Consider the following 42634-nt stretch of genomic DNA (forward strand, 5'->3'; position numbering starts at 1 on the left):
GGAATCCGCCCTCGACGCGCACCTGCCCGGACAGCTCACCCCGAGGGCGTATCCCGCTGCTGGCTCGCGCGTAGCGGCGGGGCCCGGCCGGAGGGGCGGCGGCGCGCTCCCTCGGCCGGGACGGGGCCACCCCCCGTGCGAGGCGCCAAGTGGGCGCGGTAGGCTATCGCCTGTCACCTTCACACGAGGGTGGCGGCCGGGCTGTGGCGCAGTTTGGTAGCGCACTTGACTGGGGGTCAAGGGGTCGCAGGTTCAAATCCTGTCAGCCCGACGGTCGAAGCGGGTCTCCACAGGCCAGAGGCTTGTGGGGACCGCTTTTTCTCGTGGGTTCGCGTGTGCCGCAGGTCGAACGGGTCTGCAGTGGCACCTTGACTGGGCGCTCGTGGCCATGTCACTCGACCACGGTGCCCAGCCTCGCGAGCGCCTCGGACCCACCTGCCTATACAACGACGGTCCGCCGGAGCGGCCGCTCGCCGATCACCCGATCGTGTCGGTGGCTCGTGAGACCCGTCGAGGCGGGTAGGCCCTCTGCACTCGGAGTGTGAGGAGGCCACGATGCTGACGAGGAATGTCGCGGACGGCATTCACCGCGTGGAGGACTCCTACGTCAACTGGTTCCTCGTCGAGGACGACGACGGGATCACCGTCGTCGACGCGGGGTTGCCGACGTCGTGGGATTCGCTCCAGCAGGCCCTGGGTGAGCTGGGAAAGCGGCTCGGTGACGTCAAGGCTCTCGTGTTGACGCACGGTCATTTCGATCATCTCGGGTTCGCCGAGCGGCTGCGGTCCGAGACGGGCGTCCCGGTCTACATCCACGACAACGACGTTCCGCTGACGCGGCATCCGCGCCAGTACGGCCGTGCCCGTCCGCTCACGTGGTATCTGCTGACCCAGTTCAGGGCGATGCCGATGGTCGCCGGTTTCGTGCGGAATCGCGCCTGGTGGCCGAAGCCGATCAGAGAGGTGCAGCGGCTTCGTGACGCCACGCTCCCGGTGCCGGGCCGACCACGAGTGCTGTTCACACCCGGCCACACACTGGGCCACTGCGCGTACCACTTCCCCGAGCGCGACACGGTCGTCGTCGGTGATGCCGTGGTGACGCTCAACCCGTATCGCGGCACGAGGACGCCCCAGATCGTCTCCGGGGCGGCCACGGTGGACCCCGAGCGTGCGCTGGAATCGTTGGATGTGATCGCCGAGACCGGCGCGCGGACGGCGCTGGCCGGTCATGGCGACACCTGGACCGAGGGTGCCGAGCGGCTGGTCGAGCTGGCCCGGCGGCACGGGCCTTCCTAGGTGTATGAGGCCTGGACGTTGGTGACGCCGTGGTGGAGGCGTGAGGCCGGTGGGTGGTTTCCGGCGGCAGTGTGGGGACGATGGTAGTTGTAGTGGACGTTCCAGACCTCGAGGGCGTCGGTGCGTTGCTGTTCTGAGGTCCAGGTGCGGGCGTAGAGGAACTCCTCGGCGAGGATGCGGTTATAGCGTTCCACCTTCCCGTTGTGCCGTGGGATGTAGGGCGTGATGCGCTGGTGCCGTGCGCCCTGTAGCACGGTGGCGAAGTCGTGGGCGCGGTAGCAGGCGCCGTTGTCGGTGACGATCCGCTCGAGGTGGGTGATGCCGTGCGCGGCGAAGAACCCGCGGGCTCGGCGCAGGAAGGCGATCGCGGTGGCGGCGGTCTCGTCCGGTAGGGCCTCGGTGTAGGCCAGTCGGGAGAACCCGTCGACCGCGGAATGCAGGTACGCGTAGCCGGCCTGGACGCCAGCGGTCTTGGCGCGGGCTACGGCTTTGGCGGCGGTGCTGCCGCGGCCGTGGGCCCGCCAGCCGCCACCATCGGGGATGCGGCCGACCTTCTTGATGTCGAGATGGACCATGTGGCCGGGCCGCTGGGCGATGATGCGGCGGGGGACGCGGTTGGACGCGCCAGTGGGGTCGAGGAAGCGGCGTCGATTCAGGCCCAGGCGGGCGAGGTGGCGGGTGACGGTCCGGCGGCTGATCGGCATGCCCTCGGCGGCCAGTTCGAAGGTGATCCGGGCCGCGGACCACTTGCGCTCGCGGCGCCACCGCTCGATACGGGCCAGCGTCTCGGCGTCGGTGGCGGTGGGCTGCCGACGCGGGGTGCAGCTGTGGTCCTGCAACCCGAGTGCGCCGAACTTCCAGTAGCGGTTGACCCACTTCGACGCGCACTGGCGGGAGATCCCCATCTCCGCGGCGACGTGCGCGATCGGTCGGGTCCGGCAGCGTTCGACGAGCCTGCGGCGGCCTTCCAGGGACAGCGGGGCGTTACGGTGAGGCACGGACGGGTCTTTCTGGTCGGCGGACGAGGTACTTGGCGGTTCTCATCCTGCCGCCGGAAGACCCGTCCCCTTCAACCCCTCACGACCACCCCGGCGTCAACAAGGTCATGGCCCGCAACACCTAGGTCGCCCGGCAGAGCGGGCACGATCGTGGAGAACCTCCGCGTTCCATTGGGCGAACAAGGCGAGCGTCCCAGGAAAATGATGGTGGCGGAAGTCCGCGACTGACCGGTTCGCATGTGGAGAAAGTCCGAAAACGGCCGCGCGCGCGTTGTCCCGAATCTCGGTGGTGACCGGTAGAACGAGAGGGTGTGATTCGACCGGAACAACCGAGAGGGGTACACGATGACGCTCAGTCGGCGACGGATTCTGCTGGCCGGTGCGGCTGGAATGGCAGTCTCGGCACTCGGAACGCGGTCGGCGGCCGGAGAGGCCACGCGAGGCGCGGCGGCAGCACCCGCCGCGTGGGAGCACGTCCTGAGCGGAACTTTTTCGAACTATGGGACGCTGGAGCAGGCGTGGAACTATCTGTATCCGTGGGGTTCCGATCACAACGGCACGGCCCGCATGTATGCCAGCGGCACCGATCATAATCACGTGTATCTCGAACGCTCGGGTGTGCTGGCGATTAAGGCCACCCGGATCACGTGGGACGAGGGCAACAGCTCGGCCGACCCCTACCTTCCGATTCGTTACCACTCCGGCGCCATCCACGCCAAAGAACACGTGACGGTGAACGACACGTTCCCCCAATGGGAGGTGCGTGGCGAATTCCAGGCGCCCTCGGCGAGAGGGACCTGGCCCGCGTTCTGGCTGACCGGAGCGAACAGTTGGCCCCCGGAAAGTGACATCCTGGAGTACAAGGGGGATGCGCGGAACTGGTTCAACACCTACAAGAATACCGAGGGGGAATGGTCCAACACCATCGTTCCGGTCTCCGACCCGGGTGGCTGGCACAGCTACCGGGCGTGGATCTCGAAGGCCAACGCGACCGATGTGGACATTCACTACTACCTCGATGGCGACTGGGTGGGCGCGCACCGCGGCGCGAACTTCGTCGACCACCCCCTGTGGATCATCATCAATTTGCAGATGGAAGGCTCCTCCGGCTCACCAGGACCGACCACCGACACGTTCTACCGCGCCCGCAACCTCTACGTCGGCCGCTCCCGGGCGTAGCGCCCCGGCCGTGCCCGTCGGCGCGAAGCGGCGCCGAGGCCAGGCGGCGACCAGGGGTACCGGTCGCGGGTCGCCGTGGACCTCGCCTGTTGCGCCCGGACTTCCCCACACCGCTGACGCCGTCATGGGTCTGCTCACGCCACGCTCGTGCTGTCCGGGAAACGTACCCTCCGACGTTGTCCTCCGCCCTCTCTGTTTCGACGACTGGCCCACCGTCCGGCGGATTGTGGACACTGCGAACGCCGATCGCTGGGCTCTTTCAAGTATCGCTCGTCCCGATCGCGCGAGGGTGCGAGCCAGCCTGAGCACCATCGATTACTCATCGTTACTATTGACAACAGGATTTATTAGTGACAATAGTGTCTGTGCACGTGATGTCCCGATCGACCAACTCACCTGAGGAGTGCTCCGATGGCGCGTGTCCAGCTGGCGCTCAAGGTGTCGGACCTTGAGGCGTCGATCGACTTCTACTCGAAGCTGTTCAACACCCCACCGACCAAGCTGCGCCCGGGCTATGCCAACTTCGCGGTCAGCGAGCCCCCGTTGAAGTTGGTGCTGCTCGAGGGAGAGCCTGACCGGGCGACCGTTTTCGATCACCTCGGCGTGGAGGTCGACTCCACCGAACAGGTGGATGGCACGACTCAGCGCCTGTCCGATCAAGGGCTGGACACGACGACCGAGGAGGAAGTCGCGTGCTGCTACGCCTCCATGGACCGCGTCTGGGTGTATGGCCCCGGCAAGGAACCGTGGGAGGTCTACGTCGTCAAGGGGGAGGCCAACACCACCGGAGACGGCGGTTCACTCAGCATGCGTGAGCTCAACCGGGCGCTACTCGCCCGTCAGCTCCTGCTCGAACGGCGCAAACTGCGGCTGACGAACGTCCTCGAACACCTGGTCGGGCTGAACGCCGAGAACGAGACTTCGCCGTACCTCAGCGTGTGGAGCCGCGTCGAGGACTTCCGCTTCGATGCGCTCACCGAGCTGTTCACCGCACGCGAGGCCGGGCACAGTCGGTTGATGCGCGGAACGCCGCACGTCACGAGCACGGCCGACATCATGGCTTTGCGCCCGTGGGTCCAGCCGCTGCTCGACGCCAGGCTGCGGGAGGAGCACGGTGAGGCACTGAAGGACGTCAAGCTTGACGACGTCGTCAGCGCGGCGCGAGAGCACCTCGCCGACACGCCGCTCACCCCGCGGGAGTTGGGGAACGTGCTCGCCGAGCGGTGGCCGGTGTGCGGTCCGGAGACGCTCGCCGAGGCCGTCGACCATGCACTGCCGTTGGTGTCGGTGCCCCCGGGCGGCACCTGGGGCACGGACGCGCCTGCCGCGAAGACGACCGTCGAGAGCTGGTTCGGTCGGCCGATCGACGACTACCCCGAACCCGACAAGATCGTTCTTCGGTACCTGTCCGTGTTCGGCCCTGCCGCCATCCGCGACGCGGAGTACTGGTCCGGTGTCAAGGGCCTCAAAGAGGTGTTCGAGCGCCTCCGGCCACAGCTGAAGACCTTCCGCGACGAGCGCGGCAAGGAACTGTTCGACCTGCCGAATGCGCCGCGCCCCGGTGCGGACGCGGCGGCTCCGGTGCGCTTTCTGCCGGAGTCGGACAACATTCTGCTCGCGCACGCCGACCGGCACCGCATCGTGACCGACGACGACGCGGGCCGTGTATTCACCGCCGAGGGCGGCAGCCGGGCGACCATCCTGGTCGACGGCTACGTGAGCGGCACGTGGGAGCTGAACCTCAAGGACGACACCGCTGTCCTGGAGATTCAGCCGTTCAAGCCGTTGCACGACGCGACCGTTGCGGCCCTGCGCGAGGAAGGCGGCCGCCTGCTGGGTGTGGTCGCGCCCGAGGCTGCGCACGAGATCGAGATCGCACCCGCGCGCTGACGAGCCTCTTCCACAGCCAACCCTGCGCTGGGCGGACCGACGTGCCCGCCCAGCGCAGCCGCACGTCACCCACAGGTCCAAGCACGAGCCGTGCGATTGACAGCAGTATTTACTGGTGATATGAGTATCAGTATGCATCAGCCTCCGCGCGTCTCGCTCTCGCCTCCGGTGAAGCGTCCCGGTGACAGTCACTGGCCGACTCGGGCACGGACTCGGGGAGGCGGCGATGGATAGCTGGAGCGAGATACTGTTCGTCTTCGGCGCGCTCTTCGTCGAGCTCGTCGCCCTGTTCCTGATCGTGGGCTTCCTCGCCACGTTGATCAATCGCCGTGTGGGCAACGAGCGTCTGCAGAGGTGGCTCGGCGGTGGACGTTTCGCGGCTCCCGTGAAGGGTATTCTGCTCGGATCGATCACTCCGTTCTGCTCGTGCTCCACCATTCCCGTCCTCGTCGGACTCGTTCGAGCGGGCACGCCGTTCGCCGCCACCACCGGGTTCCTCATCGCTTCTCCATTGCTGAACCCGATCATTCTGGGCATCGTCGCGTTGCTCTTCGGCTGGCAGGTCATGCTGGGGTATGCGGCGGTCACATTCGTCTTCACCATCATCATCGCGTTGGCATGGAGCCGTTTGGGACTGGAGCGTTACGTCAAGAAGGTCCGCGTTCAAGGTGGCTGGAACGCGGACCAGCCGTGGGCGGGTCTGCGCGCCGAAGCCCGTCCCGCGTGGCAGCAAACGGTCTCGGCCTTCCGTCCCATGGTCCTGCCCATGCTCATCGGGATCAGCGTCGGCGCGGTCATCTACGGGGCGATACCGCAGAGCTTCTTGACCTCCGTGGCGGGACCGGGTGTGCTGCTGGCGGTGCCGATCGCCGCTATCATCGGTATTCCGCTCTACATCCGCATGGAGTCGGCGCTTCCCGTCGGCCTGGCGCTTTCCTCCGCTGGAATGGGCGTCGGACCGATCTTCGCCCTGCTCATCGGTGGTGCCGGAGCGAGTATCCCCGAAGTCAGCATGCTGACCGGAATTTTCAAGCCACAGCTCGTCGCGGCGTTCGTGGGCTCCATCCTCGCGGTCGCGATGACCGGTGGCCTCGTCATCCCACTCATCGTCTGACATCAGTGATCACCAGTGACGGAGGTGCAGATCATGGCAGCGAAAGGTTTTCTCGGGCGTCTCTTCGGCCGCAACGACTCCGGCGGCGGCTGTTGCGGCGGGGGAGTCTCCATCATCCCCGAGGACGAGAACACGGCGGGCAGCGGCGAGAACAGCACGGGCCATGACGTCGTGGTCGTGACCAACAGCTGTTGCAACCCGGCCGACAAGCCTCTCGAGGACCGGGCATTCCGAGTGGTCGACCAGGCCATCGCGGACAGCGGTGTCGAGGCGAATGTCCGTGCGGTGTCGGCGACCGACGCCATCGCGGGAGCCATGCCGTCCGACATCGTCACCGAGATCCAGAACCGGATTGCGCAGGGCACCCTCGAACCACCAGTGGTGCTCGTCGATGGCCGGATCGTCACCGGCAACGGGGTGGACCAGAACGACGTGGTCGCCGGCCTGGTCGGCGTCGCGAACGGCCAGAACGTCTCCAGCTGACCACACCAACTCGCACGTGGGCTCGATCGTGACGGAAAACCCGCGCGGTTGACCCTCCGGCCATGGCGACGAGCTCCGACACCGGAGTACCGTCGTCATGCGAGCCCACGTGCGCGTATTGGCCCTCCACACCGGACGTCCGAGCTCCCGGGGATTCGAGCCATGTCAGAAGCCAACGCCAGCACGTCGTCCTCCTCGTCCGCGGAGCCGGATTCGGCGGAGAAGTGGCCTGCCCGTCTGTGGGTGCTCCTCACCGTTCTGTGCCTCGCCTTCTTCCTCGACGGCCTGGACGTCACCCTGATCGGCGTCAGCCTTCCCTCCATCGGGCACGACCTGGGGATGACCACCGCCGAACTGCAGTGGATCGTCAACGGATACCTGCTTGGGTCCGGCGGGTTCCTGCTCCTCGGTGGTCGCAGCGCTGACTTGCTGGGGCGTCGCCGCGTGTTCCTCGCGTCGGTGGCTGTCTTCGGTCTCGCCTCCCTGATGGGCGGACTCGTGAACGATGGTCTGCTGCTGATCGTGTCGCGGCTTGTCAAGGGTGTCGCCGCGGGCTTCACGGTGCCGACGACGCTGTCGATCGTGACCACCACATTTCCCGAGGGGAAGGCACGCAACCGCGCCGTGGCCATCTACGGCGCCATCGGCGCGAGCGGGTTCTCCTCAGGGCTGATCGTCGGTGGGCTGGTCACGTCCATCAACTGGCGATGGATCTTCCTGTTTCCCGTTCCGTTGACGCTGGCCGTGTTGCTCGTCGGCATGCTCGTGATTCCGAAGGACCGTCCGGCGGCCGCGGGACGCTACGACGTGCTGGGAGCCCTGACGCTGACGGCCTCCCTCCTGCTGCTGGTCTACACGGTGGTCACGGCGCCGGAAGCCGGCTGGTTCAGTGGCCGTACACTCGTGCTCCTCGCCGCCGCGGTCGTGCTTCTCGCGGCGTTCGTCCTGGTGGAACAGCGCGTCCGCGATCCCCTGATCCGCCTGGGTATTTTTCGCAGTGGAGCACTCGTGCGCGCGAATCTCGCGTTCGTCGCGCTACTGGGCTCCTACTTCAGCTTCCAGTTCGTCATAACGCTCTACCTCCAGGACACCCTTGGATGGACACCGTTGCAGCTCGCGCTCGCGCTGCTGCCAATCGGCTTGATCGTGGCGTTCGGGGCCCCGATCGCGGGACGGTGGATCGGACGGGTCGGCACGCCTCCGCTGATGCTCACGGGCTTGCTCTCGGAAGCCCTGGGCTTCCTTCTGTTGCTCCGGCTCGACACCGATCCTTCGTATCTCACCGCGATTCTGCCGACGACCCTGCTGGTGGGTGTCGGGTTCGCTTTGACCTTCCCGGCCGCGAACGTGCAAGCGGTCGCGGGTGTCGAGGTGCACGAGCAAGGTCTTGCGGCGGGCATCCTCAATTCGTCCGCCCAGATCGGCGGAGCCGTGGTGTTGGCGGTGACCACCGCGATCATCGCGGCCGGTCATGGTCCGACCGCACCGGGATCGACTGGACCGACCCCTGCCAGCATGCTCGCTGCTTTCCGCCCGGGCTTGATCTTCTGTGCTGTGGTCGCGTTCGCTGGACTCGTCGTGATCCTCACCCAGATGCTCCGGCGTCGCGGCCGGGTGCCCGATACGGCGCACGCTCCTGCCACGGCGCGCGACGGTGACTGACGGCCTCGTGCGACAAAATCGTACGTCGTGGACTGGTGGTTCTCTTGGCGGAAGGATAACACGTGGATTTGGACGAACTCGCCGCCAGCGTTCGGCGGCATCCCGACATCGAGGACGCTTTCGTCGCCAGCGCCACCAATCCCCACACGGGTGATCACGAATTGCGCGTCTACGGCGTACCGAGCGGCTCGGCGAAGCGCTGGGCGCGGACGATCGGGACGGCTACCGAGACACTGGTGACCGAGATGGCCGAGCGCCGTGGCCGACTGAGGAACTGGCGGAACTTCTGGGACGGCTTGGACGACATCAGCGTGCTGGTCATGGCGCGAACACTCGCTCAACTGGGTGCTTTCCGGACGGACGAGCCGGCAAGCGTCCGTGATGTGCTGAAGCACTGTTCGGTCGCATCGGACCACGAGCCGTTGTTCCGGCAGTGGCTGCGCGTGCTGGTGGACAAGGGATTCCTCCGCGTGGGCCCAGGGAAGGACGAGTACGTTCCAGCCGAGGAACTCTCGACGTCGGAACTGGACACGCAGGTCCGGAAGCGGCTCGCGAACCTGGCGGTGGACGGGGTGGAGCGCGTCTTCGCCGACTATTTCGCCAGTTGCGTGGACGAGCAGGTGAACCTCCTTCGCGGGGAAACCAGCCCGGTCTCCCTGCTCTTCCCCGAAGGGGATTCCTCGCTCGCCGAGAGCTTCTACGCTCAGAACCCGGTTTCGATCGTTCTCAACCGCGTTCTCGCCGAGACGGTCGCGGCGACCGTTCGCTCTTCCCAGGATGAACCCGTACGCGTACTGGAGGTCGGTGCCGGTACCGGAGCGACCACGACCACGGTTCTCCAAAGTCTGCCCGCGGGTCGCACGCGATACTGCTTCACCGACGTATCGCCGTATTTCACCGACCATGCCAGGCAGCGCTTCGCGGAGTACTCGTTCGTCGATTACGCCGTCCTCGATCTCAATGCCGATCCGGATGGGCAGGGATTCCTGCCCGGCTCGTTCGACATCATCATCGGCGCCAACGTGATTCATACGGCCAAGCGCATTGATCAGGCGCTGAGCGGGTTGCGTTCGCTACTGAAACCCGGTGGCACGGTATTCGCCGTGGAGCGGACGGCCAACACGCCGGTGCAGATGGTGACGGTGGGCTTTCTCGAAGGGTTCAGCCACTACGAGGACCAACGAAAAGGATCGAATCTGCCGTTGCTCACGGCCGACTCGTGGAGACAGACGCTGCGGGACGAAGGCGGCTTTCACCGCATCGCCGTGGTGCCTCGCGGTGTGGCCGCGACAGCGGAGCTGGCCGAGCACGTCATCATCGCCGAACGGGCGGCCGAGGACACGCAGGTGGACAGCCCGATCGCCCTCCACGATGACCTGACGGAACTGTTCGGTGACACGTCGTTCCGCTACGTGCCCGTTGAGCGGCTACCCCGAGACGACAACGGAAGTGTCGACGAGAGCGGCTTGACCGTGCTGTGTGGTGACGAGGCCCAACTCCCGACGGTGAGGAGCTGACGATGTCCACCCCGATCGTCGACCAGGCCAGGCACTTCGCGGAAACGGAGCTGGTCAACCAGCAGAAGCTTCTCGACTCGTTCGCGGAAGCACCGCTCCCGCTCTACGGCCGGTTCAAGGACAGCGGACTGATGAACTGGTGGCTGCCGGAAGACGTGGGCGGCAGCGGGGTGTCGATGGAACAGAGCGTCGACGTCGTGTCCGAGCTCGCCTACGGCGACGCCGGTGCGGCCTTCACCTTGTTCATCTCGGTACTCGGCACGAGCATGGTGTCGCTCTATGGGAGTGCCGAACTCCGGAAGCGCTACCTTGGGCCGATGGCGTCGGACGGCGGCTTCTGTGCCACGCTCGGTAGCGAGCAGGAAGCCGGGAGCGAGCTGGCGAGGATCACGACCACGGCAACCCGAGCCGGTCAGGACCTCGTCCTCGACGGCGACAAGTACTTCTCGACGAACACGGACTTCGCCGACTTCCTCGTCGTCCTCGCACGTACCGATCGCGAGGGCACCGACCACGTCGCCGTGGTGGTGCCCCGGGACGCTCACGGGCTGCACATCACGAAGCGGTGGGAGATGAACGGCCTGCGTTCGTCCGCGACGTACCAGGTCTCCTTCCGCGGTTGCCGAGTGCCGGCGGCGAACGCACTGCACGGACCCGGTCTCCGGCTGTTGGAGGTCGGCCTCAATGCCAGTCGCATCCTGATCGCGACCACCGCGGTCGGGATCGCGCGCCGCGTGCGAGACGTCTGCATGGATTACGCCGAGACGAAACCGATGGGCGGGTCCACGCTGGTCGAGAATGCCGTGTTCGCCGGGAAGATCGGGCAGATGGAAATGCTCATCGACGTGATGCGCAACCAGTGTCTGGCGGCTGCTCGCGAGTTCGACACCCTCATGAAAGGCCCCGATCCCGCGACGGAGTTCCTCCGGCGCGGCACGCTCAAGTCCGCGCTGGCGTCGAAGATGTTCTGCGGCCAGCAAGGCTGGACGATCGCCAGCGCCGGATCGGAGATGTTCGGCGGACTCGGGTACACCCACGACCACGTCATCGGGAAACTCCTGCGCGACATGCGGTACGTGTCGATCGTCGAAGGGGGCGACGACGTCCTGCGGGACCTCATGTTCGACCGGTATGTGATCCCGGTTCCGAAACGGACCTGAGTCCCTCAACGCAACAGACGCCGCAGCCCCATCGCTGCCAGTTCCACGACCATGACGACGGCGAAGGTCATGAACAGGATGAGGGTGACGATCTCGTACTCGCGGGTGCGGGTCGCCTGCAGGAGGAAGTAGCCGATGCCGCCGCCCCCGACGATCCCCAGAAGTGTCGCCGCCCGGATGTTGACATCGAGCTGATAGAGACCGTTGCTCACGATCGCCGCCAACGCCTGGGGCAGCGTCGCACCCGTATACACCTGCAGCCGGGAGGCACCGACCGTCCGTAGCGCCTCTCCCGGACCGGGATCGACTTCCTCGACCGAGTCGGCGACGAGCTTGCCCAGCAGGCCGGCGGAGCCGATGGCCAGCGCCAGCGTACCGGCGACCGGACCGAGCCCTATGCTGACGACCAGCATGATCGCCAGGACCAGTTCGGGCGTCGCGCGGACAGCGAGGATGACGCCTCGGCAGGCCACGAACACCGCGCGGTTGGGTGCGACGTTGCGTGCGGCGAGAGACCCGAGGGGGATCGCGATCACTGCGCCGCACAGCGTCGCGGCGAGCCCGATCTGGATCGTCGTGCCCAGCGCTTCGACGAGGTCGTCGAAAGAACCACCCGAGCCCGGTGGCCAGAAGTGGTCGAGTGTGGCCAGGAATCCACTCAGACCTCCGTGGAGTTCGCCGTCCAGTACGCCACTGCCGAGAAGCGCCCACAGCACGAATCCCAGAAAGGCGGCGCCGTAAAGGTGTCGGCGGACCCGTCGAGCGGTCCACGGCGGAGAGACCCGACAACGCAGGCCGTCGCCACGTTCCACGGTGTCTCCGAGCCGGCGGCGGCGCGCCCCAACGATGCGCGAAGGATGGTCCTCGGTGCCCGATGCGTTTCGCAGCAAACCTCGGCGCATCGAGGCGGAGAGCCATTCGACCAGGACGCACAGCACGAAAAGGACCAGGGCCCACGCCACACCGAGCGAGAAGTTGAGCCGGCCGAACGCTTCCGACATCTTCATACCGACACCCGCGACTCCGACGAAGCCCAGGATCGCGGAGATCCGGAGATTGATGTCGAAACGATGCAAGGCGATCGCCAAGAAGGAGGGAGCGACGAGCGGGAACACACTGGTGACGAGCTGCTGCCTCCGTCCGGCCCCTGTGGCGCGAAGCGACTCCTGAGGGCCGGGGTCGACGTGTTCGATCGCGTCCGCGTAGAGCTTGGCGACCATGCCCACCGAATGCAGCCCCATCGCCAGCACACCAGGCAGCACCCCCAGTCCGAACAAGCGCACGAAGACGATCGCCAACACGACGTCGGGCACCACCCGCGACGCTACGATGAGCGATCGTGCGCAGGTCCGGCCCAGCTGGGTACGTTTCGTGTTCGCCGCGGCGGCCACTGCGAGCGGGATGCTCAGGATCACGGAAAGCAAGGTAGCCAGGAGCACGATCGACAACGTTGTCCCGACCTCACGTGCTACTTCGGCCGCGGAGGGGAACTCCAGCGGCCAGATCCGGCGCGCGAACGAGACCGCGTTGGTGTAGCTGTCGACCAGGGTCGCGACGTTGATGTGCAGCGCGATCAACGACCACACCCCCGCGCCACCCAGCAGGGCCAGTATCGCCGTCACGGCCATCGTTCTCGCGCTTGGTCGCCATGCGGCGGCACCGGCAGGGCGCGGTGCGGAATCCGGCTCCGTCGGGGTGGCCGGGGCGCTCGTCCTCATGAGACCCCGCGTTGGTGCTGTGGCACCGGCCTGGCCTCGAGGGAGTCGTAGACGAGCATCGCGGAGTCGACGTCGAAATCATCGGCCGGGCCGTGCGCGATGATCTCGCCTTCTCGGAGTCCGACGATACGGTCGGCCCAGGACAGTGCCAGGTCCACCTGGTGGAGGCTGCACAGCACGGTGAGGCCGTCCTCGACGGCGATGCCGTGGAGGAGACTCATGACGGTTCGCGCTGATTCCGGGTCCAAGGATGCCACGGGCTCATCGGCGAGCAGGATCTCAGGGCGTTGCATGAGCGCACGGGCCACCGCGACGCGCTGTTGCTGCCCGCCCGACAGGGTGTCCGTCCGTTGGAAGGCCGATTCGGCCAGACCCACCCGGTCGAGATGGCCGAGAGCTTCCCTGCGCACCGTCCGGGAATAGGTGACAAGGCCCAGCCTCGGGCCGATCAGTCTTCCGAGTGCGCCACTGCACACGTTCTCCAGCACACTGATCCGCCCGACGAGCTGGAACTGCTGGAAAACGAACCCTATTCTGCGGCGTACAGCACGCAGTCGCCTACCGCTCGCCGAACTGACCTGGGTGCCGAGCACGGTGACGGTCCCGGAGTCAGGCCGGTGAAGCCCGTTGACGTGCCTGAGCAGTGTCGATTTCCCTGACCCGGAAAGGCCCAACAGTACGACGATCTCTCCGTGTGTCACCTCGAGGGTCACCTCGTGCAGTGCCGTGACCGCCGGCGGGAACCGCTTGGTCACGGCGTTGAGTCGCACCACCGGACGTTGGCTCATGGGCTCTGGTCTGTCTTCCGGACGATCGGAATCAGGTGCGCGGAGCACACTCATCCTCCGGTGCAGACCTGTGCGTCGGTGACACGGCACACGTCCCGGAGCGGGTCGAAGGCGCGATCGTCGATCGGGACGAATCCCCAGAAGCCTGCGATGTCCTCGACGTTCAACGCCTCGGCGTTGCCCTGCTCGGTCACGGCCGTGGTAATGGTCCGGCGGAGCCCCGGGTCCAGACGTTCGGAGACGGCCAACGGCGGGTTCATGATCGGCTGCGACGTCCACAGCTTCACGAACGAGTCCGGATCGATCTCGCCGTCTTCGGGGAGTATTTGCTCCAACATGACGTCGTTGACCGCTCCGGCGTCACAGTCCCCGTCCCGGGTCGCCAGGACGGAGGCGTCGTGGCCCCCGGCGTACCGCGACGTGTAATCGTCCTCGTGCAATCCTGCTTCGATGAGGGCGGCGAGCGGGTAGAGGTAGCCCGACGTCGAGTTCGGATCGACGAAGCAGACCCGCTTGCCCTTCAGGTCCGCCACCGTCCGAATCGGTCCTCCCGCTTTGGCTACCAGATACGAACGGTATCCCGCTGGTGCGCCGCGTCGCAGGACGGGCACCGCGACCGGTTGGATGCCGACCCCCGAATCCTTGGCCAGGACGTAGGAGGTCGGCCCGTAGAATGCGAGGTCGATCGTGCCCGCGCGTTGACCCTCGATGAGGGCGGCATAGTCGGTGACGGTCTCGACGTGCACCTCCCTCCCGGTCTCCCTCGCGATGAGATCGACGAGCGGCTGGTAGTCCTGGCTGACGGAGCTGGAGTTCTCGTACGGGATGATGCCGAAGGTGAGGGAATCGGGGTCGCTGTCGGCGGCACTGGGGCCGCACGCGGTCGCCGTGAGCGACATGATCGTCGCGCCGACGGCCAGCGCGATTGCCCGGTGCGGTGTTCTCAACATTGGTGTCAGCACCTTTCAGTCGGTGGCGGACGCGCTTTCCAACGAACGAGGGGCGTTGTCCACGGCCAGGGAGACCGTCTCGGCGCACAGCCGGTCCAGTTGTCCCGTGTCGTGTGACACGATCAAAAGCGCTCGTCGTCCGATGAGGTTCTGAAGCGTTTTCTCGACTTCCGCGACGGAGGCTTCATCGAGAGCGCTCGTGGGTTCGTCCAGGAGGATCACCTGAGGATCGAGCGCCAGGGCCCGGGCCAGGGCCAGCCGCTGTCGCTGTCCCACGGACAGCTCCGCCGCGGGGGCGTCCAGCCGGTCCGCGACCTCAGCCCACAGGCCCGCCTCGACGAGCGCGGACTGTGCGCGTTCGCGCAGCCGGCTCCGAGAGTCGCGGACCACGTGCCTGATCCCGAAGAGCGCGTTGCCGAGGATACTGTCGGGGAACACGACGGGAACCTGGGGAACGAGCACCGCACGCGCGCGCAGCGCGGCGAGCGTTCCGTGGTTCTGGCCCACCGTCTCGGTTCCCAGAACCGAGGCGCTTCCTTCCGCGCGGAGGCCGTCCGGCAACAATCCCACGAGGGCCCGGAGAACCGTCGACTTGCCCACGCCCGACGGACCGCAGAGGCCCACCGCACCGTCCGGGCGGATGTCGAAGGACACCGGCCCCGCCAGGCGCCTGGTGTCCTTGTAGATCGCGAGATCACGAACGGTAATGCTGTTCACGAGCGCTCCCTTTCCAGTCGGCGACGTGCCGGGATGACGGCGGTAAGAAGCAGCACGACGATCACGATGAGCACGGTCGCGCCGCCCCAGGCCGCTTCGAGCGCCGCGGGGTCCGCCGCGTCCTGGGCGAGCGTGAACACATGGGTCGGAAGGCTGGCGACCGGCGAATCGGTCACCCCCGTGGGCAGCGCGCTCGCTCCGGCGAACACGGTCGCGGTGAACAACAGGGGAGCGGTTTCTCCCGCGGCTCGCGCGAGTCCCAGCAACAGGCCTGTGATCAGTGCGGGCCGTGCGTGTGGAATCAGTACCGACCGGACGACCTGGTTGCGCCGGAGGCCGAGCGCCTGCGCTGTCTCCCTCCGGCCGACCGGCAGGGCCGCCAGTTGTGTCGCCACCACCAAGGCCACGACCGGAACGGCCACGATCGCGAGCAGGACCGCGCCGGCGAGCCAGCTCTTCGCCCACCCCAACATCGAACTGAAGAACCAGTACCCCGCGAGACCGAGAACGATGGTGGGAAGGCCGCCGAGCGTCACGGTCGTGACGCGAAGCCACCGGTCGGCCCGCGGCGTCGCGAACTCGCCGATCAGAAGGCCCAGGACGAGCCCGAGGAACGCCGCGATGACACCGGCCGTTCCGACCAGCAGAAGGGTGCCGATGATCTGGTTGCGCACACCACCGCCGCTCGCTCCGACCGCGGAGGTGAGCCAGAACGCGGGATCGAAGGCGTGGAGGCCCCGGCTCGCGATCGCCGCGCCGATCCCGACCGCGAGCAGGATCGGCACCGCCAGCAGCACGCGCAGCGTCAGGACGCTCCCGCGGTCTCGGAGGAATCGGAACGACGACGCGCTCGATCGCCGTCGGCGGGTGCCGCCCGGCCGATTCAGGACCCGTGACTGGGCGATCATCGTGAGCCCGGCGACGAGGCACAGCAGCAGCGCACCGAGTGCGCACAGCGCCGCCCAGTGGGGTCCAGCGGTGCCGGCGAGCATTGGTTCCGGACCGCCGAGTTTCGTCGTGATCGTCTGCCCCGGCCGGAGCAGGGAGTCCAGGAAGGACCCCGGGCCTGTGACCTGGCCGTCAGCGCGTCCGATGACGAGGAAGATGGCGATCGTCTCGCCGAGGGCGCGCGCCAAACCGAGGACGCCGGCGGCCAGCATCCCGCCGCGTGCCAGCGGTAGGACGGCGGACCGGATCACTTCGATCCGGGTGAGTCCCAGTGCCGCCGCGTTCTCGCGGACATCCCTCGGAACGTCGGCCAGCGCGTCGACCGAGACCGAGACGACCGTGGGGATGACCATCACACCGAGCAGGATTCCCGCGGCCAGAAGACTGTCGCCTCCCGGAACACCGAACAGATCCTGGATGAACGGCCGGAGCAGGGTGACGCCCAGCAGGCCGTACACGATCGACGGGACGGCGGCCAGCACCTCGACACCGGTGCGCAGCACCCGCCGCCATCGGGCGGGTGTCAGTTCGTGCAGCGCCACAGCGGCCGACCAGCCGACCGGCAGTGCCACTGCCAGTGCGAGTACGCCGACCACCGCCGTGCCCCACACCATCGACAACGCCCCGAACACACCGTGGCGCGGGCTCCACGTCGACTCGGTGATCAAAAGCCACCAGTCGACCGGGCCGGAGGACACGCCGAGCACGATGAAACCGACGGGCAGGAGCACGGCGGCGCCGAGGGCGGCAGCCCCGACGCCGACGGTCACGGACACCCACCGCGCTCGTTTCGGGCGCGAACGGGCACGGCCGGATTCGGCGCGGCCCGTGCCGAGGCTGGTCACCGTCACTGTGCTTCCAGCTTCGCCAACTCGACGTAGCCGTGCTGGGACACCAGACGCTGCCCCTCCGCCGACCGGGCGAAATCGATGAGGGTGCGGGCGTCTCCTTGCGGGGTACCATCGGTGATGAGAAGGAGCGGTCGGGACAGGGGATATTCGCCGGAGCGAAGATCCTCCCCTTCGGGAAGCATGCCTTCGACCGCGACGATGGCCAGTTCGGGTTGGTCCTCCGCGAAAGCGACCGACAAGGGAGCGACCGAACCGGGCGTGGTGGAGAGCTTCGTCCGGGTCTCCTCGTTTCCGCCCACGATCGAGTAATTCCCGCCCACCGGGTCCGGTGGGGCTTCCTTGTCACTTCCGTACAGGAACTTGTCGAGGACCTCCCGCGTTCCCCGCCCCGGTTCCTTGTTGTAGACGTAAACCGGAAGGTCCGGCCCGCCCACTTCGCTCCAATTCGCGATCTCGCCCTCGAAGATCCGCCGCGCCTGCTCGCGCGTCAGCGACCGCACACCGGCCTCGTAGACGTCATGCCGTATGACGATGGCGACGGCGTCCCGGCCGACCTCCGTTTCGACGAAGTCGATGTTCGAGAAGCGGTCGCGGTCCTCGTCGTCGATGGGTTTGGAACTCATGGCCACATCGATCTGACCGCTGGCGAGTTGGGCGATGCCGCCCGCCGACCCACCTTGGGTGTCCACGGTGATCTCCAAGCCACGTTGCCGCAGGACTTTCGCTGCGTCCGACACCACCGGATTGACCGTGGTCGAACCGCTGACCCGGAGGGCTTCGTCCTCTGCCGCGCACCCGGCAGAGGAGGCCGCAACGGCCAACGTCGATACCACGGCAGCCATGCGCAGCGCCGTCCTGCGAGAACGCGACTGAGAGCGGGCGAGGAAACGTCGGTTCGGGCCAGGTCTGTACACGGTTACTCCAGAAACGTCGGTACTGAGTTGCTGTTATCTCCTGTCGGGTCCAAGTGGGATCTCCCGGATCGCGGTCGTCCGCGGCCACGCGGTCCCGATCCGTCGAGTGGTGGTCAGAGTTACCCCAGTGCTGTGGTGAACCGTTCATTGATGGCTTGAGGGGAATGGGTGTCCGTCGCGCGTGGTGGTATCGACCCGTTGCGCCGCGCCGTCGGTACCAACAGCAGGTGGGGACCGGGCGAGTTCCGCGCGGCGTCGAACCGTGACCGCAGCCGGCCCATGCTGTCGCACCGGAATGCCGTCCGGTACCCTGTCGCCAGGGCGACTTCTTCGATTCGGGTGCCGCTCGACGTCGTGCGCTGGCCACCGGTCGACTCGTGAATGCCGTTGTCCAGCACGATGTGCACGAGGTTCTCCGGTCCGTGGTCCCCGATCGCGGAAAGTGTGCCCATGTGCATCAGCACGGCTCCGTCCCCATCGAGAGCCACGACCGTCTGGGACGGCCGTCCCAGAGCGACGCCGAGTGCGAGCGCAGCGGCGTGCCCCATTGATCCCTGCATGTAGAAATTGCGGGGGCGGTCGTCGATGCCGAACAGCTCCCGCCCGGTGTAGCCGGTGGTGGCGATGATCGGGTCACCGGCGGCGAGATCCGACACCAGCCGAACGACGTCGGCACTGTCGAGCCGCAATTGCTCGGTCTCGTCCACGACGGTGTGTGCCTTTCCGACGGCTCCCTTCTCGACGAGGACGAAGGGTGCCTGGCCGGCCGCGAGTGCTGCTTCGGCGTCCCGGAGGATACCGGTGAAGTGGTCGGCGTCGGCGTCGGCGCGGAGTATCCAGTGTGGAAGGCCAAGCATGTCCAGCATGGGCTCGGTCACGCGCCCCATCACCTCGTGCTGCGGTTCGTCGTCCTCGGGATTCGGCCATCCCCGCAGGCTGACGAAGGTCAGCACCGGGATGTGGTAGGTCATCACGAGCGAGGTGAGCGGGTTGACCAGGTTGCCCAGTCCGGAGTTCTGCAGCATGACGTAGCCACGGCCACCCGACAGCGCAACGCCCGCCGCGGTGGCGAGAGCCGCTCCCTCGTTGGCGGCGGGGACGTACTTGCCCGGCGTCCGGCTGAGCAACGCGATCGGGCCGCCGAAGAAGGAGCACGGCACCCCGCTGGCGACGGTGAAGCCGCGTTCCTCCAGTTCGTCGCAAAACAACTCCGCTGAAATCACAGACGTGCCTCCGGGTGCGGGAACTCCCGCGTGTGGTGACCTGAAAGAAGAGGTGCCGGTGTGACTGGTGCTGTATGTCCTGATTCGCCCAGGACCGCGGGCGCCACCGCGCTTACCTCAGCGCGAGCGCACGGTGTCAGCGGTAACCCGGACCCTCTGCGGTTCCCGCGCGGAGGACACCGGGTCCGTGCTGCCGTGTGCTCGATCCTGAGGGTATTCCGCCCAAGCAGGGCAGTGCTCGATCCGGACGACGATGATCGTGATGGTCGTGCCGCCACCGTGCCCGACCATGAGCACGTGGTCTCCCGGCCCTACCTGTCCGGTCTCCATCAGGTGTTGCACGCCCAAGATCTGGTCGTTGACCGTGAGGTGCCCCCAGCCGTGTCCGAAGTCGCCCAGCCCCTTGCGCGGGTCGATGCCGATGGGGTCGAGTATCATTTTCAGATAGGCTTCTCTGGCCGTGAACACGTGTGTCACCCGAGTGACGTCCTCCGGTCCGATTCCGGCTTCGGCGAGCGTGGCCAGCGCCGTCTCGGCACGCAGTTCGCCCTGCCGGTTGACCATCCACTCGACCGCGGCGTCCTCTCCGACCGACGACATCCGCTCCCGGAAATCGATCTGCGTGCGGTTGTCCACCGAAGTCGGCACCAACGGCTCGTCACCCCGATAGAGGTGTTCGAGGTCCGAGGTGGACACCGTCTTGATGGCCAGCAGTCGCGCGAAGCCCTCGTCCTTGGACAGCAGCACGGCCGTGGCACCGTCGCCGAGGACACCGTTCTGCAGGCCGAACGACCATCGGTTGAAGTCGGGGGTGCCGAGGTTGTCCGCTCCCGTGAGCAGCGCCTCCGACCGTTCGGGCACGGCCATCAGGTAGGAGGCAGCCAGCTCCATCCCGCTCATGACCCCGTTGCACGCCTGCCAGACCAGGTACGACGGGATGTCCCGATCGGTGATGTGCCGCAGCACGTACTGGTGCGCCGACCAGCCGACCGGTCCCTGCTTCCAGCTGCCCGCGTGCATGTGCAGGTCGATATCGTGCGGCGCTCGCCCGGCGCGCTCGATCGCCTGGCGTGCGGCGAGGATCGCCATGTCGGGGGCCGACAGGTCGCCGGCCACCGTCGCTCCGGTCCACCCGTACCAGTTGTAGTCCTCGGGGTCGTAGAGCCCGAGCTCGACAGCTTGCTCGGCGCTCATGACGTCGGGGAGGTACTTTCCCATTCCGGAGATGTAAAGAGGCGTCTTCACGTGCTCAGCCCTTTCCTGTCATTCAGCGGCACGTCGTTCACGCACTCGCCACGCCATGGGGAGAGGCTGCCCGGACGTTCTCGGCCACCGTCGTGATCGATCCGTTGTTCAGGAGTTTCACGGTGGGGAGTTTGATTTGGAACTCGTGCTCGACCCGGTTGCGGAACTCCATGAACATCAGGGAGTCCATGCCCATCTTCTTCAGTGGCAACGCGGTGTTGATTCGCTCCGAGCGCATGCCCAGCACCGCCGCCGCCAGCTCGACCAGCCTCCCCTCGACCTGATCGACCGCGGGCGTCGCGGGTGAGGCGGGTTCCGGATCGCGCCGCTCGGTGCCCGGGGGCTCGGGGGAACCCGGATTCACGGACCCTCCGGTGTCCACGGCTTCGGACTCGGCCCTGCGTGCGGACGCGGACTCGGTGGACAGGGATTCGCGGACGTTCTGGGCCACCGTCGTGATCGATCCGTTGTTCAGGAGTTTCACGGTGGGGAGTTTGATTTGGAACTCGTGCTCGACCCGGTTGCGGAACTCCATGAACATCAGGGAGTCCATGCCCATCTTCTTCAGTGGCAACGCCGCGTTGATTCGCTCCGAGCGCATGCCCAGCACCGCCGCCGCCAGCTCGACCACCGTGCGGTCGAGGTCGTCGGATGTGGAGGTTTCCTGGTGCGCGTCCGTCTCGGCCGGGGCATGGCGCTGCGTCGATCGGGCTTGATCCGGCAGTGGTGGTGTCTGGCTGTGCGAAGGACTCGCCGGACGTGCGACTCCGTTGGCTTCGGGGGAGTCCGGCCGCAGACGCACGGACTGGACGGCCGGCTCCTGTGCGGTGCTCCGCCGCGGTTCGGGGTGCCGAGGCGAGGGAGCGTCGTCGACGAGATGCCGCAAGTGCCGTGAGGCCGCGGCCACCGGGTAGGCCTGGGCCCACTTCTGCCAGTCCACGCGCAGGACCGCGGTCTGCGTGAGGTCGGCGGCGAGGATCTCGTCGAGCACTGCCAGGCCGTCCTCAGGGCTGAAGTACTCCATGCCGCGGGGGAGGATGCTCTGGCCCTCGTCCTGTTCCTTGCGCGCCATCATGCCGACCTCGGCCCAGTATCCCCAGTCGATGGCCGTGGCGGGCCGCCCCTGGGCCGTGCGGAGGTGGGCCAAGGCGTCGAGGAAGGCGTTACCCGCGGCATAACCGCCGAGGAACGGCGAACCCAGCACCGTGGAGGCCGACGAGAACAGCACGAAGAAGTCGAGACGTTCGTCCTGGACGACTCGGTGCAACGCCCACGATCCAGAAACCTTCGCGTGCAGCAGCTCGTCGAGTCGAGTCTTCTCCAGTTCTCCGACCGGCACGTAGTCGATGGCACCGGCCGCGTGCACCACGCCTCGCAGCGGGGGTTCACCCGCATTGTCGCGGTCTCGCAGGACGCCGCGCAGGGCGGCCTCGTCAGCGGCGTCCATGGCGACGTACTCGACGTCGACACCGCGTCGCGCCAGATCCCGGAGCAGCTCGATCTTCGGTGCCAACGGATCACTCGCGTTGATCGTGTCCCAGCCGTCGGGAGTGGGTAGCGCGGCGCGTCCGGTCAGGATCAGATACCGGGCGCCCCTGTCGACGAGCCAGGTCGCGAGCTTTCCGCCGATGCCGCCCAGGCCGCCGGTGACCAGATACGTCGCGTCGGAGCGGACGGGGTGCTCCGATCCGATCGAGCTGCGGCCCTGTGGTTCGGAGAACGTGAGCACGACACGATCACAGGAGGCTCGCCGCGCGAGTGACGGTAGCTCCTCCGCCGTTTCCGGTGCCGGCACCTCCTGATAGTCGTGCGGTCGGAGAAGCCCCGAGTCCGCCATCGCACCGATGTCGGCGATGACCTGACCGACGCGACCGTTGTCCGCGCTGCTCGCGAGGTCCGCGTAAGGCAGGGCGACGGCTTCGGCCGGATCGATCCGCTGTGGCTGATGTGCCACCTGGCCCGTCGGCACGGTGAGGTCACGCGTTGTCGGATGCCGTGTAACCGACAGGACCTCGTCGCCGACCGCGAAAGTCTCCACATCGCTTCCGACGGCCGACACGACCCCGGCGACTTCGTGGCTCCGCGTGTTGTCCACCGGATGGCTCAGGCCGACACGGCTCGCCCGGATCGCGATCTCGTCCGAACCGACCTCCGGGACGTCACCGACGTCCCGAGCGCGCCGGACCAGTCTCGCGACATGAAGGCTCCCGCCACGAAGCGCCAGTTGATCTTCTTCGTCGGGATGCGAGAGCTGGTCGAGCAGGGCCTGCACGCTGGCGGCATCCTGATCGAGGTCGACGAGCACGGGCCGCAGCTCCGGACGTTCCGCCGAGATCGTGCGTCCCAGCCCCCAGAGGATGGCTTGGAAGGGAGCGGCTACCACGTCACCGGGAACGACGCGCTGGCTCGACCTGCTCACCAACCACAGCCGTGGCTTCCCGGCGATGTCGGTCTCCTCCAAGGCTTTCACGAGGCTGACCACACTGTGACCGGCGAAGGTCTGCGCGCGGCCGATCTCGGCGGGTGTGGCGTCGAGCGGCGGTTCGGCGTCGAGAGCCCACAGGTGCACCACGCCTGCCAGCGGGGTTTCGGCGGAAACCTCCGCGAGGATCGCCGCTATGTCCGTCGCCGAGCCGGGGTCGGCCCGGTAGCGGTCCGTGCTGGTCTTGCCGGATCTGGCCGCGGAGGTGACGACGATGACGCGGTGTCCGCGGTCCCGCATGCCTTGGACGAGGCCGCGTCCCGTGGGGCCGCTGTCGGTCAGCACGAGCCACGCACCATCGGCGCGGCCCCTGTCGGCCGCTGCGGCATCGGGACTCTCTCGCGGGCTCCAGACGAGCTCGTAGAACCAGTCATCGTGCCGTCGCGAAGCGTCGTTCGCCTCGGCGGGACGGGACGCGCCGGCCGTGGAATCCGTGGTCGACTGTGAAAGGGGCGTGGTCGACTGTGACAAGGGCATCGGTACCTCCGCGAGCGGTCGGGGAGCGTGTCCGGCCAGGTACTGGAGGCGGAGTCCACGCAGTTCCGCGACGAGTCGGCGTTCCCCGTCGAACACGCTGATGTCGCCTTGGAAGGAGTCGTCCCGGTGGGAGCGGGTCAGGACGACGTGCGCCCACAGATCCGGGTCGGGTCTGCGGTACATGCGTGCCTGCTCGATACCGCCGAGGACGAACGCCGCGTCCTGTCCGGGCGCGACCTCGGGACGGGCGGCGGCGAGCGAGTGGGCGACGGCGTCCAGCACAGCCGGATGGAAGTGGTGTTGATCGAAGGCCGCTCGAATCTCCGTCCGGCAACGAAGACGCACCAGCGCCTCGCCGTTGACACGGCGTACCTCCTCGATCGCCTGGAACGCCCCTTCCCACTGATTGCCGAGCTCGGCGTACCACGGGTAGAAGTCAGCCCGGGTCTGGTACTCGGAACACCGGGAGGCGATTTCGGAGAAGGATTCGTTCAACGAACGCCTGGGATCGTGTATGCCGTGTACCCGGGCATGCGCGTGCAGCGTCCATTCGTCCTCACCGGTGCGGCTGTGCAGGCGGAAGAACAGTTCCTCGTCGCGCTTTTCCAGCGTGACGCGCACGATCGTGGTTTCGTCGTCGGTGAGGAAGAGCGCCTCACGGTACCGGACGTCGGAGACGGCGATCGGGACTTGTCCCACGATCCTGTGCGCCGCCTCGACGGCCATTTCGAGGTAGGCAGCCCCGGGCAGGATAATCGTCTGTTCGACTTTGTGGTCCCGCAAGTAGGCGTTGCGTTCGAGATCGATCGGCCCTTCCCACGACCAGACCTCCGGACCGGAGGCGGTCGGAGTCCCGAGCAGGGGATGGTCGGGTGATTCCGGCGTTGCCGGGTGTTCTTCGGTCTCGCCGACCACCGGCGTTGTCTCGATCCAGTAGGAGTCCCGTTGCCAGGGATAGTGCGGTAGGTCGACGAAACGGCCACCGTCGGCGACCGTCTCCCAGCCGATCGGTACGGCTTCGCAGTAGAGCCGTGCCAGCGAGGCGAGCATCGTCTCCCGCTCCGGTTCCTCCCGGCGAAGCGAGCCGATGGCCACACTGTCACCGCCCTCCGCCGCCGTCGCCTCGATCGCGTTGACCAACACCGGATGCGGGCTGATCTCGACGAACACCGTTCTGCCCGAGGCGAGTTCGCCCTGTACGGCACCGACGAAGTTCACAGGCTCGCGAATATTGCGCGCCCAGTAGTTCGCGTCGACCTGCGAGCCGTCGATCGACTCGTTGAGCAACGTCGAGTGGATCGGGATGCCGCCCGGCCGAGGACGAATCCCGGCGAGTGCGCTGATCAGATCCTCGCGAATGTCGTCGATCTGCGGACCATGCGAGGCGAAGTCCACGTTGATCCAGCGGTTGAAGACGTCTTGCTCGTCCAGCGTGGCGAGGATCTGTGAGAGGGCCCGGGATGCGCCGGAGAGGAGTGTGGAGGTCGGGCTGTTCGCCGCGGCGATGGACACCTCGTGCTCGTGTCCCCGGATCGCCTCGGCCGCGGCCGAGGCCGAGAGCTCTACCCACGCCATCGTTCCCTGGCCGCTCAGGCGTTTGGCGATCCTGCTGCGCCGGCAGATCACCGCCCCGGCGTCGGCGAGGCTGAGCGCGCCCGCGACGAAGCTGGCCGCGGCTTCGCCCATGCTGTGCCCCAGGACGACATCAGGCTCGATGCCCCAGGACCGCCATACGGCGGCGAGGGCGACTTCCATCGCCCAGAGCGTGGGTTGGATGACGTCGAGGTCGGCGAGTCTGTCGGCCTCCCCGTGCTGGAGCAACTCGAGGACTGACCAGCCGGCCTCCGCTCTGATCACCTCGTCGCACTCGAGTATGGCCGCACGGAAGACCGGCTCGGTGTCGAGCAGTTCTCGGCCCATGCCCACCCATTGCGAGCCCTGCCCGGGGAAGACGAACGCGATCCGCGGCCGTTCCTCGTCCACGAAGTCGGTATGTGCCAGCCCGGGGGTTTCTCCCTCGGCCGCGAAGTCGCTCAACGCGGTCGCGGCGTCCCGCGTCGAGTTCGTCGCGATCGCCAGGCGGCTGGGGTGATGCTGCCTGCGGACCGCCGCGCTATAGCAAATGTCGCGCCAGATCGCGGGTTCGTCCGGCGTTCGCCGGAGGAAGTCGGCGTAGCGGCCTGCCAGGTCCCGGAGCGCTTCCGGTGTCGTCGCGGACAGCGGCAGCAACTGGCCCTGATGCGGTATCGCAGTGGGATGGTCTTCCGTGGCCACCGGGGAATCGGCTGCGGCGAGGACGACGTGCGCGTTCACCCCGGTCAGTCCGAAGCTACTGACACCGGCAAGCCACGGTCGTGTCCGGTCGGGAAGCGTGGTCCGAGTATGGGGCAGGTGGAACGGAAGTTGGTCCCACGGGATCGCCGTGTTGGGCTCTTCCTGGTGGAGATTGGGCGGAACCTCGCCCTGTTGCAGGCACAGGACGCTCTTGATGAGGCCCGCCAGCCCCGCGGCACCTTCGGTGTGGCCGATGTTGGTCTTCACCGAACCGAGGAGGCAACCGTTTCCAGCGGGCCGCCCGGCGCCGAGCACCGCGCCCAGAGCCTGGAGCTCCACCGCGTCGCCCACCGCGGTTCCGGTTCCATGGGCTTCGACGTAGTCGACCTCGGCAGGGTCGATCGCGGCCTGCTGATAGGCGCGTGCGAGCACGTCCTGCTGCCCCTCTGCGCTGGGGGTGACCAGGTACCCGTTGCTCCGCCCGTCGCTGCCCACGGCGCTGCCCATGATCACCGCACGGACCCGGTCTCCGTCGGCTCTGGCGCGCGACAGTGGCTTGAGGACGACGGTTCCGATCCCGTCACTGCGGACGAATCCGTCCGCCCTCGCATCACCGAACTTGCACCGTCCGTCGTCGGCGAGCATGCCCGCACCCGAGTACACGGTGCCCTCTTCGGGCAACAGGACCATGTTGACCGCACCCGCGATGGCCATCTGGCACTCACCGGCACGAATCGCTTGCGCGGCCAGGTGTACCGCGGTCAACGACGAGGAGCAGGCGGTATCCACTGTGAGTGTCGGACCACGGAGATCGAAGCTGAACGCCAGCCGTCCCGAGGTCATGGCTCGGGCGGCCGCGCCGATGAGTCCGTAGAACTCCAAGGCCTCCCGGTTCTGGTACTGCAAGTGCCAGTACTCGCCGCCCTGCTGACCGACGAACACGCCGGTGTCCGATCCCGCTATGCGATCGATCGGCATGCCCGCGTCTTCGAGGGCCTCGTAGGCGACCTCAAGGAGCAGGCGCTGCTGTGGGTCGATGCGTCCCGCTTCCCGCGGAGAGATGCCGAAGAACGTAGCGTCGAACTCGTCGACCCTCTCCAGGAAGCCGCCCCATCGGCTGCTGGTGCGGCCGGGTGAGGACGGCGCGGGCTCGAAGATCGCGTCGACGTCGTAACGGTCCTTCGGGATCTCGGTGATCGCGTCGGTTCCCGAACACAGCATGCTCCAGAACGATTCGACGTTCGGTGCTCCGGGGAAACGGCCGGCCATCCCGATGATGGCGATGGGCTCGGTGCTGGTCTGGATGTGTGGAGTCGCCGTGCTTGTCGCGTTCGTCCGCATGGTTCGAAGTCCCTTACTTCCTGGCGGTCACAGACGACGACGTCTGAATGCCGCGCTCGTCGAGAGCGTCGAAGAGCGAAGGCTCGGACATCGCGTCCGGCCGGGGGAGTCCGAGAAGGTCGAGAATCGTCGGCGCGATCGAGGGCAATCTCGGCCGGCCACCCCGGAGTATCCGGCGCGGTGTGGTGTCGGATGCCGGGACCAGCACGCACGGGACCTGGTTGGTGGTGTGGCCTCCGTAGGGTTGGCGCGTCCCGTCATCCATGGTCCGGGACATCTGCTCACCGTTGCCGTGATCTCCGACGAGCAGGACCCAGCGGCCCGACTCACGAGATTCCGAGCAGATGTGCCGCACCGCACGGTCCACAGCCTCCGTGGCGCGCACCGTCGCCTCGTGGTCTCCGGTGTGGCCGACGACGTCGATGTTGGCGAGATTGGCGACGACCAACGCCACGTCGTCACGTGCGGCGGCTTTCCCGACCCGATCCGCGATACCGGCGATGTTCATCTCCGGATGCACCGTGTAGTCGGTGGATACGTTCGGCACGGCCACGTGCTCTTCCACGGTGCGCCGGCGCGCGTCGCGTCCGTTGAGGAAGAAGGTGACGTGCTCGAACTTCTCGTGCTCGGCGATGCGCACCGAGCGCGCACCGCTGTCCTCCAGCGCGTCCGCCAAGCCGCCCGATGCGTCGGCCCGGGATACGAGCGCGGGCATGGCCACGCGTGTGTCGTACTGGGTGAGGCCGACAAGCCGAACTCCGCCGCGCCCGCTCACCGAGAGACTGTCCGCCACCGTGTCGACCAGCGGTGCGGTCCGGTCGCTGCGGAAGTTCGCGAACAGGATCACGTCGCCGTCGCGCACCCCGGGGTACGGCCGAGCTTCCCCGTCGATCAGCGTGGGTGGCAGCCAGGCGTCACCGACGTCGGCACCGTCAGCGGCGGCGACCGCATCGGTCGTGGTTCGGTGACCGTGCGCGTCGACAAGGAGGCGGCATGCGGCCGCCGTCAGTTCGGCGTCGCCGCTCTTGTCCATCGCGTAGTTCCGGCCGATCACGGTGGCGTACCGGCCAACACCGACGGAGGCCGCCGCCCGCTCCCAGCGAGTCAGGTAGGTCGCGGCGGTTCCGTCAGCGACATCGCGTCCGTCGGTGATGGCATGGAGCCACACCTGGGTGAGCCCAGCGTCCGCCGCGGCACGAAGCAGTTCCACGGAGTGATCGAGGTCGGAATGGATCCGTCCGTCCGAGCACAGGCCCACCAGATGCAGCGCACGACGGTGCCTACGGAGCTCTTCACAGAGCTCCCGCAACACGGGGTCGGCGCGCAGTTCTCCGGACTCGACGCGCTGCTGGACCAGGAGGCTGTCGTAGGTCAACGGCCGCCCAGCACCCATCGCCAGGTGACCGATCTCCGAGTTGCCGACCACACCGTCGGGGAGCCCGACCGCTGACCCGGAGGCATCCAGCAGGGTCGTCGGGCAGCGACGCAGCAGATCGTCGAGGACCGGCGTGTCGGCTTCGGCGATGGCGTTGTCCCGTTCTGGTGGTGCGTGGCCCCAGCCGTCGAGGATCAGCAGCACCCCACCACGCCGGGTCATAGGTTCGTCCCGCGAAGGCCGCTGAGCCGCTGCCAGAAGGTCGGGAAAGATTTGCGGACGCAGCCCGGATCACGGATGACGACCCCCGGCGTGCGGAGTCCGGCGATCGCGAATGCCATGGCGATGCGGTGATCGTCGTAGGTGTCGATCACGGCGCCTTGCGGACGTCGCCCTCCGTGGACGGTGAGGGTGTCCGCCGTCGTTTCGACGTCGACACCCATCTTGGCCAGTTCGGTGCTGACGGCCTCGATTCGGTCGCATTCCTTGAATCGGAGGTTTCCGATCCCGGTGATGTGGGTGCGGCCCTGAGCATAGGCCGCGACGACCGCGAGCGTCGGAACGACGTCGGGCATGTTGGACATGTCGATGTCGATTCCGCCGAGTGTGCCGCCGCCGTGCACCGTGATGCTGTCGTCGTCGATATCGGCTCGACATCCCATCGAGACCAGCGCATCGACCAGCCCGATGTCGCCCTGTGCGGAATCGCCGCTGATACCGGGAATGCGCACGCGACCTTCTGTGATCGCTGCCGCGGCGAGGAAGTACGACATCCCGGACGCGTCCGGCTCGATGGTGATGTCGCCGCCACGGTAGCCCTGCCCGGACTTCACGGAGAAGTGCTCGTATCCGCGACGCGTGACTTCGACGCCCGCGCGGTCCATCGCGGCGATGGTCATGTCGACGTACGGTTTCGACAGCAGGTCGTCGAGCAGGGTGATGTCGACATCCTGCTTGGCATAGGGAGCGCTGAGCAGCAGGCTCGTGGTGAACTGGCTGCTGACGTTGCCGTGGATCGCCGTGGTGCCGCCGACGAGGTGAGGCCCTTCGACCTTCACGGGCGGAGATCCGTTGTCGCGGAGCGCGACCGCTCGAACCCCGAGTGGCGCCAACGCTTCCAGGAGATGGCCCATGGGACGCTCCCGCATGCGTTCGTTGCCCGTCAGGATCGTCGTCCCCTTGGCGAGTCCCGCCATGGTGATGAGGAGCCGGATCGGCGTTCCGGCGTTTCCCATGTCGATCTCGCTCTGGGGCGCGCACATCTCGTTCCCGTTGGGCGTGACCACGATGGTGTTCTTCTGCTCGTCGAGCTCGACCTCGACGTGTCCGAACATCCGCAGCGCTTTCGCGAGGAGCACGGTGTCCTGCGAGTGCAGCGCGTTGCGTAGGGTCGTCGGTTCACCGCACAGGCCGGCGATGGCCAGGAATCTGTTGGTGTAGCTCTTCGAGCCGAGGACCTCGACCGTGGCGTCGACGGTGTCCAGCGGGGTGATGGCCACCTCGGACATGCTGAGGACCTGCTGTTCGTCGGCAGTCGTCATCGTCCCAATCCCTTGAGTCGCGTCGTCGGACGTCGGTTCTGTGTCGCGGCCGGGTTGCTCCTGCTCCACGGTCGCCGCAGGATCAGTCCTGCCTCGCTTCGTCGACCTGGGCTCCCAGCCACACCTCCCGGAACGCCCGCAGCGAGCACATGAGGTAGTGCTCACTCGTGGAGTAGGTTTCGACTTCGCCGCTGAGGAACCGAAGTCGCGAGGGCGAGCTCAGTTCCAGGTGGTCCAGTGGTGCGAAGCTTCGTGTCGTGTCCTTTCGATTGGCGACGCACAGCACGTGCACGTCTCCACGTTCGCTGGTGCGTTTGACCGCCGACAGTCCCTCGCCGATGTCGAACGCGACAGCCGTCGAACCCGGACCGAACGCGGTGGCGAACACGAGATTCGTTCCCCGGCAGGGCTCGTCCGAGGCCGAGCCGGACATCGGGAACTCGCTTTTGAGAGCGCGTTCCAGGCGCGCTGTGACCCGTGTGGTAGGGGAATTCCCGGCGTCGGTAAGGACGCGATCGTCATCGTCTCGCGGACGACTGTCCTTCATCGCAGCTCCTCGCGTTTCGTCGATGTGGGGTGGTTCTCGACGCGCGGGGTGTTCGCAGCGCTGCTGACCACGTCGAGAAACGCCTGGAGAACCGGATGTAGGGAGTCCGGTGTGCTGGACAATTCGGGTTGGAAGAGACAGCCGACGAAAAACGGGTGGTCGTCGATCTCGGCAGCGCGGGGGGAGCCGGTGGGCTCCCAGGCGGAGAAGCGAACGTCGCCCCGTGCCGCGGCGTTCATGAACTCTTCGACGATGCCGTTCTGGCACTGCAGGAGCTCGTCGACCTCGACCGCGCCGCCGTAGATTCCGGACAGGTGCGAACCTGGCCGCAGCCTGAGGCGTACCCGGTGCTCGGTGTTGGTCGAGCACGTGCTGGGCAGGATCAGGTGCTCGATCGGGGTGAGGTCGTCCGCGAGTTCGGCGACCTCGGGCAGCCGCAGCACGTTCTGCGCATACTCGAGGACCGCGCTGAAGAATCCACCGCACGTGCCGAGGAACGGAATGTGTGCCGTCCGGGCGAACCGGATCGCTCGGTGCACTCCTTGTTGTGCGCGGTACGGCCCTCCGGGCACGACCCAGATCCCGTGGAAGGGTGTGAAGTCAGTGTGGTCGGTGATCTCGGTCGTCGGTACCCACTCAGCGTCGAATCCCAGCTCGGGCATGAGCCTTTCGATGTGGGGGTGCGCAGGCTCGTCGTGGTTGTACTGGTCGCCGACCAGTGCCACCCGGGGTCTCGCCGGAGTAGACACGAAATCCTCCCACAGTAGAATGTCCCCAGCAGAGTTGTGCGCGAGCGTCGAGGAAACTGTCAATGCCGACAGGGTCGAACGGGACCGACCGAAGGTCTCGTTCATGGCCGCCGCCGGGTCTGCTCGAGTCTGGGGACCACATTAGGGGCGAGTGCGGGCGCGGCAACCCCTATCATCACCCCTACGCCGAGGTCGACGGACCCCGATCATGGCTCAAGGGGAGGACGGGGCACGTGCCGGTCCGGAACTCGCACGGACGTAATGCACATGGTGGAATCGGGCGGCGCCTCGACGGCGTATTCACCCTGATCGGCGGGCGGTGAAGGTACGCGACGAGCCGACCCCATTACTCCGCCCGGAGTAGCCGTCGCTGCGAATCACGAAAGCGAACCCGCGTGTGAGCTTTCGTCCGGTCCTCTACTGTCGTGTGGTATAGATCACAGACGATGTGATGTGGGCTCGGCACGATGACGCGCTGTCATCATAGCGTCCCCAAAGGGCCGATTGTGCGACGCAGTTTGAGTGTCATTCAATAGGGTGATGGCTTGAGCACGCTGCGTGAACACACGGAGGTGGTTGCGTGGCTGGGGCGAACGCCGTACACGGGCGGTGCCGTGCGCCGCTACACGGCGAAAAGGGCATCGGACCTATTCGTGGCCAAGAGCGAGAAAACGGATTGACAGCTCTGCCTTTTGGGGGAATTTCGTGCTTTTCAGGGACGGTCCCGAGACCAGAGAGCGACAGATCCGCCCGCCTCACATCGGCATCTCGGCCGGTGACCAAAGGAGTCACAAAAGGCGGCAGGAGCCTGCCGCGACCCTGGTCGACCGCGAACGAGAGGTTTCCGCTCTGGAAGAATTGTTCCTCGACGCGCAGCATTCCAGGTCTCGGATAGCGGTGATCTATGGCGAAGCCGGCAGTGGAAAGACGGCCCTGCTCCACGCGGTCGCCCACAACGCGGCCAACGCCGGCGCCTTGTGGCTGAACGCGACGGCGTCGCCGGCCGAGCAGGCCATCCCCCTCGCCGTGTTCGACCAGATCTTCCGTCGGCCGGAACTCGACACCGAGCAGGTCAGGAACGCGATCGCCGTGCTCGACGAGCTGGCGTCGGGCGCTGAGCGGGCCGGTACCCGGCGCGAGGGGATCAGCGCCTCGCTCGCGCCCGCTCTGCGGGAGCTGTGGAGCCTGCTGCATGGACTGACGAGGGAACAGACCGTCATCGTCAGTGTCGACGACGTGCACTACGCGGACGAGTACTCGTTGAAGTTCCTTCTTTACCTGGTCGGCCGACTCCGCTCGGCTCCTCTGCTGATGATCTTCACCGAACGTCTTCACGTTCCCCAGTTCGAGTCCGTGTTACCAGCCGATCTTCCTGAGCAACCCTGCGCACACGTCGTCCGGCTGAAGCCCCTGTCGGTCTGTGGAGTGAAACGTCTCCTGCACGAGCGCCTGGGGCCGCGAGCGGCGAGGGACCTGGTGGTGCCCATCCACCAACTCAGTGCCGGGTGTCCGACGTTGGTGCAGGCCCTCGTCGAGGATGCGTGCGGCCACGGACAGGCTCCCGGTCACCCTGTCCCGGGCGCCGCGTTCGGCCAAGCCGTGCTGCGGTGTGTCGAACGCAGCGGCGGCCTCGTCAAGAGCCTCGCCCGGGCGGTGGCGATCCTCGGCGAGTCGGCTTCACCGTCCTTGCTCGGCAAGGTGATCGACGTGGACACCGAGTTCGCGGCCCATGCGCTCGCTGTCTTCAGCGACAAGGGCACCGTGGACGAGAGGGGGTTCCGTCAAGCCGCTGTGCGCTCGGCGATCATCGACAGTATTCCACCGAAAGAGCGCATGGCGATGCACCGCAGGGTGGCCGAGCTCTTGCACGATGAGGGAGCCGAGGCGTCTCTTGTCGCCCGTCACATCATCGCCGCCGGAAGTCCGCACGAGCGGTGGATGATCAGCACGTTGAAGGACGCGTCGGAGGAAGCGCTGGCGGAAGGCGACGTGGGCCAAGCTGTATGCTACCTCCGGCTTGCCCACCAGATCTGCGCCGGTATGTCGTGTGATCCGGCCGACCGAGCCGCTCTGACATCCCTGTTGGTCCGAGCCGAGTGGCGATGCGATCCCGCTGCCACGCTGCGCCATCTTCCGCTGCTCGAATCCGCGGCACGGGAAGGAAGACTCGAAGGACGCCATGCCGTGATGCTGCTGACCCAGCTTCTGTGGCACGGACGCATCCACACAGCCGTCGACGTGCTCGAGGGCATACTGCACCGCTTCTACGGCTCGATGACCTTCGAGAAGGCGACTCCCTCGGCCGCGGACACGTGCCTGTTATGGCTGCTCGGGCTCTATCCCGACTACCTTCGCGGCATCGCGAGCAGAGACCGCGACGACGTCGCTCCGACTTTCGAACCGCTCGCCGTGACCTCGCAATTCCAGGAAGCGGCGGTCCTGTGCAGAGAGATGGCCGAGCACAACGACGAGAATGTTGTCGAGTCGGCGGAGCGGATTCTGCAGAACGGTCGTCCGAACGACAAGGTGGCTCCACTGGTGACGGCGCTGATGTGCCTGATCTGCGTCGAGCGGATCGACGCCGCCGCCAAGTGGTGCGATTCCTTGTTGCGGGAGGTCACAGAACCGGGTGCCGCGACGTGGCAGGCCGTCTTCACCGCGTTACGCGGCATCATCGACCTCCGTCGCGGAGATCTCGTGGACACGCAACGTCACGCGGATGCGGCGCTCGGGTCGATGTCCCACAAGAGCTGGGGCGTCGGTATCGGTGTGCCGCTGGCCGCCTCGGTCTCCGCCTGTGTCGCGCGAGGAGACCTCGTCAAGGCGGAGGAACTGCTGAAGACCCCGGTGCCCGAGGAGATGTTTCTGACGCCGGTCGGTCTGCTGTACTTGCACGCCCGAGGTCATTATCACCTGGAATCCGGTCGGGCCCATGCCGCGCTCAGTGACTTCCGATTGTGCGGCAAACTCATGGTCCGCTGGGACATGGACTTGCCATCGTTCGTCCCCTGGCGTGTCGACACAGCGCAGGCGTGTCTTCGGGCAGGAGACGAGGTCACCGCGAAGCGGATCGTCGAAGAGCAGCTCGAACTCGTCTCCCCGGACCACCATCGTGCTCGTGGCCTGACCCTTCGGGTGCTGGCCGCGGTGAACCCGGTGCGAGCACGGCCCCGCATCCTCCGGGAAGCGCTCGGGGAACTACAGCTGGCCGGTGATCGCCTCGAATCGGCGCGGGTGCTGGCGGATTCGAGTCGCGTCCAGCATCTACTCGGAAATCTCGACAGAGCCAGGAAGTTCGCCAAACGGGCGCGCCTGCTCGCCGAGCAGTGCGGTGCCGACTCACTGTCCCGTTCGATACTTCCGGACGTCCCCGCGAGCATGCCGGCGACAGTGGCCGACGGCGCGATGGTGGCCAAGGCCGGTGAGTTGAGCGAGGCGGAAAGACGGGTTGCCTCCCTCGCCGCCGCAGGGCACACCAATGTCGAGATCGCGAGGAGGCTCTACGTCACGGTGAGCACGGTCGAACAACACCTGACCCGGGTCTACCGCAAGCTCGCGGTCGACCGCAGCGAACTGCCGTCGGTGCTCCCACCGTGTCACACCGATCTCACAGTCGAAGGCTCCGCGGCGGTGTGACACCGCATGCGCCTCGGCAGGCACCGAAGTGGGGTCATTAGGGGGTCTTCTACGGGTACCGTACCGACACGCCGGCCGCTAGCTTCTGAACGGTCCAGCAACGGCACGGTTCCCGTCCGGTACGGGGACGTCGATGCGGGTGTGTCGGTGCCTGGCTCCTTCCTGACGGACCACACGAACCAAGATCGGCAGGGTAGCTGTCATGAGCTGGAATTTCATGGAAGCCGCGAGTCGACAGAACATCGACAGAGTCTGGCGCCGTGAAGCGGCAGAGGCCCTCGACCTCGTCTCCGATCCGTCGATCTGGGACGAGCCGACCGCGGCCGGACACTGGAAAGTACGGGATGTCGTCGGCCATCTCGTGCACAACACCGAGGGTTACCTCCGCGCGTTCGAGGCGGCGCGCGGTGGCGCGGAGGCGAAGGACCCGATCGATCTGCACGACATGGCCAAGGTCATGGATTCCGGTGCGCTCGCGATGCGCTCCACCGACCGCGTCGAACTTCTCGATCGCCTCCGTGCGGACCTGGACCGGATGCTGGCGGTGGTCGCCGACCTCGACGACGAGGAATGGGCAGGGCTACAGGTCCCGCACGACTACCTCGGGCCGGTTCCTGCCTGCTTCTACCCGATCTGCCAAGTCCTCGACTACGTTGTCCACTCCTGGGACATCCGCCAGGGGCTCGGAGGCAACCACGCGCTCGACGGCGACGCGGCGGACCTGCTCGTTCCCGCCTGCTTCCTGTTGTGGAGCAACACCAACGACACGGTCGGTGTCGAACCCTTCAGCATCGGCATCAGCGTGACCTCGGGCCGGAACGCGGGCAGCACCCTGGCCTCGGTCACCGATGAGGGGATCACGTTCACCACGGGCGACCTCGGCGGCGTCGCCAACACGATCGAGTTCGATCCGGCCAGCTTCGTCCTCACCGCGTGCGGGCGTCTCAATGCCGGTACCTACCGCGGTGATCGCCAGGTCCTCGACCGCTTCCGCAGTCTCTTCTTCAGCGTCTGATCGAGGGGACCCCACGTTGATCGACGATGAGCTGGTCTTGTTGAATCCCGGCCCTGCCGGTACCTCACCGGCCGTCCGGAACGCACTGACGCGCGGGGATCTCTGTCATCGGGAACCCGAGTTCACCGACCTGTTGCTGTCCCTGCGATCGGCGATTCCACAGGCGCTCGGCGTGCACCATACCCACGAAAGTATCCTGCTCACGGGTTCGGGAACCGCCGCCATGGAGCTCGCGGTCACCAATTCCGTCCGCGGTGGTCGATCTGTTCTCGTCGTCGTCAACGGTGTCTACGGCGACCGCCTTGCCCAGATCGCCCGGGCGGGCGGCATCACCGTGCACGAGGTGTCACCGCCGGGGGCGGGACTCACCTCGTGGGTGACGCCCGTCGATCCGGAGATGGTTCGAGAGGCACTCGTGGCACATCCGGACGTCGATGCGGTCGCCTGCGTCCATCATGAGACCACGACCGGTCTGATCAATCCCGTCAAGGAAATCGGCGAGATCGTCGCCGGGACCGGTGCCGTCTTCGTGGTCGATGCGATCAGTAGCACGGCCAACGAGGACCAGCAGCTCTCCGAAATCCACGCGGACTTCATCTGCGGCAGCGCGAACAAGGGTTTGCACGGGCTACCCGGGCTCGCGTTCGTGCTCTGTTCCGACAAGGGCGTGAACCGGCTTTTCGAAGTCCCCGCGCGGAGCTTCTACCTCAACGCCGCCACCCACCTCAACGCCCAGCGGAAGGGCGAGGTTCCGTTCACGCCCGCTGTCCAGGTCTGTTACGCCTTGGACGAGGCGATCAGGGAGTACCACGAGGCTGGGGGGTTCGCCGCGCGCACGCGGTTGTACCGAGACCGCGCCTCGCTCGTCCGTCGTGCTTTCGACCGGCTCGGGTTGCGAATCCTCGTCGATGAGCGCTACCGCGGGAACTCGGTCACCACGTTACGGCTACCGGACGGTGTAGCGTACCGAGGGCTGCACGACGAGCTCAAGAAGCGCGGCTACGTCATCTACGCGGGGCAGGGCGGGCTTTCGGCGGACTACTTCCGCATCTGCACGATGGGCGAGATTCCCTGGTACCGCCTGGAAATGCTGGAGGACGCGCTCGAACAGTCCATCGAGGCCGTCAGGAAGCTCTGACGGCGGCGGAGCACCGAACCGAATTCACAGGATCGCGGGAGAGCGGAGCGCTTATGGGGAAAAACACGGACGAGTCACGACGTCTGTTTCTTCAGAAGTCGGTCCTCGGCAGCGCGGGTCTCGCACTGTGGGGTGTGGCGGCTGAAGCCGGGACACCGAACGCGGCCGCGGCGACCGCGCCCGGCGCTGCCGATCGGCCACGTCGCTCTGCCTCTTTCGGGTCTGCCGTGTCCGCGGCCGGGCGGGACTTCACCCAGGGGGCCGCGGCGCTCGAACCGGATCACGTCGTCGCGACGGCCTGCCAGTTCTGCAACGCGAACTGTCGCATGCACGTCAGCCTGAAATCGGAACGGATCCTCGGCGTCCGAGGCGAGCCGGAAGACTCGGTGCAACAGGGCAACCTCTGCGTCAAGGCGACGATGATGCCCGAACTCGTCTACAACCGGTCGCGCCTGACCAGGCCACTGCGTCGAGTGTCGGGGGAGAAGGGTTCCCCTGACAGTGAGTTCGAGCCGGTTTCCTGGGACGAGGCACTCGACATCATCGCACGGCGCCTCATCGAGCTGCGCGATGCCGGCGAGGCTCGTGCGATCGCCAACCGCACCACCGGCCGCCTTCCGCGTGGTGTCGATTCCCTCGTCGCCAGGCTCTTCGCCATGCTGGGCAGCCCCAACAACACCGATGTCGGCCCCGTGTGCAACGACGCCGGTGCCGACGCCCTCAAGGCGACGTTCGGGTTGGGGAATTTCACCAACGGCTACGGAAGGGATGAGGCCACCGGCGCCGAGGATCTCGGTGCGGCGCGCTACCTGCTCTTCTTCGGTACCAATCAGGCCGAGACACATCCCGTCACGTTCGAGTACCTACTGCGTGGCAGGGAGCGGACGAAGGCGACGTTGGTCGTCGTGGACCCGCGGCGCACGGCCACCGGCGAGCTCGCCGACGAGTGGATCGCTGTCAAGCCCCATACCGATCTCGCGTTGGGCCTCGCGATGCTGCATCACATCGTGTCCAACGGGTTGCACGATCGTGGTTTCGTCGAGCGTTGGGTGCTCGGTTTCGACGAGTTGCGAGCGCACCTGTCCGACAACGGCTATACGGCCGAGTGGGCCGCGGATGTCACCGGCGTGCCCGCGGCGACGATCCGGAGGATCGCCGAGGAGTACGCGACCACGAAGCCCGCCGCCATCTTCTGCAACGCGGGCATCTCCCATCAGCTCGGTGCCTTCGATACTTACCGGGTTCTGGCGTTCCTCGCGGCGGTGACCGGCAACATCGGCGTACCGGGCGGCGGATGCAACTTCATGCACAACACCTGGCCCGGGGCTCTGGAGCTGCCTGCTCTGGACGTTCCCACGCCCGACCTCGATCACGCTCTGCCGGTGGGGCCGGACTACTTCGCCGAGTCGATCCTCACGGGAAAGCCGTACCGCCTGAAGGCGGTGATCACCGAAGGGAATCCGCTGGTCTCCTCGGCCAACACCACCAAGGTCAGGGAAGCCTTCCGCGAGCTCGACTTCTTTGTCTACACCGGGCTTTTCATGGAAGAAGCAGCGTACTACGCGGACGTGGTCCTGCCCGTGTGCAGCGCGTTGGAGTTCGAAGGGGTCTACATGCGCCGCGACGACCGAGCGGTCCGGTGGCAGCAGCCCGCGGTGCTTCCGGTAGGGGAATCCAGACCTGACTGGCAGATCTGGATCGGCCTTGCCCAGGCTCTCGCTCGAAACGACCGGAGGAACCCGCCATCATACTGGACCCGGGCGTTCCCCGAGGAATGGAACGACTACCGCACGCTGTGGTCGCGGTTCGTCGAGAACACGCCGGGCATGCGAGGTATGAGCGCGGAACGCCTCGAGTCGCGCGCGGAACCGCTGCGCTGGCCATGCCCGTCACCGGAACACCCCGGCGTCAGCACACTCTTCCTCGATCACCCGTCGTGGTATGAAGCCGCGGAATCCCTGGGGTACGAGCGAAAACGGTTCCTGACGGCCAGTGGAAAGATCGAGATTCACACGCCGGAACTGGAACGGTCCTTGGCCACCGCGGGTCACTCGGCATTGCCGATGTTCTACACGCACCCGGAGGTCACCGGCGACAACCCGACGATCGGATACACCGACCGCCTCGTGACCAACCCGGTCAACCCGCATGCGCTCACTCCGGTCGTGCGGCTCGGGATCCGCGGCACCGGGGACGTCCACCGGCGGTACCCCCTGATGGGGATGACCGGGCGCCCGAGCGTGGTCCACTTCGCTTCCGTCACGCACTGGACCCACACCGGCAAGCAACTCAACGGCCTGCGATTCATCCAGGTCCATCCGAGGACCGCGCAGCGCTACGGGATCGCCGAGGGCATACCCGTGGTGGTCGAGAGCCCGCGCGGCGCTGTCACCGGAACCGCGTTGCTGTGGGACGGCATTCGGGAGGACACCGTCTTCGTCCCGAACGGGTTCGGTCCGCTTCAACGCGCCGGTGACCTGTTCAGGGCCCCGCGGTACGGTGCCGCCAACACGCTTGTCGACGACCGCTACTTCGACAACCTCTCCGGCCAGCAGGCGTACAAGTGTTTCGCGTGCCGGGTCCGGCCAGCCTGACGTCAATCTAACAGTAACCGACTCTATCACCAGTCATAGTTGGTGATAAGGCGTGGCTTGTGGTTCAATGAGAGCATGGCACGCGAGCTGGACATCACGCTGTGGGACGTGAGCGCGCCGACGGCCGCGGAACGCGCGCGCCGACTCGCGCCCATGCTCAAGGCGGTGGCCGACGAGACCCGGCTGACCCTCATGCTGCTCCTGGCCGAACGACCCCGCACGGTCCGCGAGCTCACCGACGCGACGGGCATGAGCCAGACGCTCGTCAGCCACCATCTCACACCGCTGCGCGAGCAACAGCTCATCACCGCCACTCCGAAGGGGCGCAGCAACGTGTATTCGTTGTGTTGCGACGGACTCGTCGAACCGGTACGGCTCCTTGCCTCACTCGCTGCCACAGGGCCGACACAGGAATGCTCCACCGGCGTGCCGTCGACCACCTCGACCGACAGCACCGCGTGAAGCCAGGTGCGACGGCGAGGAAGACCGCCGCGACGAGGTCGATCCTTCCCGGCTGAGCGACGATCCCGTCCGCGTGCTCGTGCCGCCGCGGGCGGTCTCAGGTCTGCGAGACGATGCTCAGTCCCCGGTACCGGTTGAGCGCGGCGTGGACCTCGTGGCGGCGGGGGAGCGCGAGGTGGCCCGGGTGTCCGCTGTGCGGGGAGAGCGCGTCGAGGCCGTCCCGCTCGATACGCTCGTAGATCTCGTCCACCGCCTCGTGGAGGGTGCGGCGTCCGTCGAGCAGGTCGGCGAGCCGGTCGAGGATGTGGGCGATGGCGGTCGTCTGGGCCGGATCGACGAGCTGGGCGACGGCGCTGAGGTCGATGGTCTGCGTACCGTACTGGACGGCGGTACGCCCGCGTGCCTTCGCGGGCTTGGTCTTGCCCCGGGGACGCAGTGATCCCGCGGTGGGAACGCGGCGTGCGGCGTGGGCGAACACCCGTGCCGACCGGTCGGCCCGGTGCTGTTCAGGGGTCTCGCGCGGGCCGTCGGTGATGGCGTGCGCGGCGTCGGTGACGTCGTGCGGCGTGTAGGCGTCGAGGGCGACGACCTGGTCGGCCACGGCGAAGAACGCGCCGGAACCGCCCGCGACCAGAACCGTCGAGACACCCAGCTCCTCGTACAGCGGCCGGATGCGGTCGACGAACGGAGTGATCGGCTCCCGGTCGGCGGGAATGAGCTCACGCATCAGCTCGTCGCGGATCATGAAGTTGGTCGCCGAGGTGTCCTCGTCGATCAGCAGCAGCGAGGTCCCGGCCTCCGGGGCCTCGACGAGGTTGGCCGCCTGCGAGGTCGACCCGCTGGCGTTGGTCGTGGTGAAGCGCGTGGTGTCGGTGCCCGAGGGCAGGTCGGTGATGAACGGGGAAATGTTCACCCCGGTCACGGCGCGGCCGTCCTCGGCGCGGATGGTCACGGCGTCGTGCCGGGTGACGACCCACTCGCGCCCGTCCCCGGACACGTGCGGATAGACGCCCCGTTCGAGGGCCCGCAGCAGGGTCGACTTGCCGTGGTACCCGCCGCCGACGACGACCGTGACCCCCTCGGGCACGCCCATGCCGGTGATCGTGCGCCCGCTGGGCAGGTCGAAGGACACCCGCAGGGAATCCGGGCCGGCGAACGGGGTCGCGCCGTCGGACATCGGCAGGTCGGAGTCGCCCGAGCGGCGTGGCAGGATCGCGCCGTCACCCACGAACGCCACCAGGCCCCGTTCGGCGAGCCGGGACCGCAGGTGCTCCTGGTCGAGGTGGAGCTCGACGTGGGCGCGCAGCGCCTCGGCGTCGAGGCGGGCGTAGCGCAGCGACGACTCGACGATCCGGGGCACCGTGCCGGTGAGGATGTCCGCAGCGACCCGCCCGAGCACCCGCCGGCCCTTCGCGGGCAGGGCGACCTCGAAGCGCGCCTCGACGCGGTCGTCGGCGATGAGGACGCTGGTGCGCGGCAGGACCTCCTGCCCGGGCGCGCCGAAGGACACGGCCCGGTCGTCGCCCGCGCCCTTCCGGGCCGCCTCGTGGCAGCGCCGGGTGAGGAAGTCGCTGACGGCGACCCGCTTGCGCGCGGTGTCGATCAGGTCGGCGGGCAGCCCGGTGGTGTCCAGGTCGAGGATGGCCCGCGCCTTCGACGGCGGCGCGTACGGGTCGACCTGCACGTGGTCGACGGCCAGCCGGAACAGGCCGAGGTCGTAGGTGCCGTGCAGTTGCTTGTACGAGCCGTACCCGCGCCCGTCGATCGAGGCGAGCGTGCGCTCCAATGCTTGCCGTGTCCGCATACCGGTCAGCTCCCAGGACCGTCGGGGAACGCGACGGACGGCCGGGGCCCGGCCGTGGCGACGGGCGAGGGCACGAGAGGTGAAACGAACGCAACCATGCTCGCCCCAGTCTGCCACACGGGGCGGTCGGCGGAGCGCGTCAGGCCGGTAGGTCGTCGTCGCGTCAGCCGGACAGCGGACGCCCGCGCCGGGCGAGTTCTGCTCTACTCAGTCGTGGGACGCCTGGGGGTCGGCCCGACGCACCGGGCGCCACCGTGCCCCCGACCGGACGAGGAAAGGGGACGAGCGTGCGCCGAGCGAGTGTGGTGGCCACTGCGGTCCTGATGGCCTGCACGATGATGCCCGCGCAGGCGGTGGCCGGGCCCGTCCCGCCCCGCGTCGTCGGGCTCGGCGTGTCCGAGTTGCGCGCGCTGCTCGACGACGGCGCGGTGACCTCGCGCGAGCTGGTCGAGCGCTACCTGCGGCGCATCGACGCCTACGACGGTGCCGACCCGCCCGGCCTCAGCGCCGTGCTCACCGTCAACCCGAGGGCCCGCGCGCGGGCCG

Annotated in this window: 28 protein-coding genes, 1 tRNA gene and 1 pseudogene; 15 read left to right on the forward strand and 15 right to left on the reverse strand. The window is 67.1% G+C overall.

Annotated features, from left to right (window positions below):
- Positions 1–197 precede the first annotated feature (197 nt).
- A tRNA-Pro gene (locus SACSA_RS0110290) sits at positions 198–271 on the forward strand.
- A 284-nt stretch (positions 272–555) separates the two neighbouring features.
- Positions 556–1296, forward strand: a complete 741-nt coding sequence (locus tag SACSA_RS0110295) for an MBL fold metallo-hydrolase (RefSeq protein WP_019815623.1) — start codon at positions 556–558, stop codon at positions 1294–1296.
- Here SACSA_RS0110295 and SACSA_RS0110300 read toward each other — a convergent pair.
- Positions 1293–2294 (reverse strand): IS481 family transposase, encoded by a 1002-nt coding sequence (locus SACSA_RS0110300; RefSeq protein ID WP_048876645.1) that lies wholly within the window; start codon positions 2292–2294, stop codon positions 1293–1295. The two genes, SACSA_RS0110295 and SACSA_RS0110300, sit on opposite strands and share 4 nt — an antisense overlap.
- A gap of 390 nt (positions 2295–2684) precedes the next feature.
- Between SACSA_RS0110300 and SACSA_RS0110305 the strand changes: the two genes are divergently transcribed.
- From SACSA_RS0110305 to SACSA_RS0110335, 7 genes are all read left to right on the forward strand, one after another.
- Positions 2685–3473, forward strand: a complete 789-nt coding sequence (locus SACSA_RS0110305) for a LamG domain-containing protein (protein WP_232212916.1) — start codon at positions 2685–2687, stop codon at positions 3471–3473.
- Positions 3474–3884: 411 nt separating this feature from the next.
- Positions 3885–5363 (forward strand): ArsI/CadI family heavy metal resistance metalloenzyme, encoded by a 1479-nt coding sequence (locus tag SACSA_RS22390; protein WP_019815628.1) that lies wholly within the window; start codon positions 3885–3887, stop codon positions 5361–5363.
- Positions 5364–5589: 226 nt separating this feature from the next.
- On the forward strand, positions 5590–6477 hold the full coding sequence (locus SACSA_RS0110315; RefSeq protein ID WP_019815629.1) for a permease: 888 nt from the start codon (positions 5590–5592) through the stop codon (positions 6475–6477).
- Between the two features lie 33 nt (positions 6478–6510).
- Positions 6511–6960, forward strand: a complete 450-nt coding sequence (locus SACSA_RS0110320) for a hypothetical protein (protein WP_157596805.1) — start codon at positions 6511–6513, stop codon at positions 6958–6960.
- 162 nt (positions 6961–7122) lie between these two features.
- Entirely contained in the window at positions 7123–8622 is a 1500-nt protein-coding gene (locus SACSA_RS22395) for an MFS transporter (protein WP_048876646.1), read from the forward strand.
- 68 nt (positions 8623–8690) lie between these two features.
- Positions 8691–10139, forward strand: a complete 1449-nt coding sequence (locus SACSA_RS0110330; protein WP_157596807.1) for a class I SAM-dependent methyltransferase — start codon at positions 8691–8693, stop codon at positions 10137–10139.
- A gap of 2 nt (positions 10140–10141) precedes the next feature.
- Positions 10142–11299, forward strand: coding sequence for an acyl-CoA dehydrogenase family protein (locus tag SACSA_RS0110335; protein WP_019815635.1), 1158 nt, complete (start codon positions 10142–10144; stop codon positions 11297–11299).
- Positions 11300–11304: 5 nt separating this feature from the next.
- On the opposite strand, the gene phnE is transcribed toward SACSA_RS0110335, so the two are convergent.
- From phnE to SACSA_RS0110400, 13 genes are all read right to left on the reverse strand, one after another.
- Positions 11305–12927 (reverse strand): phosphonate ABC transporter, permease protein PhnE, encoded by a 1623-nt coding sequence (gene phnE, locus SACSA_RS0110340; RefSeq protein WP_019815637.1) that lies wholly within the window; start codon positions 12925–12927, stop codon positions 11305–11307.
- 86 nt (positions 12928–13013) lie between these two features.
- The gene (gene phnC, locus SACSA_RS0110345; protein ID WP_048876647.1) at positions 13014–13805 is read right to left on the reverse strand and encodes a phosphonate ABC transporter ATP-binding protein; all 792 of its coding nucleotides are present in this window, start codon (positions 13803–13805) and stop codon (positions 13014–13016) included.
- Between the two features lie 50 nt (positions 13806–13855).
- Entirely contained in the window at positions 13856–14755 is a 900-nt protein-coding gene (locus SACSA_RS0110350) for a phosphate/phosphite/phosphonate ABC transporter substrate-binding protein (RefSeq protein ID WP_019815641.1), read from the reverse strand.
- A 15-nt stretch (positions 14756–14770) separates the two neighbouring features.
- Complete coding sequence (locus SACSA_RS0110355; RefSeq protein WP_019815643.1) at positions 14771–15472, reverse strand: ATP-binding cassette domain-containing protein; 702 nt, start codon at positions 15470–15472, stop codon at positions 14771–14773.
- Entirely contained in the window at positions 15469–17196 is a 1728-nt protein-coding gene (locus SACSA_RS0110360; protein ID WP_048876648.1) for an ABC transporter permease subunit, read from the reverse strand. The genes SACSA_RS0110355 and SACSA_RS0110360 overlap by 4 nt, the downstream gene beginning before the upstream one ends.
- A 71-nt stretch (positions 17197–17267) precedes the next feature.
- Positions 17268–18113 carry a phosphate ABC transporter substrate-binding protein gene (locus SACSA_RS0110365; RefSeq protein WP_028661753.1) on the reverse strand — a complete coding sequence of 282 codons (846 nt, stop codon included), beginning with the start codon at positions 18111–18113 and terminating at the stop codon, positions 17268–17270.
- A 191-nt stretch (positions 18114–18304) separates the two neighbouring features.
- Complete coding sequence (aepY, locus tag SACSA_RS0110370) at positions 18305–19408, reverse strand: phosphonopyruvate decarboxylase (protein WP_019815650.1); 1104 nt, start codon at positions 19406–19408, stop codon at positions 18305–18307.
- 117 nt (positions 19409–19525) lie between these two features.
- The gene (locus SACSA_RS22400; protein ID WP_019815652.1) at positions 19526–20626 is read right to left on the reverse strand and encodes a ketoacyl-ACP synthase III family protein; all 1101 of its coding nucleotides are present in this window, start codon (positions 20624–20626) and stop codon (positions 19526–19528) included.
- A gap of 64 nt (positions 20627–20690) precedes the next feature.
- Positions 20691–27227 (reverse strand): type I polyketide synthase, encoded by a 6537-nt coding sequence (locus tag SACSA_RS22405; protein ID WP_019815654.1) that lies wholly within the window; start codon positions 27225–27227, stop codon positions 20691–20693.
- 13 nt (positions 27228–27240) lie between these two features.
- Positions 27241–28824: a 2,3-bisphosphoglycerate-independent phosphoglycerate mutase gene (gene gpmI, locus SACSA_RS0110385; protein ID WP_019815656.1), complete on the reverse strand. Its 1584-nt coding sequence runs from the start codon at positions 28822–28824 to the stop codon at positions 27241–27243.
- Positions 28821–30143 (reverse strand): 3-phosphoshikimate 1-carboxyvinyltransferase, encoded by a 1323-nt coding sequence (gene aroA, locus SACSA_RS0110390; protein ID WP_019815658.1) that lies wholly within the window; start codon positions 30141–30143, stop codon positions 28821–28823. Before aroA ends, gpmI begins: the two co-directional genes overlap by 4 nt.
- Positions 30144–30225: 82 nt before the next feature.
- Positions 30226–30576 (reverse strand): hypothetical protein, encoded by a 351-nt coding sequence (locus tag SACSA_RS0110395; RefSeq protein ID WP_019815660.1) that lies wholly within the window; start codon positions 30574–30576, stop codon positions 30226–30228.
- Positions 30577–30686: 110 nt separating this feature from the next.
- Entirely contained in the window at positions 30687–31502 is an 816-nt protein-coding gene (locus SACSA_RS0110400) for a glutamine amidotransferase-related protein (RefSeq protein ID WP_198009040.1), read from the reverse strand.
- Positions 31503–32144: 642 nt separating this feature from the next.
- Here SACSA_RS0110400 and SACSA_RS0110405 point away from each other — a divergent pair.
- The 5 genes from SACSA_RS0110405 to SACSA_RS0110425 all read left to right on the forward strand — a co-directional run bounded on the left by SACSA_RS0110405 (position 32145) and on the right by SACSA_RS0110425 (position 40284).
- Positions 32145–35075, forward strand: a complete 2931-nt coding sequence (locus SACSA_RS0110405) for an ATP-binding protein (protein ID WP_198009041.1) — start codon at positions 32145–32147, stop codon at positions 35073–35075.
- 202 nt (positions 35076–35277) lie between these two features.
- The gene (locus SACSA_RS0110410; RefSeq protein ID WP_048876649.1) at positions 35278–36090 is read left to right on the forward strand and encodes a maleylpyruvate isomerase family mycothiol-dependent enzyme; all 813 of its coding nucleotides are present in this window, start codon (positions 35278–35280) and stop codon (positions 36088–36090) included.
- Between the two features lie 16 nt (positions 36091–36106).
- The gene (locus SACSA_RS22410; RefSeq protein ID WP_019815668.1) at positions 36107–37228 is read left to right on the forward strand and encodes a pyridoxal-phosphate-dependent aminotransferase family protein; all 1122 of its coding nucleotides are present in this window, start codon (positions 36107–36109) and stop codon (positions 37226–37228) included.
- 227 nt (positions 37229–37455) lie between these two features.
- Positions 37456–39822 (forward strand): molybdopterin-containing oxidoreductase family protein, encoded by a 2367-nt coding sequence (locus SACSA_RS0110420; RefSeq protein WP_019815670.1) that lies wholly within the window; start codon positions 37456–37458, stop codon positions 39820–39822.
- A 75-nt stretch (positions 39823–39897) separates the two neighbouring features.
- Positions 39898–40284, forward strand: coding sequence for an ArsR/SmtB family transcription factor (locus SACSA_RS0110425; protein ID WP_019815672.1), 387 nt, complete (start codon positions 39898–39900; stop codon positions 40282–40284).
- A 97-nt stretch (positions 40285–40381) separates the two neighbouring features.
- Here SACSA_RS0110425 and SACSA_RS0110430 read toward each other — a convergent pair whose 3' ends face one another.
- Positions 40382–42088 carry an ABC-ATPase domain-containing protein gene (locus SACSA_RS0110430; RefSeq protein WP_028661756.1) on the reverse strand — a complete coding sequence of 569 codons (1707 nt, stop codon included), beginning with the start codon at positions 42086–42088 and terminating at the stop codon, positions 40382–40384.
- Positions 42089–42393: 305 nt separating this feature from the next.
- Between SACSA_RS0110430 and SACSA_RS26000 the strand changes: the two are divergent.
- Positions 42394–42634 (forward strand): annotated as a pseudogene (locus SACSA_RS26000) (amidase); the annotation flags it as partial.

This window comes from Saccharomonospora saliphila YIM 90502, from assembly GCF_000383795.1.
In the GTDB taxonomy this organism is placed as follows: Bacteria; Actinomycetota; Actinomycetes; order Mycobacteriales; family Pseudonocardiaceae; genus Saccharomonospora; species Saccharomonospora saliphila.

What these genes read in the sequence shown, in the direction of transcription:
- SACSA_RS0110295 (WP_019815623.1), top strand. Translation starts at nt 556, where the DNA reads ATGCTGACGAGGAATGTCGCGGACGGCATTCACCGCGTGGAGGACTCC.
- SACSA_RS0110425 (WP_019815672.1), top strand. Translation starts at nt 39,898, where the DNA reads ATGGCACGCGAGCTGGACATCACGCTGTGGGACGTGAGCGCGCCGACG.
- SACSA_RS0110315 (WP_019815629.1), top strand. Translation starts at nt 5,590, where the DNA reads ATGGATAGCTGGAGCGAGATACTGTTCGTCTTCGGCGCGCTCTTCGTC.
- SACSA_RS0110305 (WP_232212916.1), top strand. Translation starts at nt 2,685, where the DNA reads ATGGCAGTCTCGGCACTCGGAACGCGGTCGGCGGCCGGAGAGGCCACG.
- phnE (WP_019815637.1), bottom strand. Translation starts at nt 12,927, where the DNA reads ATGGCCGTGACGGCGATACTGGCCCTGCTGGGTGGCGCGGGGGTGTGG.
- phnC (WP_048876647.1), bottom strand. Translation starts at nt 13,805, where the DNA reads ATGAGCCAACGTCCGGTGGTGCGACTCAACGCCGTGACCAAGCGGTTC.
- SACSA_RS22405 (WP_019815654.1), bottom strand. Translation starts at nt 27,227, where the DNA reads ATGCGGACGAACGCGACAAGCACGGCGACTCCACACATCCAGACCAGC.
- SACSA_RS0110335 (WP_019815635.1), top strand. Translation starts at nt 10,142, where the DNA reads ATGTCCACCCCGATCGTCGACCAGGCCAGGCACTTCGCGGAAACGGAG.
- SACSA_RS0110365 (WP_028661753.1), bottom strand. Translation starts at nt 18,113, where the DNA reads ATGGCTGCCGTGGTATCGACGTTGGCCGTTGCGGCCTCCTCTGCCGGG.
- SACSA_RS22400 (WP_019815652.1), bottom strand. Translation starts at nt 20,626, where the DNA reads ATGGGAAAGTACCTCCCCGACGTCATGAGCGCCGAGCAAGCTGTCGAG.
- SACSA_RS0110350 (WP_019815641.1), bottom strand. Translation starts at nt 14,755, where the DNA reads ATGTTGAGAACACCGCACCGGGCAATCGCGCTGGCCGTCGGCGCGACG.
- SACSA_RS22395 (WP_048876646.1), top strand. Translation starts at nt 7,123, where the DNA reads ATGTCAGAAGCCAACGCCAGCACGTCGTCCTCCTCGTCCGCGGAGCCG.
- SACSA_RS0110320 (WP_157596805.1), top strand. Translation starts at nt 6,511, where the DNA reads ATGGCAGCGAAAGGTTTTCTCGGGCGTCTCTTCGGCCGCAACGACTCC.
- SACSA_RS0110410 (WP_048876649.1), top strand. Translation starts at nt 35,278, where the DNA reads ATGAGCTGGAATTTCATGGAAGCCGCGAGTCGACAGAACATCGACAGA.
- gpmI (WP_019815656.1), bottom strand. Translation starts at nt 28,824, where the DNA reads ATGACCCGGCGTGGTGGGGTGCTGCTGATCCTCGACGGCTGGGGCCAC.
- SACSA_RS22390 (WP_019815628.1), top strand. Translation starts at nt 3,885, where the DNA reads ATGGCGCGTGTCCAGCTGGCGCTCAAGGTGTCGGACCTTGAGGCGTCG.
- SACSA_RS0110395 (WP_019815660.1), bottom strand. Translation starts at nt 30,576, where the DNA reads ATGTCCGGCTCGGCCTCGGACGAGCCCTGCCGGGGAACGAATCTCGTG.
- aroA (WP_019815658.1), bottom strand. Translation starts at nt 30,143, where the DNA reads ATGACGACTGCCGACGAACAGCAGGTCCTCAGCATGTCCGAGGTGGCC.
- SACSA_RS0110430 (WP_028661756.1), bottom strand. Translation starts at nt 42,088, where the DNA reads ATGCGGACACGGCAAGCATTGGAGCGCACGCTCGCCTCGATCGACGGG.